Genomic DNA, 57,671 nt, shown 5'->3' with positions numbered 1-57,671 from the left:
TAAATTATTATTATTTTCTTGATTTTCTTTTTTTCATCAAAAATACCTTCTGAAAAATTAAGACCACCATTTTCTCCAAATTCTTTAATCATTGTTTCAACATGTTTTCTATATATACCTAAGTAATTACCCATATGTGCCATTATTCTAATTAAGACTCCATATTCATTCAATTTCATTTGTCCAGTTTTAAGATATTTATTTACTACTTCACGTAATTCATCACTAAAATCATATTTATTTTTTAATTCTTTGATATATAAATAAAAATGATAAATTAAAAAACCAAAAATCATTGAAATAAAAGAAACAAATATTTTAGATTCAAAAACATTAATTATTAATTGTTGTATATCCATTAATTATTCCTTTCTATAAAATTATTTAAAATATTTAATTCCTTTATTATTTCAAAAATAACCCAAATAATTAATATAATTTTTCTTGGCTTATATATTATATGGATAAGTTTTATATCTATAATAGTTCCGTCGAAATTGTAATAAGTTTCTTTAATAATTTTATCACGAGAGTTATATTCTTCAATATAATTAATTATTTTACCATCCATTTTATAATATTTTTTTTATTAAATTATCTGTATATTTGTTATATTCTTCAATATAATCAATTGTTTTACCATCAGATTTATAATGAGTTATTGAAGGATATTTAAGTAATGGGGTTTGGTGTTGTTGTTTTTATTCTTTTATTTTGTCTCTAATTTCTAATTCTTTATTATTTTTCAACCTTTTTATAATCTACTTTTTCAAAAAGTAATTCAGGCTTAAATTGACCTATTAACAAAAATGAAAGCAAACTAATACCCAAAATAAAACTAAAAATTAATAAATTTTTTTTCATTAAAAATATTAATTTCAAAAACGAAACTAAAAAAAGTTAAAGGAAAATATAATACCAAAATTGCAAAACTAAAAAGATTCATAAAACTCATTATAAAACCAAATAAATTAAAATCAACATTATTTATATTGATTCCCAAAAAACGTCCGCAACATTGACAATGTTCGCGATATTCTTTTTTCAATTTTTGTTGTTTATCCATTTTTAAAAAACTCCTTAATTTTAACTTAATTTATTCATATATTATCCTTTAATGAGTGTTTTTTAAAAAACACTCATTATTTAATCCATGTAATTTTAGTTTAATCAGTAACAATAATGCCAAACTTATATAAAACAAAAATAAATATACCACTAAGGGCAATAAGTGTTAAAACTTGTCTTAAAGTCATTTTATTATAATCTTTTCTTTTATACTTATAATAATTACTTATATAAACTCAAATAACCTTTTGAAGCAAAATAAAGAAAAAAAGGTATAACAATACCTAAAGTAGGTAAAATCCAATATGTAAAAAACTGCTTAAGTTTAATTTATTTCTTCTAAAAGATTTTTTACTGAAATAAGAACGTCTGTAATTTTTGGCCATTTTAATCCTCCTTTTTTATTTTTATTTAATAAGAAAAATATTTTTTAGTATTTAGCAACAATAAGAAAACCAACTTAAAAGTTGGTATTTTTTTTAACGGTTTTTTTAATCGCCTACATATTTTAAAGTTTTAAAATGATTAAATATATAATTATTATTTTATTAAATATTTAAATAAATGTTAAAAAAATAAAAAAATATTAATTATTTTATTAAATAAGGTATAAAATATAGACGGATGATTATTTTTGGTAATAATTTCAAGATCAAATCACCCTTTAAAAATATATAAAATGCATAAAGAAATATAAAAGGAGATTTTCAGTTAAATGAATATCAAAGAAAAAGCATTAGAAATGCATGAAAAAAATAAAGGTAAAGTAGGTATTGTAAGTAAAGTAAAAGTGCAAAACTTAGATGATTTAGCATTAGCTTATACTCCAGGAGTAGCAGAGCCTTGTTTAAAAATTAAGGAAAATCCTAGTGATGTTTATCGTTATACTATGAAAGGTAATATGGTAGGTGTTGTTACAAATGGGACTGCAGTTTTAGGATTGGGTAATATTGGTCCGAAAGCTTCTTTGCCAGTAATGGAAGGAAAAGCCATTTTGTTTAAGGAATTAGCAGGGATTGATTCTTTTCCTATTTGTATTGATTCTACTAATTCTCAAGAAATAGTAAATATTGTTTCTAAAATTTCCACTGTTTTTGGAGCAATTAATTTAGAAGATATTAAGTCTCCTCAATGTATTGAAATTGAAGATGAACTTAAAGCTAAACTTGATATTCCTGTTTTTCATGATGATCAACATGGTACTGCTATTGTAGTTACTGCAGGAATTTTAAATGCTTTAAAAGTAGTTAAAAAATCTATTGAAGATGTTAAAGTAGTTATTAATGGAGCAGGTTCTGCAGGGATGGCAATTGCTAAAATGTTGTTGTTATTAAAAGTTAACAATATTGTTTTAGTTGATAAAACAGGAGCTTTATATAAAGGAGCAGCTAATCTTAATAATCCGCAAAAAAAATTAGTTGAAGTAACTAATAAATATCAAGAAAAAGGAACTTTGAAAGAAGTACTTAAAGGAAAAGATATTTTTGTTGGTGTATCTGCTCCTGGTATTTTAACAGCTGAAATGGTAGCTACTATGGCAAAAGATGCAATTGTTTTTGCTCTAGCTAATCCAGTACCAGAAATTATGCCAGATGAAGCTAAAAAAGGTGGGGCTAGAATTGTTGCTACTGGTAGATCTGATTTTCCTAATCAAGTAAATAATTGTCTTGCTTTTCCAGGTGTTTTTCGTGGGACATTAGATGCTAAAGCAACTCAAATTACTGAAGATATGAAAAAAGCTGCTATTTATGCTCTAAAAAATATCATTAAAGAACAAGATTTAAATGAAAATAATATTTTGCCAACTTCCTTTAATAAAGAAGTAGTTAAACAAATTGCTTTGGCAGTTTGTAAAGTAGCTAAAGAAACTGGAGTAGTAAGAAAATGAGTATAGAACAGGAACAAAGTTCCCCAGATAATAAAGAAAATAATAACAATAATAAAGACAAAAATAAAGAACCTAACAATAATAAATATTCTAAAAATGTTAATGGTGTTTTTGTTCCTAAAAAAACTATTTTAGGATTTAGTGTGCCTCTTTTTTGTTTGATGAGTTTAGTAGTTTTTGTTCAAGTTTTTGTTTTGGGATTTATTAGTTTTAAAACTACTAACAAATTTGAACCTGCATTTCATCCATTAATTACCCCTTTATTAATAGCTATGCTTTTGGCTGCTGTTTTACAAAAAATAGGTGCTAAAATACCTCTCTTAAAAGATATTGGAGGAGGTTCTATTTTATGTATTTTAATGCCTTCTATTTTATTTACTTATCCATTTTTTAAAGATGGTTCTATTTTTTTGCAAATGCAAAAGTTTATGCAAAGTATTATGAAACATTTAAATGCCGAATCTATAACAGTAAAAGTTCAAGAAAATAAATATACTTATAAAGCAGTAGGTTTTGCTAATTTTTTTGTTTCTGCTTTAATTATTGGTAGTTTTTTAAGTATGGATAAAAAGTTATTAAAAAGTTCTTTTAAAAAATTCATTCCTTTAATATTAGTATCTTTGTTTGTTGGTGCTTTAGTTGTGGGAACTTTAGGAGTTTTATTGCATCCTATTGGAGGGTTAGAAAATGCCTCTCAAACTTCTAAAGGGGGTTTTTTAGATGCTATCTTTTATATTTTTGCTCCTTTAGCAAGTGGTGGTATGTCATCTGGAGTTACTCCTTTAAAAAATGCTTATGCTGGGCAGAATTTAGATTTACAAGAACCTTTTATGTCTCATATGACTCCTGCTTTATTAGTAGGAGGAATATTTAGTATTTTTACTTCTGGGCTTATTAAGAAATTTTTGAAAACTACTAAATATAGTGGTTATGGTAAACTTGAATTTAAAGAAACTTCAAAAAATCCAGATAAAAATACTTCTAAACCATTTCCTGAAAAATTAAGTTATCCTCAAATAACTACAGGTTTAATTGCTATTTTTACCTTATATTTATTTAGTGTTTTAATAAAAGAATCCTTAATTTTATTATTACCAAACATTAAAAAATACCTACCAGAATATATTGTCTTTTTAGTTTTTGTAGTTGTTTTAATGAAATTATTTAATGTAGTATCTGATTATTATAATAGTTGTATTAATCAGGCTTCTAAATTTGTCACTACTAATTTTACATCTGCTTTTTTAGTAATTTTAGGTTCTAATATTCCAATGGAAGCGATGTTAAAACAATTAAATGTTAAATTTGTCTTTACATGTATAATGTGTGTTTTATTAGTTGCTTTAGTAGCGGGATATTTAGGTAAAAAGTTAGGTTATTATCCAGTAGAATCATCAATTACTGCAGGGCTTTGTACTAATAGTATTGGTGGAGCTGGGAATGTTGCTATTTTATCGGTTTCTGATTTGATGGGGTTAATGCCTTTTGCTCAAATAGCTACTCGTATTGGTGGAGCTTTAGTGGTAGTAGTTGCTAGTATTGCTTATCCTTTGTTATATTAATTATATTAATTATATTTTATATACATGAATATGGAAAATATTTATCACATAAGTATTTATGATTATTTAAAAATATATTATTTTAGTATTTTATTATTATGTGATCTGATTGAATTTATTTTTACCAACACAAAAATAGCTAACATATTTATATTAAAATTCTAAAACATTTTTAACTATTGCGGCACCCTTCTATTTGCTTATTATAATAGTGGGTGCCGTGAGATTTTTAAAGCAAAACAAACTATAAAATATATCTTCGTTAATTTATTTTTATTATAAACATTTAAAAATTAAGTTAAATATTTCTTCTTTATACAAATCATTTATTTATAAATGTAGAACAAATTTAATTTAATTTTTAAATGTAAAGTTTGTATAATGTATCTTTTCATTTTAATAATTACTTAAAATAATAACAATTATGTTATGTATATAAAAACACTTACTAAAAACATTTATCAATAATGTTATAATAACAGTATATAAGAGTTTTTTTGAAAATCTTATTTTTTATCCTTAAACATTTATTTTTTATTTATTTTTTGCATTATTTTTATTTTTTTATATTCAAAGAAATAATTTGCCTTTTTTTCAACCATATTTAATTAAAAAAAATATGAGTTTTTTAAAATTACTATAGGAGTAATGTATGTTTCCTTTGTTTGCTAATTTAATTACTGTTTTTAGGATTGTTTTGGTGTTTGTGCTTTTGCCTTTGATGTGTGTAAGTGAGCCTGAATTTGCTAATGTTTTGACTTTTCAAATTATCTTTATAGTGGCTGCTATTACTGATTATTTGGATGGTTATATAGCTAAAAAATATCAACAACAAACTGTTTTTGGTAAATTTTTTGATCCTATTGCCGATAAATTATTAGTTATTATTACGCTTTTTTATATTTGTCAATGTCGTTTATCTGCTACGCAAGGAACCTTTTTATTTGCAGATACTCAAATGCCTAAAAAATTTTTTACTGCTGTTATTATGATTATAGTGATTAGAGAATTTTTAGTAACAGGAATAAGATTGGTAGTTTCCAATAAAGAAGGAGTTGTTATTAGTGCATCTTTTTGGGGCAAAACCAAAACTTTTTTTACTTTTGTTGCCATAATTTGCCTTTTTTTTGGGCTGTATACTTCTTCTACTTTTGCTTATGATGCAGCAGATTTAAAAAAATTGTTTGAATATCTAAGTAATATAGGTGATATTTGCTTGCTTGTTTCAGTTTTTTTAACTATTGTTTCTGGATTTGATTACTTTTTTAAAAATTATAAAATTATTCGCAAAAACTTTGCTCCTGAGTAATTTTTTTTTTTTTGATCTTTATATTTGTTACTGCTGTTTTTATTATATTTTAAAATTTTTCTTTTTGTTTTTTCTCTCGATATTAAAAAAATTATAATAATTATTTTTATCTTGCTCTTTTTATCTTTATTATTTTACTTATAATATTTAAAAAATTATATTTTATCAAAACTAAAATAAAAAACCAAAGGAAAATTATTTATTCAAAATACACAAAACAAAAACGATTTAGAAGACACCATTAATGATATTGAAAAAAAGTTTGGTAAAAAGGTAGAATTATGCAATTCAATTCCAAAAAATAAATAAAAGAATTTAATCTATTTCTATTGGTTCTTTTTCATTTAATATTTCCTTAGAAATTGGTAGTTATGCTAAAGGAATAATTATTTGAAATTTATGGTCCTGAAAGTTCAGGTAAAAATACTTTAATTTTTCATGCCATTTCGGAGGTCTCAAAAAAAAGGAGGCAATGTTTCTTTGTTGATGCAGAACACACCTTAGACCCAGTTTATGCAAAAACCATCGGTCGGAGCAAATCTTGATAAACTTTTAATCTCACAACCTGAGATTCAGTAGAAAAAGGCCTTAGATACTGTTTGTAGATTAATTGCAAGTGAAAAATATTAGTCTTTTGGTAGTTTATTCTGTATCAACATTAGTTCCTGAGGCAGAAGTAGGCGGCGATATGGTTAATATTGCTAATGGGTTTACAAAATCACGAATTAGATTTGGGGGGCAATCCATGCGTAAACAGTCAAGAATAATTAATAAAATTGATACAGTTTTTATCTATATTAATCAACTTAGAGAAAAAAACAGTGATGGTTTTTGGTAATCCTGAATTAACTCTAGGTGGTAAAGCCTTAAAATTTTTTTCTTTTTTGTGTTTAGACATTAGAAGATCAGAAACTTTTAAACAAAGGTGATCAGGTTGTGGGGGGCATTCTTTCTAAAGTAAAGGTAGTTAAATCCAAACTTGCATTCCTTCTTAAAACTGCTACTATTGATATTATTTATGGTAAAGGTATTGATAAAATGACAGAAGTAATTGATTTAGTAACTAACCTTAATTTTTAATTCAAAAAGTTGTTCTTTTTATAGTTTTAAAGATGAAAAAAATGTTTAATGAATAGGAAAGTGTTAAAAAATATTTAACTAATAATCCTAAAATCTATAATTAATTTAATTGCTTAAATTAAAAAAAGATATAATATAATAAAAAAGCTAGCTTTTTTAAGTTAGCTTTTTTTGTTATTATTAAATTGTTATTTTTTTAATCTTTTTTGTTAAGAATTACAGTTTTGTTTTGGAAACGAATATTAGATTTGCTTTTCATTTGATTCCAAAAACGACTTGCTACTTCAAAAATAGTTTCGTTAGTTAAGTGTTTGATATTACCAATATTTTTTCCATAAATTTGAAAATGGTCTTTTAATAATTTTAATAATACTGGAGGATTGATATTGTCTTTTTTGCCTAAATTAATAACTACTTCTATAAAGTTGCTATTTGTTCTTTGGTAAGAGGAGTTGTTAGAACCATAAGAACCAAATCTAGATACCCCACCAAAACGCGATCTGGTAAAAGAATTGTTGGTGGTCATTCTTGGAGGAAGTATTTCGGTATAATTTCTTTCTTTTGGTAAAAAGTTTTTCAATAATCCTTGGATAATTTGTTCAGAAGAAAAAGTTTCTAATAACTTTTGTGCTAATGGATTTGGAGTAGTGTCTTCTTTGTTTTTTTCAATAATATTTAATAGTTTTTTTTCTAAATCTTTGGCATTTTGTAATTTGATGCTTTGAACAGAAGGAATATCTAGTAAAGTAATTTTTTCTTTTAAGTAGTATTCTAATTTTTTAAGTTGGCTTACTTTTCTTGGACTAATTAAACTGTAAGCTAAACCTTTTTTACCAGCTCTTCCAGTTCTTCCGATGCGGTGAACATAAACTTCATCTTCGTGTGGTAAGTCATAGTTAATTACCATTTTGATGTCAGAAATATCAAGTCCTCTTGCAGCTACATCAGTTGCAATTAATATTTTGATTTTGCCTTTACGGAAATTATTCATTACATATTGTCTTTGATTTTGTTTTAAATCGCCGTGAACTGCATCAGCTAAAAAGCCTTTGTCTTGAAGGTAGGCTGTAATTTCGTCAACATCTTTTTTAGTGTTTGCAAATAAGATAGCTGAATAATCCTTTTTTAAGTCTAGTAAACGTACTAATAATTTAGCTTTGTCAACTTCTTTTACTAAAAAGTAATTTTGTTCGATTGCATTAACTGCAATGTTTTTAACAGGAACTTGTAGGATTTTAGTGTCTTTTTGGTATTTGCTTGCTATTTTTTTAATTAATGGAGGTAGAGTTGCTGAGAATAAGACAGTTTGTCTTTCTTCTGGAATCTTTTTTAAGATTGTTTCTAAGGCTTCTTGGAATCCCATTTTTAACATTTCGTCTGCTTCGTCAAGAGTTAGAATTTTTAATGATGAGAGGTCGATTTTGCCTCTTTCTAGGTGGTCAATTGCACGTCCGGGAGTAGCAATAATTAAATGAGGTTTAGCTTCTAAAGCTCTAAATTGTTTGGTGTAAGATTCACCACCATAAATAACAGCGATTCTTATTTCTTGATAAAATCTTAGTAATTTTTTTAATTCTTCGTATACTTGTAGAGTTAATTCTCTAGTGGGGCATAAAATTAAACTTTGGGTTTTTTGGATTTTTGGGTCAATTTTTTCGATAATAGGAATACCAAAAGCAAAAGTTTTTCCTGTTCCTGTTTGAGCTTGTCCAATTACGTCATGTCCTTTTATAATTTCTGGAATCACTAAGGCCTGAATTGGAGTAGCATCAATAAAATTGAGTTCTTTTAAAGCTTTTTTAGTTTGCTCTAAAATAGGTAATTGTTCGAATAAAGTATTCATAAATTCCTCATCTTTCTTTTTTAATTTAAAATTAAATTATACAGATATAAATATAAAATGTTTGCAATGTTTGCTAAGTTAATTAAAACACTAACCCCTTTTTAGAAGATATTTTTAAACCCTTTATGATTTCGAGTTATTGTTTGGAGTTGCTAAATAATTAATAATCTTGAAAAAGGAATCATTTTACAAACTATCAACTGTGTATTTGATGTCATTTTTACTTTATAGTAAAAAAAGTTGTAAGACTTTAATATTTTTTAGTTAAGACCCTAATAAAAAGTATTTTGGTATTTTGCTTTTATAACAATTATGGTTTTAGTAATAATTTTGTATTTTGTGAAATAAATTTAAATAATTGTTAAAAAGTAAAAAGTTACACTAATTTATAATAGTTTTTTGATTTGTAACATTTAATAATTTTTTACTGCATCTTTAATATTATACTTTATTATACTTGTAAATTAATAAAAAAAACAACTATGTTTGAATTAAAAGTGTCTTATTTTTATACTTTATTATGTATTTGTTTAAATATGAGAAGCAATAAATAATAAAAAAAGACTCTTATTGGATGAGAGCCTTTATAACAAATTTGGATTAATTTTTAATATTGTATATTTCTTTTAAAGCATTTTGGTAAGGTTTGATGTCTATTTGACTAAATTTATTTTGAGTTTGTAAATTTTGAAATAAATTGGTGTGTTGTTTAATTGCTAAAGTTTGATCAGTTTCTAATTGTTTTTGTTGTTGACTTAATTCTTGTAATTTGCCAAAAATGAGATCTGTTTCATCTCTTATTTTTGATTTTTCTTGTTCGTTTGCTTCTTTGTATTGTTCTTCTAAAGCTTTTATATCTTTATTTATATTTTTAATTCTAAATAATATATAATCCAATTTACTATTTATTTTTAAAATATTTTCGTATGATTCTTTTTCGTCTTTAGACATGAAAGACATTTGTTGTTGTTGGTATTGTTTGCGTAGTTCTTTTTCTTTTTTTGTTCTAGGTAAAGTTATTTGTGGTTCTTTAATTTCATTATGGATAATATATTTTAGTCTTTTATTAAAATTTTCTTGTGAGATTTCTATTTTATTATTTATTTCAGTTTTATCGTTATCTTGTGTTGAGGTTTGTAATAACATCGCATCAGAAGTGAATAATTGAGGTTTTACAAATAAATTAAAAATTGTAATTCCGATTAAAATTAAAAAAATAGTTGTAATAAGGATATATTTTTTGTTGCGGGTCATTTAGTTTGCTTTCTATTGTAAAAAGTGATATTGTGTTTATCTTTTGTCCTTAATTTTATTTTATCATTTTTTTATTATTTTAATAATTTATTATTTTTTAAAAGTGACTTTGTTTTATGGTTGATTTAAAAAATGTGTTTATTTGGAAAAATAACAAAAGTGTATATTATAAAGTTTTTGGGTATGCAAAAAGATGAGTTAAAATATGGGATTGTTATTAATGAAATAAATGTTTGATAGTTGCAAATTGAGTATAAAATTTAGTTATTTGGTGTATATTTCTAACATTTTTTCTTTAAATTATTAAGTATAATGGATTTTGTCTATTGTGTGTTTTTGGTTTTTTTGGATATTTAAATAACTATTAAAAATAGAACCTAATCCTTGTTTGTTCAAAAAGTGAAGTTGTAGAAAGATTACTATATTTGTTTTTACAATCTTTCCGAGTTTTAGTTAACAAATCATTGAGTATTTCATTTTTTTATTAAGTCATATTTTTTTCTTGTGGTTTTTATTAAAATTATTAGAATTTATTTGAGGATGATATTTTAGTTCTTTTTCTTTAGATATTTGTAAATTGAGTGTTTTTGGTTCTTCTTGATTCATTTCAAATTTTATTTCTTGTTGTATATATGGATATAAAATCAAACCTAATAACAATATACTTATAATTACTAAGAATAATAAAACTTTAATATTTATTTTCAAATGATTTATTTTTTTCATATATTGAAGGGATAAGTGTTTCCCAACATTTATATTATAACCATTATTATGTAAAAAGTCATTATATAAACAAAAAAGACTATCATTTAAGATAATCTTAATATTTTTTAAGTAATTGATTGATATTTTATATTTTTTTAGAAAAGAATTATATAAATACCCGTATAGTTGTGATAGATTTTGTTTGAATTCATTATATGCTTCTGGTGATGTTTTATTTTTTAGTTTAGGTAGTAAAAAAGATTGCATTATGTGTTTCATGAAATTTAAATTGTCTTCTCCGATTTGGTTTAATTCTTTTTCTTTTATATTCTTGTTGTAGAGAATCCATTTTATTTTTGAGATATAAAGGTTTATTTGCCATACGGTTTTCTAACCTAGAAGTCAATTTTTCTAATTTTGGTTGTTGATATCCTCCAAAACTATATATTATGTGGTTGTCATCCAACATTATTGCTTCCTGTTATTTTTGTAGTTGTTTTGCTTGTGTCTTCTTTGGTTGTTTCTTGTTTAGATTTTAAAACCCAACAAATACTTAATATTAATACTATAAATTCTATTGTAAGTACAATAAAATTTTTATTTTATTGTGGTTATTGCATATTATTTACTCCTCTTTTTTATTATTTTAGGATTAATTCCTTCTTAATCATTACATTTATTTTACTCTTTTTTTGGTTAAAAATCGCTCAAAAACAGTTCAAAAAGTGAAAAAAAGAAGACCGCTTTACCCCTCTATTTAAGGATGATTTTTTTATATTATTATTATTAATTATTTATAATCACATTAAAATCAATATAAAATAAATAAAAATTTAACAAAATGAAAATATAGGGTTGACATTCAACAAAAAAAGTAATACAATATTATTGGCAATCGTTAATGTGAGTGCCAAGAGGTAATGAATATGCTTTCAGATAGAAAAAAATTAATCCTAAAGGCTGTAGTTGAAAACTATTCACAAAAAGGACAACCCGTAGGTTCTAAACTGCTTACCCATTTGCCTTATCTTAAATTTGCAAGTGCTACTATTCGTTATGATATGGTGCAATTAGAAAAAGAAGGTTTTTTACAAAAAAATCATACTTCTAGTGGTAGAGTGCCTTCTTTTAAGGGTTATACTTACTATCTAAACCATTTATTAACGCGTGATCATGATGTTTCTTGTATGTTTGAAAGCATTGACAAAGTGATTCAAAAAAAACGTTTTTGTAAAGGACAAGTAATTAAAGAAGCTCTTAATTTGTTAAATAATTTAACTAATTATACTGCTATGGCAATTGGTTCTGATATTTTTAATAATAGTAAAATTACTAAAATTGACTTTATTCCTTTAAATAGTACTCAAGCTGTTATTTTGATTATTACTGATAAAGGAAATGTACAACATCAAAATATTTCTTTGGATCAAACAAAAGAAATTAGCATTTATGATCTTAAAGATGTAGTGAAAGTAGTAAACGATTTGTTGACAGATAAGTTTTTATCAGAAGCAGCCCACATTATTCAAAGTGATTTTTTTAAACAAACTATTGCTAAATATATTTGTTTTCAAGAACAATTAATTGCTTTGTTTATGGAAGTTTTTAGTAGTTTTGCCTCAGAGAATCTTTATTTTTCGGGGGTTTCTAAAATGCTTGAAAAACCTGAATTAAGCAATCCCGAAATTATTAAAAAATTTATGGGTCTTTTAGAGTGTAAAGAATTATTAAAAATTATGTTAAATCAAGATAGTTTGTCTTTTAAATTTTCTGATGGCTTGCAACTTACTCCTTTAAAAGATTGTATGATTCTTTCTATTCCTTTTGATGTAAATCCTAATGAGAAAGGAAGAATTGCAGTTGTAGGACCTTCGTGGATGAAATATCCTAAAGTTATTCCTATTTTGGAATATTTGGCAGTTCATTTATCTAAATTAAACGATCAAGAATAACAAATAAAAGAATAAATAATACAATAAATAATTGTAAAATAAACAATTATAACAAATAATAAGTAAATAATTTATAATTTAACTAAGAAATTACAATAACTAAACAGTCTACCAAAATACTTGTAAGTAACGAAATAAAAAAATAATTATATCAAGAAAAGAGGTTTTAAGATGTTTTTAGAAAAAGACCAAGATAACTTAGATAATTTAGAAACACAAGCAAAAGAATTGCATAAAGATTGTAAAGAATGTCAAAATTGCCAAAAAGAAGAAACTAAAACAATAAATAAAGACAACCAAAAGGAAGATGAAACTGTTAAAAATCAACCAAACCAAACCAAACAAACAAACATTAAACAACAAAAACATCCATCAAAAGAAAACAGTCATCAACAAATTACTAAATTACAAAATCAAATTAAAGAATTACAACAAAAACTTGCCCAACAAAAAAAAGTCTTTGATGAAGAGTTGTTAAAAAATCAAGCAGAATTAATTAACTTTAAGAAAAGAGCCCAAACCCAAAAAGCAAATGAATTAAAATATGCATCAAGTAATTTTATTACTAATTTATTAATGCCCTTGGAACAATTAGAAAAAGTAATTGATATGCCTACACAAAATGAATTGTTGCAAAAATATTTATTAGGATTTAAGTTGTTACAACAACAAATAAAAAAAGTTTTACAAGATGAAGGAGTAGAAGAAATTGAGGCTCTTAATAAGCCTTTTGATCCTACTTTGCACCACGCTTTAGAAAAAGTGTGTGACTTGGAAAAGCCCGATAAAACTAATTTAACAGTTTTACAAAAAGGTTATTTATATAAAAAAAGAATTTTAAGACCAACGTTGGTTAAAGTAAATGAATGGAGTGATAAAAATGACAAAAACGAATAAAATTATAGGTATTGATTTAGGAACAACTAACTCTTGTGTTGCTGTAATGGAAGGTGGTCAGCCGAAAGTTATTCCTAATGCTGAAGGCGGAAGAACAACTCCGTCTGTAGTTTCTTTTAAAGGTGATGAAATTATGGTAGGAGAAATTGCCAAACGCCAAGTAATTACTAATCCTAATACTATTAGTTCTATCAAAAGACACATGGGAGAAGCTAATTATAAAGTTAATGTGGGTGGTAAAGAATACACTCCACAAGAAATTAGTGCAATGATTTTGGCAAATTTGAAAAAAACTGCTGAAGATTATTTAGGAGCCCAAGTAAGTAAGGCAGTAATTACTGTTCCTGCTTATTTTAATGATGCTCAAAGACAGGCTACCAAAGATGCAGGTAAAATTGCAGGCTTAAATGTTGAACGTATTATTAACGAACCAACTGCAGCTGCTCTTTCTTATGGTGTTGACAAAGGTGACAAAGAACAGACCATTTTAGTGTTTGACTTAGGAGGAGGAACTTTTGATGTTTCTATTCTAACTTTGGTTGACGGTACTTTTGAAGTGCTTTCTACTTCTGGAGATAATGCTTTGGGAGGTGATGATTTTGACTTGCGTATAGTAGATTTCTTAGTGCAAGAATTCAAAAAAGAAAATAGTGTTGATCTTTCCAAAGATAAAATGGCAATGCAAAGATTAAAAGATGCTGCTGAAAAAGCTAAAAAAGAATTAAGTGGTGTTATTTCTTCACAAATTTCTTTGCCTTTCTTAACTATGAGCGAAGCAGGTCCACTTCATTTAGAATACAATATGACTCGCGCTAAATTCAATGAACTTACTAAAGATTTAATTGATCGTTGTTTGTCTCCTGTAAAACGTGCTTTAAGTGATGCCAAATTAGACATTGAAAAAATTGATCAAGTGCTTTTAGTTGGTGGTTCTACTCGTATTCCTGCAGTTCAAGATTTAGTTAAAAGTGAATTGAAAAAAACTCCTAATAAGAGTATTAATCCCGATGAAGTAGTTGCTATTGGAGCTGCTATTCAAGGAGGAATTCTATCAGGAGACGTTAAAGATATTTTACTTTTAGATGTAACTCCACTTTCTTTAGGAATTGAAACTTTAGGTAATGTCTTTACTAAATTAATTGAAAGAAATACTACTATTCCAACATCTAAAAAACAAGTCTTTTCAACTGCCGCAGACAATCAACCAGCAGTAGATATTCATGTTTTACAAGGAGAACGTCCTTTAGCAGCTGATAATAAAACTTTGGGAAGATTCCAATTAACAGATATTCCACCAGCACCTCGCGGAATTCCTCAAATTGAAGTTACTTTTGACCTGGATGCAAATGGAATTGTATCAGTTAAAGCCAAAGACTTAGGCACTAACAAAGAACAAAAAATTACTATTTCAGGAAGTGGTGCCCTTAAAGAAGAAGAAATTAAAAGAATGATTAGAGAAGCCGAAGAAAATGCTGAGGCAGATCGTTTGAAAAAAGAAAGTATTGATGTTCGTAATGAAGCAGAAAATATGATTTTCCACACTAAAAAATCTTTAGAAGATCTAAAATCAGACGTTACACCAGAAGAAAAAGACAAAGTTGAGACTCAAATTAAAGAATTAGAAGAAGCTCTAAAAGGAGATGACACTGCTTTAATTAAAGAAAAAACTGCAAGTCTTACTAAAGAATCTCAAGGAATTGCAATGAAAGCTTATCAAAAAGCTCAAGAAAAAGGTACGCAAGAAAACACTACTTCTAAAAATAAAAAACCTCAAGACGAAGTAGTAGACGCTGATTTTGAAGAACAAAAATAATCAATAACAACAATAATAACAAATAATAACAATAAAATACTAAAAACATAAATAATACAAAAACAAACAAAAAAACAAAACTATAAAAAATAATGAAATCAAAGGGGCAAAAACCCCTTAGTTTTATTATTAGGAGAAGTTAGCTACAATGACAAAAAAAGATTATTATCATATTTTGGGTCTAGATAAAGACGCAAGTCCTGAGGACATCAAAAAAGCTTATCTTAGTCTTGCTAAAAAATATCATCCTGATATTTCCAAAGAAGCTAACACTGAGAGCAAATTTAAAGAAGTTCAAGAAGCTTATAGTGTTTTAGGAGATGCTTCTAAAAAAAGTAATTATGATCGTTTTGGTGATGCTTCAGATAACGGTTTTTCTGGCTTTGGTGGTGGTGGTTTTGATGGCTTTGATTCTTTTGGGGATTCTTTTTTTAGTTCTTTTGGAGATATTTTTGGTAATCAACAAACTAAAAAGCCTTCTTATGATAAAAAAGTAGAGATGACTATTGGTTTTATGGATGCTGTTTTAGGAGCTAACAAAACTATTGAAATTACTGTAGAAGCTGATTGTAGAGTTTGTTATGGTAAAGGAGCAGTTTCCCATCAAGATGTCATTAATTGTAGACGTTGTGGCGGAACTGGACAAATTATTACTGAGCAAAGAACTTTTTTAGGTAACATTCGTTCACGTCAAGTTTGTCCTAATTGTAGTGGCAAAGGACAAGAAATTAAAAATAAATGTTATGCTTGTCATGGAAAAAAACGTCAAAAAGTTAAGCAATCAGCTACTTTTAATATTCCTGCAGGGATTCAAGAAGGAATGTCTTTGCAAGTTCCTGGGAAAGGAAATTTTGTTCCTTTAAGTAATAATCAAAAAGCAGGAGATCTATATATTACTTTTAAAGTGCGTCCTCATGAATCTTTTGTGAGGCGTGAATATGATATTATTTTAGAAATCTTTATTACTTTGCCAGAAGCTGTTTTAGGAACTAATATTTTGATTCCTACTATTTATGGTGAAGTAGCTTTAAAAATTCCTGCAGGGATTCAATCAGGAAACAAATTAAGAATGAAAAATAAAGGAGTTGCACATCTTAATTCTTCTTATCGTAAAGGTGATCAGTATGTTGTTGTTCATCTCAAAACTCCTAACACATTAAGTTTAGAAGAAGAAAGATTATATCAAAAATTATTAGATTTGCAACATCGTAGTTAATATAAGTAATGATATAAATAATAATACAAATAATACAAATAATACAAATAATACAAATAATACAAATAATAAGGAGACCAACTTAAAAGTTGGTTTTTTTGTTATTTGGTAATATTAATGTTTAAATTTTTATAGTTTTACATAGTTAATTTAATATTTAACATATTAAATTAACTACTAATTAACTATTTTAGTTATAATAAGTGTTTGAAAGTTTTAATAAAGATAAATATTTTTGATTTAATAAAATAATATAAATTTATAAAGAGTTTAAAAATATGTTTTTATTAAATAGCATTAAACAAGAAATTGATAAAAATATTCAATAAAAACCCAAGTTTTTAGTTTAAAATACAATAACTCATAAAAAATATTATGCAAAAAAATCTTTATGGATTGGAACAACTATATTTTATTTTTTTAGTCCTTTCTTATTCAATTAGTTATTATGAATTAATTTTTTATACCAACAAAACCCAAATATACTAATTCCAATATATTTAAATATTTACCACTTCCTTTAATTGTCTTTATTATTACAGCTTTATTATCTTGTTTTATTTTTGGTATTTCTAAATTTGTTACTCCTATTTGTCTTTTGACTTTTGGGACTTTTGTAGGAATGCTTTCAGGTTTGGTAGATGCTTATTTTAAAACTCAATTTACAAAAAGCAACATTTAACCATTTTATTATTATCCTTTCTTTTATTTTTATTATTGTTAGTAATTTTACAATTACCACTTTGCTTTATTATAAAAAGTTTAAAAAACAAAATAATCAACGATTAATTAATAAATTTGATTTTGTAGATTTTAATTTCTTTGTTATTACTATGTTTTATGTTATTTTATTTTATGTTGTTGCTTTTTTTTGGTTGGCATCATTTTCGCAATTAAGTCAATTTTCATCCTTATTTTATCCTTATTTTTATTAAAGTTTTATGGAATTTTTGAAAAAAGGATTAATAATTAATATTATTTATAAATTTAAAACAGGAATTAATTTTTAATTTCTGTTTTTTGTTTTTTGGAACATTTATTATTTATAATATTGTAATTAGTCAATTTTGGTATTTGAAATAAAGTTCGCTAATTGGGGTTATAATAAAATTCTTTTTATTGTTTGTTTTTGTTTTTTTAATTTATCATCAAATATTTTATGATAACAAAAACCAAAACCCTAAAAAACTCAATCAAAAAGAAATTATTTTAGTTATAATAATTGGGTATAAGTTTTTTATTTTGATACCTTAATTACTTCCAAAAAGGAGAGTTTATAAATGTTTAAATGGTTGAAAAGTAAATTTTTTAAAAGTAAAAATGATGATAAATATCAACTAGGTCTTAAAAAAACCAAAGCTAGTTTTTTAGATTTTCAAACTCTTTTGAAGCAATCTAACAATATTGAACAATCCCTATTACAAGCATTAGAAAGTTTGTTAATTCAAGCTGATTTTGGTACTAAAACCATTCTTTTTTTGATGCAATCTATCAAAGATGAAATTAATCAATTTCAAATTAAAAATCCTCAAAAACTTCCTTCCGTTGTTGTTTCTAAAATGTTTGATTTGTATCAAAATATGAAAAATATGAAAGACACATTAGAAAGTTCGCAAGAACAAGAACAAGAAAAACAAAAAATAAAACAAAACCAAAGCCCCAACTCAACAAATCCCAAAGACACTTTTACATCTCAAAATAACTTTCCTCAAATGTATTTGTTTACTGGAGTTAATGGAGTAGGAAAAACAACTACTATTGGAAAAATGGCCGAAGCATTGAAACAAGAAGGCAAAAAAGTACTGTTAATTGCTGCTGATACTTTTCGTGCAGGTGCAGTAGCACAACTCCAAATTTGGGCAAAAAGAGTAGGTGTTGAAGTTTTTTGCAAGCCCTTACCAACTCATCCTGCAAGTGTTATTTTTGAAGGAATCGAATTTGCTAAAAGTCAAAATTATGATATTATTTTGTGTGATACTGCTGGAAGATTACAAAACAAAACTAATTTAATGCAAGAATTAGCTAAAATCAATCGTGTTATTTGCAAACATTTGCCTGCCTCAAATTTACAAACTTTTTTAGTTTTGGATGCTACTACAGGACAAAATGCTCTTAATCAAGTTGATTTGTTCAATCAAGCAACCCCACTTTCAGGAGCTATTTTAACCAAACTTGATGGCACTTCCAAAGGAGGGATTATTTTTGCAATTAAGTATTTATACAATTTGCCCACTAAATATATTGGTGTAGGCGAAAAAGCCCAAGATTTAATTACTTTTGATGTTAAAAATTATCTTTTTAATTTATTTGAAGGTTTTTTTACTTCTGAAGATATTTTATAATTGCTAATTATAAAGAAAAAATAACACATAAAAAAATTTTATTATATCAAAAATCAAGAATTCAAAAATCATCACCCCCACTTAAAAAAAATTAAACCCCACAAAAACAAATTTTACAAAATCAAAAAGGAGATAAAAATATGAGTATATTAGGCGAAGGCTTACAAAAAGTTATTAATAAAATTAGAGGAAAAAAAATCCTAGAACAACAAGACATTCAAAATATTATGCAAGATATTAAAGTTTCTTTGGTAGAAGCTGATGTTAATTTACAAGTTATTGATAAGTTTAATGAAATTATTGAAAAAAAAACTTTGAAACAAGAAGTTTTAAAAGGTCTAAATCCTAAAGAACATATTATTAAAATTGTAAACGAAACCTTAATTCAAATTTTGGGTTCCACTCGTTCGGATCTTATCTTTAAGCCTAATTGCAATTTGGATACTTTAATGTTAATCGGGTTGCAAGGAAGCGGGAAAACGACTACTGTAGGAAAATTAGCTCTTTGGTTGCGTAAAAAAAATAGTAAAAAAGTTTTGCTTTTAGCTTGTGATATTTATCGTCCAGGAGCAATAGAACAATTAAAAGTTATTGGTAAACAAATTAATATTGATGTTTTTTCTAAACCTGATACTGCTGTTTTAGATATTGTAGATGCAGGATTAAAATATGCTTTCCAAGAAGGATATGATGCAGTAATTATTGATACTGCGGGGCGCCTTGATATTGATGAGACAATGATGCAAGAATTGCAACAAATTAAAGCCAAAGCTGACCCTTCAGAAATTTTGTTAGTTGTGGATTGTCTTTCAGGACAACAATTTGCTAATACTGCTAAGTCGTTTCATAATCAATTAGGAGCAACTGGAGTTATTTTGACCAAAATGGATGCAGATACTAAAGGAGGAGCTGCTTTATCAGTAAGAGCAATGACAGATCTTCCTTTAAAATTTGTTTCTTCTTCAGAGAAAATTGATAGTTTAGAGCCCTTTAATCCTGATAGAATGGCATCTCGTCTTTTAGGAATGGGAGATATTTTAACTTTAATTGAAACATTTAATGATAAAGTTGATCCTCATCAAAGTAAACAAATGATGGAAAAATTATTTGATGATAGTTATAATTATTATGATTTTCAAAAGCAATTAAAAACATTAAAAAAAATGGGTTCTTTCAGTAAATTGTTAAGTTTTATTCCTGGATTAGGTGGCAAGATGAAACAACTTTCTGCTAGTTTAGGTGATGATGGATTTAATAAATTTGAAGTTTTAATTCAAAGTATGACTAAACAAGAAAAGAAAAATCCTCAATTAATTGCTTTGAGCAGTAGACGTAGACAAAGAATTGCCAAAGGTTCTGGTAATCAATTAAGTGATGTCAATAAGCTAATTACCCTTTTAGAACAACAAAAAAAATTAGTTAAGCAAATGCAACATTTTGATGATCAAGATCTTGATAAATTACAAAATGATCCGATGGCTTTTTTTCGTGATATGCATAATAATAATAAATAATTAAAATTATAAAATCTTTTTATAGACGCAATAAAATAAGAACACAAACAAAACCTTGTATTCTAAGAAAGTTTTTCCAAACTTTCTTTTTTTAATATTATATTAATTGTTTTTTTGTACCTTACAAATAGCATAATCATTATTAACTTATAATCAAATTTTGGCTATTAGCTAAACGATAAAATAAATAGGAGAAACAATGAAACATTTAGTTTTAGTTGATGGCAATTCGCTTTTATTTCGAGCATATCACGCAACCGCAAACAAATATAAGCCCCTTTTGCAAAATAAAAAAGGGATTTATACTAATGCTCTTTTGTCTTTTATTAGAATGTTTGAAAAAATTTTAGAAGAAACTAAAGGTTATATTTTAGTAGCTTTTGATACTCATAAACCTACCAAAAGACACCAATTATACGATGCTTATAAACAAGGTAGACCAGAAACACCTTCTGCATTGATTAGTCAAATTCCTTTGATTAAACAATATTTAGACCTAATTGGTGTTAAATATCATTCCCAAGATGAATACGAAGCCGATGATATTATAGGCACTCTAGCCAAAGAAGCAAGCAATCAAAACAAGACAGTATCTATTTATTCCAGTGATCATGATTTGTTGCAATTAGTAGATGAAAAAATTACTGTTTGTTTGCTTAAAAAAGGATTGCGTGAAATTAAATGCTACACACCTTCTACTTTGCTTGAAGAATACAGTCTTAAAGAATATCAAATGATTGATTATAAAAGTTTAATTGGTGATCCTTCCGATAACATTAAAGGAGTGTTGGGAATAGGACCTAAAACTGCTCAAAAGTTATTACAAGAATACGATACTCTAGATAATTTAATGCAAAATTTAGACAACATTAAACCTATTTTAAAAACCAAAATCCAAAATTCCCAAGCTGATTTAGAACTTAGCAAAATACTTACCGCAATTAACCTTAAAGTTCCTTTGCCCTTTGATTGTATGCAAACAGAAATTCAAATACGTTTGGAACAAAAACTTAAAAATTTTTATGAAGAAATGGATTTTAGACGCTTAGCTATTACCAAATATGCAAGATTTGCAAAAGAAACAAACACCACCATTAACACTAACAACAATGATAATAACGTTCAAAAAGTTCCAAAACAAGACGCCAACCAACCTCAAAACAACTTTCATTATCAAATTATCAAAAACCAAAATGCTCTAAATATTTTTTTGGCGCAAATTCAACCATACCAAATTTGGGCTTGTTTTTTTGAGTTAGAAAAAGAAAATGACTCAAATACTTTTTTGCAAGGAATTGGTTTTTCTAATTACAATGAACATTTTTTTATAGATTCCAATTTGGCTTTTGCCAATAATAACTTTTGCAATTATCTAAAAGATGCTAATTTTTATAAAATTGTTTTTCACAATCAAGCAACACAACTTTTTTTAAAAAAACAACATAAAGAACTAAACGGAGTTATCTTTGATTTAATTTGTTCTTCTTATCTTTTATTTCCTTTGAAAAATCTTGAATTTAGTCATATTATAGCAAAAATAGATATTTTAAATAACACAAATTATGCAAACCAATTATCTCAAAACATTTTAATTTTAGAGCAAAAAGTAGCTTTTAAAGCTTTTTTATTGCACGCCATTAAAAATATTGTTTTTCATTATTTAAAAGCCCAAAACCAATTATTTTTGTTTCAAGAAATAGAGCTTCCCTTATCAAATATTTTAGCTCAATTAGAATATGAAACTAATTTATTACAACAAAAACAAATAATAGAAGCACACCCAATAGAAAAAAATATAGATGAAAAAATAGAGATACAACAAGAAAAAATACCAAAAAAAAATCAAAGGCAAGAACAAGAACCAACACAAGAAACTCAAATCAATCAATTAAAATCATTCAAAGATGTTTTTGAATATCAAAACAGTTGTTTTTTAAATACGACAAACAATAAAAAATCTTATAATTATTTAATTAATGATAATTTTTTTTGCTTTTCGTTAAAAATTTTAGCTACTTTAGGAAATATTCAAAAAATTAAAAATTATTTTAAAATAAAAAAAAATCATCTTTTAAATTATGAACAAATTTTACAATTTTTTGTAAATTCACCCAAATCAGAAATCAAAAAGGACTCTCAAAATCTTTCTGAAACAACGAATTTTTGTGTGGATGCATGGATAAAAGAAATAATTCCCGAATTAAATATTTCTTCAAATTGTGCCCAAGATTTTATCAATCAATATTTAAGTTTGGATGATGAAATTATAAATTATTATCAAAATTTATTACAGCAAATAAAAGAAAAAAAATATGTATTAACTTTATTGAAAAGAAAAGTTTTTTTTGAGAATCACAAATTAGTTCCGAATTTAGATTTAGAAACATTATATGTTTTTTTACAAGAAAATATTTTAGACATGAAAAAAATTGTCATATTGCAATTATTGCGCCATTTAGAACGAAACAATGAAAATTACAAAATTAATTATTTTTCCTTAAATGATTATTTGCAACAACACATAGATTTAATTTCTAAACATTTGAATTATTTTTTTATTTTAGATAATGTTAATATTTAATTGGGTAAAATTTATTATTTATAATTTATTTATAAAATAGAAATGTTAAATATCCAAACAAAAGATAAAAAAGGAGCATAAAACATGCCAGAATTACCTGAAGTCCAAATTATTGTAGATTTTTTAAAAACACAATTAATAGGAAAAAAAATTGTTGCAACTAAGGTATTTTATGAGCCTGTTGTTAAAAATACCCAAGAATTTCAAAAAATTGAAAAAACTACCATTTTGGATATTCAAAGAAAAGGTAAATTTTTATTATTTTTTTTAACTCAAGATTTAGTTTTAATAGGACATTTGAGAATGGAAGGAAAATTATTTATCAAACCTTGCGATGAGCCTAAACATAAATACGAACATTTTGCAATTATTTTGGGAGATAAAAGTTCTTTAAGATATTATGATTTTAGGAAATTTGGTAAATTTGAAGTAAAGAATCAGAACAATTTTTTAAACCAAACTACCTTGAATCAACTAGCCTTAGATCCTTTTGAAATCAATCCAGTTTTTTTGTATCAAAAAATATTAAAGACCAAAAGTGCTTTGAAAAAAGTTTTATTAAATCAAAAAATAATTTCTGGATTGGGTAATATTTATGTTAATGAAGTCTTGTTTTTAGTAAAATTGCATCCAGAAACTAAAGCTTGCGAACTGTCTTTGGAACAAGTGCAAGAAATTGTTACAATTTCCCAAAAAGTGCTTGCCAGAGCCATTAAACTAGGAGGAACTACTGTAAGTACTTTTGAATCTCAGCCAGGAATTATAGGTTATTTTCAAAATAAATTGCAAGTGCATGGCAAAGTTAACAAACCCTGCATAAACTGTCAAACTAAAATTATTAAAATTAAAGTTGGTGGCAGAGGCACTTATATTTGTCCTGTTTGTCAAAATAATAATCCCAATAAAGAATTATAATTGATTTATTTTCAACTATAAAATACATCAATATTTTTTTAAAAAAGAGGTTTTATGATTAGTCATCTAAATTTATTTCAAATCAAAAATTCAGTTTTTTTGTCGCTTGAAGATCATCAAAGCCTAAGTTTGCTTTATCAACCACTAATAGGCACTCATGCGTTTGGTATTTATCATATTTTAGCAACTCTAAAACCTAATATTTTTTACCAACATCGATTTTTATTTGATTTGAGTGCGGTTGCAAAAAATGATTTTTTAGAAGCACAAGAAAAATTAGAAGCTCTTAATTTGCTCCAAACTTTTTGTAATCCCAAAACACAAGAAAGATTTTATTGGCTTAATTTGCCATGCAGATCTCAAGAGTTTTTTAAAGATCCTCTTTTTAGTAATTTTTTATTAAGCGAAGTGGGGGAGGCTACTTTTTTGAGTTTGAATAATCATTTTAGTAAAGAAATCCCCACTAAAAAAAATAATTGGGATGCTTTTCAAGATATTAGTAAAAAATTTGATGATTTGTTTCAAGTGCAAAAAATGGATTTACCAACTGCTTTTACTTGTCCCAACAACCAAACAAATCCTTCTCCAAGACATTTTTTAAATAACTCTTTTGATTATGAATTATTTTTGCAAAAAATGCCCCAACGTTTCAAAAAACCATCTTTAACTTGTAATCAAACAATTGATTTTATTCAAAAATTAAGTCTAGTTTATAATTTGGATGAAGTTACACTTTCAGAAATATATCAAAAAACTTTTCCTAATCCTAGTGAAATCGAAATATCTAAATTAAGCCTAGGTGTTAAAAGATATTATCAGATGCATACCCAAAATCAAAATTTGGTTTTTGCGAAAAAAACACAAGATAATGAACAAGACATGATTACTTTGCTCAAACGTAAGGATTCTACTCAAAGAATTATTATAAATCATTGTCCTAAAAATATGCAAGCCACTGCGGCTGATACTGTTTTTCAATTTATGGAAAGAAATAATTTAGAACCGGGATTAGTCAATGTGCTTTTAACTTATATTTTAGAACGAAAAGGCTTTGTGCCCTCAGTAGTTTATTTGGAAAAAATCTTAAAATCTTGGGAGCAAAAAGGGATTTTTGATACTGAAACAGCATATGATTTTTATATGGAACAAGAAAAAAATCCATCCCAAACTAAGTTTAGGTCTAATTTTAAAAAACCACAAATTTCTCCTAAATGGTTAGAAGATTTTAAAAAGAAACAACAGTCATAATTTTTCTTTTGTGATTTATTGTTACAAGGAATCAATCCAATTTAATAAAATTTTACAAAAGCAAAAGAGGTGAAAAATTAATTTATGGAATTTTCAGATATCAAAATAAAAATCAGTAAAATGATTGCACAGTGCGAAGAAACCAAAAATTTAGATATTTCTGATGATGATCTGCCAGTTATTTATAATTATTTGCTAACCAAAGATCAAGAAGATGAATATGGGAATCGTCAAAAAATCAAAACCAACCCTTTAAGAGTTGTTTGGGTACCTACCGTTAAATCTCAATCTCTTTATTTTAAGGAACATTGGCAATCACAAAATGAATTGTTTGATAGTAGCATTAATTTTGATGCTCATTTAGTGAAACAATTTGTAGTTGATAATGATTCTAAGCAACAAGCGTTAAAAGAGATGAAACAAATTATTAAACATTTTGAAAAATCTACCAAAGGTTTTTATTTGTCGGGTTCTTTTAATACTGGAAAAACTATTTTTTTGAAAAAATTAGCTTATGAATTAATTCAAAAACAAATTTCTGTTATTTTTCTTTTTATGCCTGATATAACTAGAAAATTTAGAAATTTTTTGTATAATAATACTCTAGAAACAAGGTTGCAACAATTAAAAAATGTTAAGTGTTTGATTTTGGATGACTTAGGTTCAGAAAATATGACACCTTGGTTTCGTGATGAAATTTTTCTTCCTTTGTTGTATGATAGAGCTGAAAAAAAGTTGCCCCTTTTTATTAGTAGTAATTTGCCCCCTAATGAATTGCACAATTATTTATTTCATTTGCATGGAGCTGAAAATGTTAATAGTGAAATTAAGGTATACAAAATTATTGAAAAAATTCGCACCCTTACTCACTTTTATGATTTTTCCGAAAAACAAGATTCCTAATAAGACAGCTTTAATTTGGTCAAGGATTAAAAATATTCTTTTTGGGAAAAATGTAATAACAAAAGTAAATAATTTATAATTTATTTTTTGGTGGAGATGATGGGAGTCGAACCCATGTACAAAATCACTTTAATTTATATATTCTACATATTTAGTTTATTTTGGGGTTTCGCAATTTATGAAAAAATAAACAAAATCCATAAATTGCTAGTCTTTTTGATATTTGCTAAAAAGAGCAAAGACAAACTCAAATAGCAAAACTTACCTTGTTTCCTTCCTTAAATCGTAAGTTAATTTAAGTGCGGGTTTTGCTTATTTATTTAAGCAAAAACTAATTGTGAAGAAAAACTGTTTGCAAAATTCATTTGATAAACTTGAGTTTGTTCAGCAAAATCTTTTGTATTTGTTACAGTTTGTTTGTTATTTCCGGTTATTATAACCTCGACGTTTTTACTTGCGTAACCAAGATATGCTATATAAATTTCGTTGACTTTGGCAAATCCAAAACATCCCCCATATTTTTAATTTTAACTTAAAAAAATTTTTTAAAATCAAATTATTTTTTAGATTTATTTTATTTATGTTTTTGGAGTGGATCATATTTTTAATTAATTTATTCCTTTTGCCCACTCAAAAATTATAATCAATTAAAATTTAAAATTTTGTAAAAGGATCAAAGATAAAATAATCTAAAACTAAACTCAAATCAAAATTATATAAACCAACAAAATCATCCATATATAACAAAAAAAGGGATTTGCATCTCTTCCTTTGTTTGATTATTAATGAAATTATTCGTTAACTATAACAACATCTACAGCTTGAGCTCCGCGGTTGCCTTCTTGAACAGTGAATTCTACCTTGTCGTTTTCATTAAGTGTTTTTCTTCCAGAGATTTCAGTTTGAATAGAACTGTAATGTACGAAAATATCTTTCCCATCAGCTGAAACGATAAATCCGTAGCCTTTGTCTTTAGAAAACCATCTACATGTTCCTTGTTGTTTTTTACCTTGCATTATTAATAATACTCCTTCTTTTAAATTATTTCGGTTTCATAACCTATTATTTATTATAACTTATTTATTTTTTAGAGTCAAACATTTTTGCACACTTTTTTTATTTTTTTTACTTTTTTTACGTTTTTTGGTAAAATTTTCATTTTTTTAGTCAAAAATTTACATTTTGATATTTTTTTTGATATAATAAAATATGTTAAGCCCTTATAGTTTAATGGCAGAACGTAGCAATGGTAATGCTGAAATACAAGTTCAATTCTTGTTAAGGGCACCAAAACCAAAATTGAGATGATGTGGGCGTCGTATAGTGGTTATTATACGTGCTTGCCAAGCATGAGACGGGGGTTCGATTCCCCTCGCCCGCTCCATACATTATATATATTATATTGGTTTATTAAAAAAATTTATTATTTAGTTTTTTGCCTCAATAACATTGTTTAATTGTTAAATTAATATAATATATATTATAGATATCATAAAAGCAAGCTTTAATGAAAGCTTGCTTTTTGTTTGTGGGAATAAATTAAGTATAAAATATAAATATTAATAAAATATCTTTGTATATTTTTTTATTAAAATTATGTATAATATAATCAATTTATGTAATTTTAGATAACAATAATAAAATTATATTAAATATTTTAAATACATAAGAAAGTTGATTTTAAAATGAAACAAATAAATAAACATTTTATCTATGTAATTATTTTATCTTTTTTTATTGCTTTTGTATTTCTTAATAACATGAAATCTAATATTAAGGGTTATTTTTGGGGATTCCATTTTTTTCCAATAATCCCCCTCTTGCTATTTTCAATGGATTATAAAAACTTTTGATTTTTCTTAGTTATAATGAAAAAAAAATACATAAAAAGTACTTTGGGGTACTGTTTCTGTTCCCTCAAACATTAAATCTTCCCTATTTTGTGGTTTTTTGTTGATTCTTATCCAAATATTTGCAAATATCTTTTTTTTATTATTGCTATTGTTTCGTCCTTGGTGTTGCGACATTGATACAAAAAACCTTGCAATAAATAAGGATGCGATTTTCCCATTGTAAGAGAAATAAAGCCATTTTGGCGAATACTTATAAAGTTTTCTTGTTTGTGGTCTCTTTTCGGGTTTTGCAAGTTCATTTAATTTATCTCTTTTTTAGCGATGTTTATTTTTGTAGTTCTATTAACTCGTTATTGGTGTATTTAACAGGCAAAATACCGCGTTGTTGTGGGTTTTCTAATTTATTTTTGATTTTATAAATAATATTTTTTATCTTTGGGGTTTAAATTTGCCGATTTTATTTAATTCAGGTAAAATAAACTACTCATAACTTCTAATTTTGCTTGTGTTTTAGTGTAGTATTTTTCTATATGTTTGCCTACAAATTCAGGGCTTCAACTAATTAGAAACCAAAAATAAGAAAGGTACTAATTATCACGTTTATTATTTCTTTTTATTGGTTTTGAGTTTGTTTAATTCGGATTCAATTATGTTTATATTTTTTTCCTCATTTTCGTATAGTTCTAATCTTTTGATTTCTTGTAGTAATTTTTTTCTTTGTTATTGTTGTTGGACCATATTCCAAAAGGGCATTAATAAAGGAGCATTATCTCCAAAACTTTGCTTTTCCTTTTGTAAGTAGTCAATTACAGTTTTTTTAATATAATTGTCATTTTCTAAAAAGAAAATTAAAGTTGCATAATAATTAATTAATGAGTAATTTTTTAATTCAAGGATAATTTGGGTGTCCTTGTAAAAATCAAGGATGCTAATACCATCATAAAAACGAGTCTCAACATTAGGAAAAGAACAGGAATAACTAAGAATTTGACTACCTTTTTGATAATTACCTTTCATTGTATTATTTGTTATAATTTTGTTATCCTCCTCCTTTTGTTCGCCTGCCTCACAATGATTGACTGGAAAGAAACTATCAGGTTTGCTGTGCGAGTAATCTATTGTATATCTATGTAAGGATTGTCCCACAAATTCGCAATAATTATTTTTATTGACAGGTAAGTAATTAATTTATCCCAAAATTCATACATACTTAACGAACTTATACCCTATAAGTTCGTATTTTTTTTACAGTTTCTAATATAATTGGGGGGCTTCACGCCATAATAAAATACATTATTATAAGCCATATTTTGACCCTCTCTATGGCTACTTTTGACCTGGCCTTAGGTAATACCCCCTCTTTACACCTCTCCAAAAAGCCTTAATAAGTTTATATTATAAATCCTATGAAAATGTATAGCTTTTAAAGTAATTTTTTCGTAATTGGAGTAGCCTTTTTTATTATATTACAATTTTTGTTGCTATTTTGATAGCTTGGATTTTTTTATTGTAGGTTCAATAGAGTTAAAGCTGTTTTTTTAGTAGTTTATTGTGGTTTCTAGTGTTTCTCAATATAATAAAACCGATACCCTCATTGCTCCCGCATAATGGCGTATATGTTTGTTCAAATAATAATTATAAATGTGTTTTTCAATTTTTTTCAGTAAAGAGTCTATCAATTTCCCACATAAAATCGTGATTATTACTAATCAATTTCTATTTTTGACCAGAGAGAGCATCAACAAATTATTTTGAATAGTACTAGTTAAAAAAGAGATTTCCGGAGAGTCTATTATACCATCATGGATTTTAATTTTTGCCTCCCTGCTGGCTCTTTTTATGATTTTAAAAACTTTTATTTTTGTTGTGTTTGTATTAGTTACTCGCGTTTTTGAAATCCGTATTTTTATTGTTGTGGTCTTGTTTTTTTATTTTGTTTTCCAATGCTAAATATAATTCGCGTATTTTCTCGTTGGTGTGTCTAGTCTTTTAGGATAGTTTTTTTTCGTGAGGCTTTTTAATAAAAATTGGAAATAAAATAATAAACTGCCCTTCAAATCCGCAGGAATTACAATATAATGAGGGTCTTTTGTTTTATTTATAATCGTAGAATAATTAGAGTTATCTTTTACGACATTATCTAATTTTTTTTTGCTAATTCTATATGTTGCTATCCCTTTTTAAGACATTATGGGAAAAACTTTTTTAACTGTTTTATAAATGGGAGATGTGTCCCTTATTTTTATTCGGGTTCCGTATTTATCCAAAAAACCTTGTGCCTGATGTTTTTTTAAATAAGCCGTTATCTATTTCTATGGTCGCTTAATTTTCTCGTAGTATTATTTTTTATCTTCAATTTGTCTAAATGATTCGGTTTTTTGAGGTTCTTTTTTGTTGTTGTGCCTTTTTTTAGCCAAATTTAGCTAGTTTATTGGTTGTTCTTTCAGTTAGTTTAATTCTTATGCCGTCATCTTTTCAACTTTGAGGCAGTAGTTTTTTTGTTCTAAAATATTTTTATCCTTTAAGACGTGAGATAAACGTCGGTTAATGTCTCTTTTTCGATTGGATAAAAAATATTCCTATTTCCTATTCTAACGTTAAAGGGTTGGTTTTGTTTTTACTGGTGGTATTCATTTAACGACACATAAAACCATATTTCAAAAAATCTATTTTTTGGCAGTTGTTTTTTTCATTTTTTGGCTCCTTTTGGTTTGTAGTATGGGAGAGAGGAGAGGTTTTCCTCCCTCCCTCCCCCCCATTACTGGTTTTTATTTTAAATAGCTTAAATTAGGTCTGTTTTATGCATTTTTAAATAACCAAAAACACAACAACACACCTGAAAAATAAAAACATTGAAACGAGTTAATATTAAATATACTTATTGCACTGAATATATTTTTCAAATCAAAAAATCCCAAGAAAAAAACCTTGATATGAAACAACTTAGACAAACTTTATTAAAAATAGGAGATTCTTTGGTTTTGGTTAAAGACCAAGAAATTCTAAAAATACATATCCATACCAACAAAACCAGAACAAGTTTTAGAAAAACTCTTAACTTATGGCACATTAAAGGTAAAAAAAATTGACAACATGAAAGAACAACACCAATCAATTTTAGATCAAAAACATGACACATTTACTCTACAACAAGAACCTACCCCAGACCAAAAGCAATCTTCAAACTTACCTAACTCAAATAAAGGTCAAAAATATTTTTTTATTGCATTTTTAAATGATACCAAAAGCCAAAAAGTCTTTGCTGACCTTAAAGTGAATCACATTATAAAACAATCCACTTTTAACCCCACTACTTTTGAAAAACTTCTCCAAACAAACCCTTCCTAAAAGATATGATATTACCAAAATAAAAGAATATTATGATACAGAAAAACAAAAAATCAAATCTATTACAACATATTATTATATTGGCAATTATTGTGAAAATAATTACAACAAAGAGGATAAATTAATTTCTACAATAATAAAACAACTCATCTAAAATAAAATATTACTCTAATACTAATTAATTTAAAAAATTATTGTTTTTCCTATCATAACCGATACACAAAAAAATATATTAATGAATATCTTGAAGGCAATAAAAACCATGAAATGTTTATACCCAAACAAAATTGAACAAATTTATTATAATATTATATTAAAACCCCCCTTTTATAAAAGGGGGGTTTTAATATAATATTATAATATAATGATTTTAATTAAAATAAATTAATGGTGCGGATAGTGAGATTTGAACTCACACAAGATATTTCTTACATGCCCCTCAAGCATGCACGTCTACCATTCCGTCATATCCGCTTTAAAAATGATCTTATAAATCATTTTTGTTATTCTAATGAAACAATGTAAGGAATGTTTTTATTTTGGCTTTCTAAGGTTTCTAATTCAATGTGGTTGTAATTAGTTTCTAAGAAAGTTTCTATTTTTTCTAATTCTTTTTCATCATTACATGAAGGATTATAAAAAATAGTTAAAAAAGTTTGATGAGGTTTAATCATTTTTTGGAGTAATGTTTTCAATGCTTGATATTTATCTTTATTAGTAGCTATTATTTTTTCTTCCCAAACGGATAAATATTCTTTTTCTAAAATAGTTTGATTGGATACATTTTTAGTATCTTTTTTATCAGCATAGATAATTTTTCCTATTTGGATTTTTTTGATAGTTTCTTCCATGATAGTTTTGTTTTGTGCTAAATCCAATGATTTATCAAAAGCTAAAAGAGCACTGTACCCTTGAGCGATGTTTTTAGTTTTTAAAAGGACAATTTCTTGATTGTTGTTTTGTAATTGTTTTAATTGTGTAAGTTTTTCTAAAAGAGATGTGTCATTAGGTAGGATAATAATGTTTTGGGCGGTGTTTGTTTGGAGAAGTTTTTCAAAAGTAGTGGGGTTAAAAGTGGATTGTTTTATAATGTGATTCACTTTAAGGTCAGCAAAGACTTTTTGGCTTTTGGTATCATTTACAAATGCAATAAAAAAATATTTTTGACCTTTATTTGAGTTAGGTAAGTTTGAAGATTGCTTTTGGTCTGGGGTAGGTTCTTGTTGTAGAGTAAATGTGTCATGTTTTTGATCTAAAATTGATTGGTGTTGTTCTTTCATGTTGTCAATTTTTTTTATCTTTAATGTGCCATAAGTTAAGAGTTTTTCTAAAACTTGTTCTGGTTTGTTGGTATGGATATGTATTTTTAGAATTTCTTGGTCTTTAACCAAAACCAAAGAATCTCCTATTTTTAATAAAGTTTGTTGAAGTTGTTTCATATCAAGGTTTTTTTCTTGGGATTTTTTGATTTGAAAAATATATTCAGTGCAATAAGTATATTTAATATTAACTCGTTTCAATTTTTGTATTTTATCAGGTGTGTTGTGTGTTTGGGTATTTTGGTTTACTTGAAGTAGTTTTTGGTTTTGTAAAAATAATAACATTCCTTTAAGGATTTCAACAAATCCAGCTCCTCCACTATCAACTACTCCTGCTTGTTTTAAGACTTCTAATAATTCAGTTGTTTGGGAAAGGGTTTTTTGGGCGTTTTGTAAGAAATTAGATAAAACATCTTCAATAGTACTAAATTGGTATTTAGATTTGAGAGTTTGTTTAACAGCTTCACGAAAAACAGTTAAAATAGTGCCTTCTTGAGGTTCTATAATAGCTTGGTAAGCTTTTTGGTAGCCTCCTTCAAGTGAATGGATAAAATCATTAATATTGATAGTTTCTTTATTAAGTGTTTGGTAAGTTTGTGCCATTCCTGCAAAAAATTGTGATAAAATAACTCCTGAATTGCCCTTGGCACCCATTAATAATGCTTTTGATAAAACTTGGGATACTTTTACTATGGAACGAGCTTCTAAATTGCTAATTTCTTTAACACCTGACATCATAGTAATTTTCATATTAGTTCCTGTATCTCTATCTGGTACGGGAAAAACATTTAAATTATCAATGGTTTGGTAGTTATTTTTTAAATTGATAGCTCCGTTAGTAATCATGTTTTTAAATAACTGTCCGTCAATAAATTTAATAACTTTATCTTTTTTCATCTTGGTTGCCTTTCTTCGAAAAAATTTCTTTAATATAATTAGATAATAAGAAATGGAATATTTTTTTCGTAATTTAGTATGATTAAGAAAGATTTTTTATTTAAAGTAAATAAAAACCTATTTTAATTATAACATATTTTAATTTTTCTCTTATAAAACAAAGAAGTTAAGGAAGCAATAAATGAGTTTTTTATGGCTTATAGGTAAAATTATGAGATTATTGGATAGAATTAATTTAGTTTATTGTTGTTATTTATTATTTGTTATTTTTTTTAAAAAGGATATAATAGAGATAATCAAATAATTATTAATTTTAAAAAAGTTTTATTTGTAATAATCAAATCATTAAAATAAAAATTAATTCATTTATAAAATTTTAGGCAAGTTATAAAAATAGTGATTTATAAATTTGATATAACAATATAACTGTTTGATTTATTGGCAATCAACTAACTTTTAAAAATAATAAAATAAAACGAAAGTGAGGAGGTAGACCTCTTATGAAAGAAACTTTTAATTCTCAAAAAACGAACGAACCACACATATTATTCACATTAAACAAAAAACAAGTCTTGCAAATTATGTTGTTGCAGTTGCTCTCTTTTTACTTGTTTTATTTTTAGCTTTTAAACCAAATTCATTTTTAATAATAACCCCCACCAACAACAAAAATACTGAAAACAACATAGACCAAACCATCATCCTACCTATGAAGGTGTGATGAAAAACCCCAACGCTTTGTTCCAAGATCAAAAATCACTAAATCAAATGTTCCCAACCAACCACCCTGAATTAGGATGACTCACTTTATATAGTGGAGTTGGTTTTACTTTAAATAAATTTGATTTAAATAAAAAATATACTGGTGCTGATTTTTCTTGTAAATACGTAGGTGAAAATTTAGCAAAATGGTACTTCAACTTTTTGATGACGCCCCCTCACGACACCACCCAATAATGCGGTGGAGCCACAAGCGAAAAAATGATCCAACTAAACCTATTTTCATTATTGTTTCAACTAACTACATAGGAACCGTATTTACCCTGCTACTTTATCTCGTTTCACATACAAAATTGAATTAAAACCCTCGAAAAATAACCACCCAAAAACTTTATGAAATTTTTAGTTAAAGATTTAAGCAAAAACCCAATTTCCTATGATTCATTAAATTAATTTCACCCAAAATTATTAATGATGCAATTGAAAATGACATTATGAAGTGTTCTAATCGCACTATTTAAACACTTTTTAATAATATGTGTAGAAACAAACACAATCAAATTGAAGTTCAAGACTTAAAAGAAGTTTGTTTATCAATTTTAGGTTTTATGACACAATAAAATAATGAATATATATAATTTATTATAACAAAGAAATATTAATAAAAATTAAGTATATTTTGACTTATTTTACGATATAATAATTTTACATAGTATTTATACTATTACAATTATAAAAAAAGAGAAATTATTATAATTAAAATTAAATAATAGTAATTTTTTAAAGTTGGAATTATTTAAGAATCGCCATATTAGAAAAGAGTTTTTTACAAATTGAATAATTATTTAGAACAACCCAATCATTTTTTATTCTCTAAGGTGTGCTTGTGGTTATTGATACTATTTTTTTTATTATATTATTAGCAAATATAATCCTAGTTTGGGAAAATAATCCATTAGAAAATTTAGTTAATAAAAAAGTTATAGAAAAAAGAAAATATTTAGAAGAAAGTAACCCAGATAATGAAATTAGTTGATTGTCAAAATGCTGACACTTCTTATGATGCCAACAGGAATCAAATAGCACAAAGAAATTATTTGCAAGGAAGTGCCGAAAATAATAAATTGATTGATTGGACACATTATGATACTTGGAATGCAACTTATGATATAAAAAGTAGACAAGCATCCGAAAGACATTATTTAGAAACAAGTACCAAAAATAATAAATTAATTGATTGGCAACATCGTTATACTTGGGTTAAATAGTAGTAATATAGAACCAATATTGCCTCTTATAAATGTTTTAGTGGATAAAAACCCAAAAAAAATAAAGTTTATTTGTCCCAAACAAATAATAAAGTAGTTGATTTGAATGATTTAAAATCTCAAACTCAAATGATACACCCCATACATTTACAATATAAAAATATTTGCCTATATATTATTTTTTTTGCTACTGGCTATTTTTTTATTGCAATTTATCTTTATATAAAAAAATGAAAAAAATAATTAATTGAAATACTAAATTAGTTCTTAATTGTTTCATTTATAAAGAAAAACCAACTTAAAAGTTGGTTTTTTTAATATTAATTTATTAATATTTGGGTTTGGAACAAATCATATTAAAGTTTTAGTTGGTCTAAACTTAATTTATTTTTGAATTTGTGATGTAAATATATTATAAAAATAGCTAAAAAAATTAAAAAACTTAAGATAAATAGCCAATAATCTTTTTTGCTGGGAAAAGCAATAATGTCGTTCCAATAAGTATTGATGGTTTTTTGGGTGGTTTGGTTGTATTTGTAAACTTCATCATTATTTTCGATTTGTATTTTGGCAATTCCTTGAAAATGTTCTAATCCTTCATAAGGAGAATTATATTTAGTAAAAGCTAAATTATTTTCGTAATTTTCTTTTTGTCTTAAAAAATTGATAAACTTATAAGCTAGGTCTTTTTTGCTTCCTTTAGGAATTAACAAAGCATCAACCCAAACATTGGTTCCTTCTGTAGGAGAAAAATAATCTAGATTATTATTTTGTTCTTTTAAAAAATTAGCATCCCCTGAGTAAGCAATAACTATATCATAGTATTCGTTATTTTTATTTTTCATGCGGTCCATTAATTGATCGTTGATAAAAGCTAAGTTAGGTTTTTGTTCTTTGAGTTCCAATAGCCATTTTTTGGCTTTATCTAATTCATTTTTGGAAGGTTTTGCAATTTTGCCTTCAGTAGCTTTTAGACCCACCATTAAACCGTCGCGAGCGTTATTGCATAAAGATACTTTTAAATTGCTGTCTTTTAAATATTTAAATCCTTTATCTTTGAGTTCATTAATTTGGGTTTCAGTCATTTTGTTTTTATTATAAAGAATAACTACTTTACCCCAAAAATAAGGAACGGCATAATCGTTAAAATCAAATTCATAAAGGAGTTTTGTTTTGAGCTTTTCGTTTAATTTATAATAATGTTTGTCATCTTTTATTAATTTGTCATACTCTATTGTTTCTAACATTTCACTTTGTCTTAATTGATCGATTGCATATTCACTTAAAATAGCTAGATCATATTTATTTTTACTTTTAATTTTAGTAACTGCAAGTTCGTTAGAAGAAAAAAGAACTTGTTTAACTTTGATGTGAGTTTCTTTTTCAAACTTTTCAATGATGCTAGGTTCTAAGTATTCGCCCCAATTAAATAATGTTAATGTTTGTTCTTCTTGGTGTTGATAAAGTAATTTATTTTTGGTTCTAAGATTAAAAATAATAATAATAAAAGTTGTTGTGAAAATTAAAAGTAATATTGTTGCTACAGTTTTAATTGTCTTTTTCATTTGGTATCAAATTCGTTTTCATTGATGTTTGTGTTTGTTGTTGTGGTTTTGGTTATTGTTATAGCTTTATTTGCACTTTCATTTTCATTTTTGTTTGCCTCTGTTTCTATTTTGGTGTTTTTCCTTTGGTTGTTGTATTTGATGAAATTCATGATAATTTTAGAACTAGCAATAATAATTAAAATAGTAGATAAAGCATTTATAGTTGGGTTGATAGTTCCTTTGAGGCTGTAGATATAAGCAGAAATATTTTGGCATTCAGAACCACCTACAAAATAAGAAATCATAAAGTCATCAAAAGAAAGACTAAAGGCAAGGGTAGCTCCTAAAAGCATAGCTCCTTTAAGTTGTGGCAATATTACTTTGGTTAAAGCTTTGAGTGGGGTTGCTCCTAAATCATAGGCTGCTTCTAAAGAATAAGGGTCAAGATTTATTACTTTAGGATAGACAGTAATAACTACAAAAGGAGTGCAAAAAGATATGTGGGCTAAAAACATTTTCCAAAAACCAGATTCCAAACCCACAAAACCAAAGACAACAAATAATGCTAAAGCAGTAATAATTTCAGGAATAACAATAGAAAAATTACTTACATTAAGAACGATGTTACTCCATTTTTTGTTAAGACTTTGAGCAAGGCTAATAGCTGAAAAAGTACCTAAAAAAGTAGAAATTAAAGTAGTTAGGCAAGCAATGTATAAAGTTATTTTGATAGCAGTTTTAACTGTTTGGTCAGTCCAAAGTTTATAATACCATTGAAAGCTAAAACCTTGCCAATTAACTAAAGATGCAATTCTGCCTTCGCTTTTGTTAAAAGAAAAAATAATTAAAGATAAAATAGGAATATAAATAAAACTTAAAACTAAAATTATATATAAAGTCTTAGTAATAGTTTTTTTGGGATTTGTTTGGATTTTGGTAGAAGCAGTTTTTGGGGATTTAGTCCCAGATAATTTAATTGACATCTTTGCTTTCTCCTAAACTTAATTTTTTAAACATTTGAAAAATTAAAAAAATTGTTAAAGAAAGATGAATAGCAATTGCACAAGCTTGTTTTATTTCACCACTTAATAAAGCTTTGTTTTCGATTAATTCAACAATAGTAATTTTGGTAGTTGCTCCTAAATAACGTGGAGCTACAATATTAGTTGCTGTTTGTAAAAAAACAAGACAAATTCCTGCAAGCACTCCTGAAAGTGATAAAGGCCAAATAATTTTTTGCAATACTTGCCATTCATTTGCTCCCAGATCTTTGGAGGCTTGAATAAGTTGGGGATTTATTTTGATAATTGCAGTGTAGATAGGTAAAAACATGAACGGTAAAAATAAATAAATAAGTCCTACAATCATAGCAAAATCAGTTTCTAAAAAATTGATATTAAAAGTTTTTTGTAATAAGTGAAATATTTGGACTAATGCTTGGGTTTTGATAATCATATTAATCCACATAGTGCCATTGATGATAATGACAAGAAAGCTTTGCCATTTCATTTTGAGTCGAGAAATCATATAGGCTAGAGGATATACAATGATAAAGACACAAAAAGTAACAATAATAGAAATTGCAATTGATCTAGCAAGGACGTATAAAAATGATTGATTGGATAAAAATTCTTGATGGTGTTTCAAAGTAAAACGGGTTGCAAAAAATGCGGTTTGTTGGTTAGTATCTTGAAAAGAATCAAATAAAATAAAGCCCATAGGTAAAATAATTAATCCCAATAAAATAATATAATAAGGTGAAATTAATAGTCTGTATAGTTTTTGATTGTCCTTGCAAGTATATGTTTTTTTCATTACCAAATCTCCATTACATGAACGTCTTCGGGATTAAAAGTGATATCTACTTGTTTGTTTAATTCAACATGGTCAGTAGTATGAATAGTGTAGGTTCTTTGGGCAGTTTTAACATCAATTTCCCAGTAAACGCCTTTAAAAATAATAGATTGTACTATACCTGTAATTAATCCTTTCCCTTGGGAAACAATATCAATGTCTTCGGGACGAATAACGATATCTACATTTTCTTCTTTACAGAAACCCTTATCTACACAATTAAAAGTTTGATTGTCAAAATGAACTAAAAAATCATCTTTCATCACTCCTTTAATTAAGTTTGATTCTCCTACAAATTGAGCTACAAAACGGTTAGCAGGTTCGTTGTAAATATCTTCAGGACTTCCTATTTGTTGAATTTCGCCGTGATTCATGACAACTACTTTATCACTCATAGTGAATGCTTCTTCTTGGTCGTGAGTGACAAATAAAAAAGTAATTCCTGAGTTTTTTTGGATTTCTTTAAGTTCGTATTGCATTTCTTGTTTTAATTTTAAATCTAGATTAGATAAAGGCTCATCAAGTAATAAAACTTGGGGTTTGTTAATTAAAGCTCTTGCAATTGCAACTCGTTGTTGTTGGCCGCCTGATAATTGTTCAATGGTTCTTTTTTCAAGTCCTTGTAAACCCATAATTTTAAGGTATTTTAATACTTCTTTTTGGATTTGTTCTTCTTGTTCTTTTTTGTTTATTTTTTTGCATTTAAGAGCAGTTTGTTTTGCTTCAAAATCTTTGGTTAAAGTTTTAATTTGATTGTTAAAGTTATGTGTAATTTGGGTAGTTTTTTCTTGCGTTAAATCTTTGGTTAATTCTTGGTTAAAAGTTTTTGATAAATTGGCTTTGCTAGTTTGATAATGAGTTTCATTAAGAGCTAAATTAGCTTTAATCTTGGAGTTAAAATCTTTTAAACGTAAGCCAAAAGCTACATTTTCAAAGACATTTAAATGAGGGAATAAAGCGTATTTTTGGAAAACAGTATTAATTGGTCTTTTATGAGCAGCTACATTTAAAATGCTTTTTCCTTGAAATAAAACCTCTCCGCTACTAGGGTTTTCAAAACCGCCTAAAATACGTAAAATAGTAGTTTTTCCACAACCTGAAGGACCTAATAAAGTGACAAATTCATTTTGTTTAATTTCTAAATTGATGCCTCTTAAAATTAATTGATTGTCAAATACTTTGGTTAAATCTTTTAAAATAATTAATGTTTTCATGGTTTTATACCTATCTTTTTTGGAGAAATAAAGTTAACTATTATAATTGTAATTAAGTTTATAATTTATAAGTTTAAGTTGTAAATTGTTGTTTAATTATTAAATATATAAGAAAAATATTTAATAAACATAAATATAATAAATTAGTCAATAAAATAATTATAAAGCAAAATAATCAATTTATAACAAAATAAAAAAAGTAGTAATTAAAATTGCAACAATAAACAATCAAAAAGGACCAAAATCTCTTAATATTTCAAATTTATTTATTGCTAATTTTAGCTTATCATAAAATTAATAAATTGCAATCATAAAAAGTGCTTTTTTTGCTGATATTGTTATAATATCTCTAAATTTTGTTAAAATAAATGTGTTAAGAAAATTATAGTAAAATAATTTTTTGCAAATATTGATTAAAATAATTAAAAATTGTTGGATAAATGCTTGTAAATATGCTTATTTTTGGTATTTGCCAATTTGTTTATTTTCATTAAAAATTTTATAGTTGAAAAATATTTTTTTATCATTTCAAATTAATTTAATAAAAAAATGAATCCAATCTCAAACTAACTAATTAATATATAAAAAATATAAAGGAAGGTATGTTATGAAATGGGAACCTCAAAGATTTGAATATCCTGAAACAGATAATCAACCGAAAAATTCGCCAAATTATCCAATCTCGCCTAAAAAACCTAAAAATTATTTGGCAATTGCTACTAATGTAAGCACTATTATTGTAAATATTATTGTTATTTTCTTTCTGTTTGTTTTAATTAATGGAGTTGAAAATTTTGTTAATTCTATGGGAAAAGGCACCAAAGAAGATACTATGTGGGCGCGAGAAAAAGAATACAAACCCAAAAGCAATCTTAATATTGATAGCTTTTTTGGATATGATGAAGTCAAAGACGAGCTAAAAGAATATATTCAAGCAGTAAATGATAATGTAAATGAAATGAACCTTTTGCCTCGTAAAGATTTACCAAGAGGAGTTTTATTGTACGGTCCTCCAGGAACAGGAAAAACTTATTTAGCTAAATGTTTAGCGGGTTCTGTTAAAGACAAAGCTCCTTTTTTTGTTACTACTGGCTCTGATTTTGTCGAAAAATATGTAGGAGTCGGAGCAGCTCGTGTAAGAGGTTTATTTAAAGTAGCTCAAGAAACCGCCAAACAACGTGGACAGAGTTATTATTTTATCTTTATTGATGAAATTGATGCTATTGGAACTGAAAGAAGTAAAGAAAAAAATGCTCAAGAACATTCAGGCACTCTTAATGCTTTATTAACTCAACTTGATGGAGTAGATTCAGATGAAAAAACTCCGCAAGCTATTGTTATTGGAGCAACTAATCGTAAAGATTTTTTAGATGATGCCTTAATTAGAGAAGGGCGTTTAGGGAAGCAAATTTATTTAGGCACTCCAGATTTAAAAACAACCCAAACCTTACTTACAGCTTTTATGAAATACGAAAATATTAAAGAAACAAATTATCCTTCAAAAGATGAATTAAAACAAGTGGCAAAAATTCTGCACGGATCCCACTTTACTCCTTCAGATATTAATTCTTTAGTGAAAGAATCTAAAAAGATAGCCTCCAAAGATACTAATTCCCTAAACAAAATTACACTTTTACATATTTATGATGCTATGGATTTAATTTTAATGGGTCCTGAATTAAAACAAAGTACCTCTCAATCAGATAAAAAAAGAGTTATTAATCATGAATTAGGACACGCTATAGTAGCTCATGCTCTAGGGTTTGATGTGCATCGCGTAACTGCTAAACCAAGAGGACAAGCAGGGGGATATACTATCTTTTTGTTTGCTAGTAATGAAGATGAACAAGCCAATCAATTATTAACTAAACAAGATTTATTAAAACAAATTATTACAACTTTGGCAGGACGTGCAGCTGAAGAAGTGTTTGAAACTAGTGTTAGTGTTGGTTGTTGTGATGATTTGAAAAAGGTGCGTGATATTGTTACTAAAATGGTAAAAGAGTTTGGAATGTCATTAGGTTCGGAAAGTATGGATTTTAGTTTTGATGATAATTCTCAAACTAAAGAAATTAATGCAATTATTCAAGCTAGTTATAATGCAGCTAAAGAAATTATTGAAAAATATAAAGCTAATCCAAATGATAAAGATAACAAAACTCCTAATCAAGAATGGAAACATTTAAGTGAAAAACTTGTTACACAAAATTTAGGAAAAGATGATTTTGTGTCTGAAGAAAGTCAATATTTTTATACAACAACAATTTCAACTGTTGAAGTTCAAAAAGGAACGACATCAACTAATAAAAAAGAATACAAAATAAAATTAGAAGATAATAAATTTAGACAAAGACCTTAAGAAACACTAATTCCTCCGCCTCTGAAACCAACTTCCCCTAGTGAATAATCAATAATTACATTACAAAAAAACAAATCTTTTATATACTTTTTACAATTTAATACCCCAATAAACCCTTCTTAATTGATGGGTTTTTTTTATTTTATTTACTTTTTATTTTTTCATACTCCTTAAAACTTAAAAATTAATTAATATTTGCAAAAATACAAAAATTATTGTATAGTATCCAGTAATAAATACTTTCATGATTTGTAGAAAAAACAATAATCATTTATTTTAAAAACAATTTCAAAAATATTTATCTTTTTTGATACATTTATCATAATTATGACAACACCCTCCCCAACAACAATCGATTTATGATATATAAAAAACTTTAGGGAACAATAAATTGCGCAAAAACATTTTAAATTCAAAATCTTTTTATCAATGATTAATTATCCGATTATAAAGTCTTATAAATTAATTATTAGATAAAATTAAATTAATTTGTTTAGTAAGTAATTATTTATAATTATGATGCTATTTGAACAAAACTAAAAAGTCATTTATTAATTGGCTATTTTTATAACATTAATTTATAATATCAATTTATTTTATTTATTTATTTTATTTTAATGTCGATTTTCATTATTTGAATTTTTTTATTTTGGGAAAGCTAAATATTTATTCATTTAAAATTATTCCATTTCACAATCTTTTTTTTATATTTGCAACTGTTTTATTTTTAATTTATTAGATTTTTAATTATTTTTTATATTTTGCCCTAACTTACTTTTTTATTTATTTGTCCAATTTTTCATTTTACTTATTTTAGTTTTATTTTAAAAATCATTTATAAAGCCATTTATTTGTTGTTATTGTGTTATTTTTATCTATAAAGAAATACCCCAACCAAGAAACACAAAAAAAGAAAACCAACATAGCAATATAGTAAAAAGAAAATTATTAATAGTTATTTAAAATGATTATATATTTTAAAAATATAAAGATATATCAAAATATAAAAAAACATATATTAAAACTGTATAAAAGGAGATAATTAACTTGACTTATGATTAGCGATATTAGTGATATTTGTATTAATTTTTAAATAAGGTAAAATCTTTTTTTCGAAAGTAAAGTAATATTTAATTAAAAATAAGGTATTTCGGTATTTTAATTATTTTTTGATAGCTTTTTTTATTTTTGTTACATATTAAAGTTTTGATAAGAAAAACTTCAATCTTAATGCTCTTAAAAGAGGTATTTTTGTAGGAATGGGTCCTGTTTGTGTGCAATCTTATGATGCCTTTGGATTAAGATAGCCATCTTACTTTGGGAGATGAGTGTTTAATTGGGTTTGAAATTTTGTTATTGAAATAAATCGCCAAACAACAAAGCAAATAATTATAATTAACAATTAATACTTTTGTAGTATTATTATTGATATTGAAACAGGAAAAGCCGATATAATTGCTTTATGTTTTGATATTACTTAGGCTAGAAAAACCAAAGTTGATTTTAGTATTTTATACAACATTCCTATGAATGGATTTATAGTAAGAAGGGGAAGAACAATAAAGATTTTGAATCTGTTCTTTTTGCACACAATGCAAGAGTCAAAGATACAGATTTATTTGCTCACTTAGACAAGTTATATAAAACCTGCCAAAAATGAAGGCAAAGACAAATCATTTACTTTTATAGCTGTTACTGCTAGTGCTACCTGATACAGATTTTAGGTAAAGGTTATATTAAAAAAATATCAAACAATAGAGATATTATCAAAAAAACTTTTTCAGATGATATTGGACCTAATTTGGAATTTATTAGAAATAATAAAGCAGATATTTTTTGTAGTCGATGATGTAATAGTACGTTAAAATAATGAAATAGACAAAGATTTAAAGTATTTTATTTTTGAAAAGAATAGGTGATAATTGAATAAAGTGCCCCCCCATTTATAAAAAAACAAAAAAGGAGATTAAATGACGAGAAATTACATAAGTTATTATTCCATTAAAAAATCTTTTAGAAGAAATAAATTAACTTTAGGCAGTTTTTTGCAATATTTGGTTTTACCTACCTTAGGTATTGTTATTCCTTTTATTATTTATTTTGCTTCAAAAGGTTATTGGAGTTTAGCTAAGTAATTAGCATAATATAAAAGAAAGGATTATAATAAAATGACTTTAAGACAAGTTTTAACACTTATTGACCTTAATTGTATATTTATTTTTGTTTTATATAATTTTGGCGTTATTGTTCTTGATTCAACTAAAATTACATGGATTAAATAATGAGTGTTTTTTGAAAAACACTCATTAAAGTATAAAAAAATTAAGTCAAGAACAATTAAAAGTAATTAAATATAATAAAGGTTCTTTAAATGTTGTTGCTGGCGCAGGCACCGGAAATACCACAGTTTTAATTAAGCGTGTTAAATATTTCAATTGATAAATTGGAAATTTCTTTGGATGATATTTTAATTTTATTTTTTAGTAAAAGTACGGTTAATGAAATTAAGAAACGTTTTTATACAGATATTAAAATTATGACTTTTCATGGATTAAGCAATAGTATTTTAAAAAAGAATATTGATTTATTAAATAATAAATATGATTGTAGTTTTAAAATTATAGATGAATTAGAAACCGAATATGCTATTAAAAATATTTTGAAATCCAATAATAATTTGAATAAATATGTTTCTTCTTTTAATAATATTAAATAAATATACTATTTACGACCCTCAAAAAGGTAAAAAACTTAAAACAAATTATTATAACCCAGATGGAACTGTTAAAGAAGTTGTAAATCATTAATCATATTATATTCATATTAAAAGACGATCATATAGAACTAGGCGGTCAGCCGATGGATATTAAGATTAACTATTATATACCCCTTCTATAAAGTCCCATTTTGGGGATTTAGGTTTTTTTAATATTATAAAGGAGAACAACAAAATGTTATTTAATTTATCAAAAGAACAAAAAGATATTATTAATTATGATGATTCTTTTATGTAATATTATACATGGTTGAGTTGGTGTTGGTAAAAATAATGTTTTAATTGAGAAATTAATAAAAAAAGAAAAAGATAATCATTTAATTTTGGTGGCTACTCATAATACCAAAAATATTATTTATGATAAATTATTTTTATCATTAAAAAAACTAATCCTTTTTATACTGATGATGAATTGAAAAATATTCATTTAACAAACTTTTACAATATTTAAATAAATTAATACGTTTAACTTTTCAAAAATAAAATTGTTATAAATTTTTTTTGAAATGTTATTAGACTTGTATTATGATAAATTAAATTCTTTAAATTTAATAACTTTTGATGGTTTATTAATTAAAACTAGTTATTTTATTGAATTTGTTTAAAAAAATATTGGTTTTGTTTATAATCGTTCTATTTTTATTGATGAATTTCAAGATTTAAATTATTTTTATTATTTAAATATAAAAGAATTTTTACTAAATAAAACTAATATTTTATTATTGTTTTGGTGATTATAACCAAAATATTTATAGTTTTTTGGTTCTAGTGAATGTATTTTAACAACTTTTAAAAAAGATTTATCCCTCAACAAAATTTTTTAAATGTTAATTTTCTTTCTAGAGGAATTCATATTGTTAAAGCAGCAATTTGTTGATAAAGGACAAATTGAGGATGCTTTTTCTTTGGTAATGACACAAAAACAAAATTTTTACAACATTATTTTTCCATAATCATTAAAAAATCAGTTCCTTTTATCATAACTCAATTTATTACCAATATTAAAGATTGTACCTTTTTTGCTTTTGTTGGGTTTGTTGAATTGGACTGGATTGCTAACTGAAATATGGGAATTACTGCTAATGTCATAACTCCTTTTGTTCTTCTTTCCATAATTCATTTGGATTTAATTCAGTGTAATAACACTTTGGTTAAATTTTAGAAAAAAAATTAAACCTTTTTAGACCTGTTATTAGTGCTTAAATTTTTAAATAATGATAAAATAATATAAATCAAATATAATATTAATGATACTAAAATTAAAAATTGCAAAACAATTATCCTTATCATTATAAAATTTAAGATTTTTGCCAATTTCTAAAAAATAGACCCGCTTTTAGTGGGTCTTTCATTATTTTAGCAAAAATTGTAACAAATAATAAAATAGTAATTACGCGCTTTATTGAGGATTTTACTACATAAATAATTTCTTTTGTCAACTTTGAGGCAAAAATGCGTTTTTAAAAATTATTTTTTTAGTATAATATAGGTATATTAGATAATATTTAGTATTTTGATTGGTTGCTTAAATTTTTAAATCAAAAGTAATAATTCGGCTTATTTTAAAAAACCAAAATTAATACTAACAATAATATTAAAATTAACTTATAAAAAAGTTATAATCTAGATTTAAAATTGAAACTAAATTTAAAACTATATATTTGCAAGAAATTTATTTTTTATAACCCGTCTCAAAATCAATTTCTTTGGAAAAAAATTATAATCCAAGTTTAAAAATCATAAATAATTCAAAAAAACTGTTTTACCCTAAAGCCAATTATTTTTTCAATTATTTATGATTTTGAAAATTATTAAAAATATTTATCAATAAAAAATTGCTTTTGGAGATTTTAATATCCAATAAAAATGCAATATTTGAAAAAACCAAAGAAAACTGAAAAAATATTTTTTTATTAATGATTTAAAATTATTATCAAATTGCCCAAAATCATTAATAATCCACCTATTTTTTTATTATATTTCTTTTTTATTTTTTCCTTCTGGCTAATATTTAATTATTCAAAATTTTATTTTGACTCTTATAAAACACTTTTAACCTAATAAATAATATTTTTACTACAATAAAATACGAGCAAGTTTTCCAAAAAAAGTTTTCGTGCATTTGTTGCGAGTTTTTATTGATTTTAATTGCATTGCAATTGCTGTTTTATTTTTATTTTGGGCATTTTGCAAGTTTATTTATTGATAAATTAGATAAATTCGGAATTATCATATACAAATTTGGCTTTTACAAAAACATTTAAATTGACAAAACGAAAAAATATTTACTAAATAATTCAACAATTCCAATAATTACCAAACTTGAAACCTAAATATATTTTTCAATGCTCGATTCTGGATTTGCGATCCCAATTCAATCCCAATTTTTATTTTTTAATTTTTTAATTTTCAAAACATTTCAAGAAATTATTTTCATCTTTAATTATGAATAATTTCCAAATTATAAACTGGAGGTTCCAAATGAATGACATTAAATTTTTTGCTTTAGGAGGACTGGGCGAAAGTGGAAAAAACTTTTACGTCTTGCAAATTAATGAATCTTATTTTTTAATTGATGCTGGACTAAAATATCCCAATACCTCTCTTTATGGCATCGATTCTATGATTGCTGATTATTACAAATTACAAGATATCAAAGATAAGATTAAAGGCGTTTTTTTATCTTCGTCTTTTGAAACCAATTTGGGTGCCTTGCCTTACTTGATGAAAGATTTTGATATCCCTGTTTATGCTTCTTATTTTACTATGCAAGTCCTAAAAGCGCATTTTCAAAGTCATAAAGTTAATTATTGCAATTTTAATCTACAAATCGTTAAAAGTGATGAAAGACTTATTTTTGATGATGTGTCAGTGGCCTTTTTTGCTACATCGCAGTTGATTCCTGAAACATTGGGGATATTTTTTCAAACTAAAAGAGGTAGCATCGTTTACTCTGGCGACCTGAAATTATTGCATTCTAAAAATAAATTTTTTCAAACCAATTTTACAAGATTAGCTCAATTAGCACAATCCAAAGTGCTTGCCTTTTTGCCTTCTTGCTATGGGGCTTTTAGCACATCTTCGCATAATAACGATGCATCAAGTTTTGAGCAAAAATTGAATAACTATTTTAGCAATCACTTGCTGAAATCCGAAGGAATTATTGTTATTCCTTCTTTGATGCCTGATTTGTTAAAAATTCAATCTGTAGTGGATTTGGCATGTAGACTTAATTTTAAAATAACTTTTTTAGGTAGAAAAAGTGAAAAAATTATTGATGTTGCTTTGAAAAAAGGTTTTTTAAAAGTGCCTTACTTCAATTTAGTGGAATTAAAAACACTAGAAGACTCCAAAAAACATCCAAAATTAGTTGTATTTGTGCTAGGTAAGCATTTTGAATCTTTGTTTCATTTGCAAAAAATGTGTCAAAAAACAGATAATTTAATTCATTTAACGCCCCAAGATTTAGTGTTGTTAATGTCCAAAGAAATGGCAGGAATTGCCAAAATGCAATCTCAAACCCTAGATCTTTTGTCACGCCACAATATTCAAGCCCATGTTTTGGTCAAAGATTTAGACGCTTGTTCCAATGATTATGAAAAAACCCTTAAATTGATGCTTAATTTTTTAAAACCTCAATACATTATTCCTGTTATGGGTGAATATCGTCATCAATATCAAGTGCAAAAAATTGCTCAAAGTTTAGGATTCAAACTCAACCAAACTTTCTTGTTAGAAAATGGTAGTATTTGGCATTGCGACTCACAAAAAGATGCTTTTGTCGAATCTAATACTGGCGTTCTTACAGAAATTTTAATTGATGGCACTCCCGTTATTGATGGGCAAGATTTTATTATGAAAGACCGTGAACTTTTAGCAGCGGATGGAGTTATAATTGTTGTTGCCAATGTTAATGCTAAACATAAAAAAATAGTAGGAGAACCACAATTAGTAAGTAAAGGCTTTTTAGCAGATTCCGAAACTAGTCATATTTTTCCTAAGTTAAAGGCTATTTTTGATGAAAAAAGTGAAATTTTTTTGAAAAAAAAGTATCTTAAATGGAATGATTTCAAAAAAAATATTAGAGAATCGTTAGTTAAATTTTTATTCAAAGAAACTAAAAAAAGACCTATTGTTATTCCTATTTTTATTAGTGTTAAAAGTGAATAAAATTAATAATAAATATAAATACAAATAAATGCGATACGAAATAATAAGAAAGTTGTCAAAAATAAAATAATAATTCAATATAAAAAAATTTAATTTTATTGTTGTGCCACTTTCCTTTTATTTTTTGCTCTTATTACAACCAACTAACACCTACTTTCAATACTAATTTCTTTTGATATTTTAATTATATTCCAAATATTTTTAATTCCTAAAAACCTTTATATGGCAAATAATTAGCATCCCTAAAGTAAATTAAAGGAGAATTAATGTGAAAATAAAAGTTGCAACCACTTCTACTAGTTGTCTTGATTATTACTCGCATTCTTGTGATATTGACATTCTTAGAATCAAAATTTTAATCGATGATCAAGAATATATTGATGGTAAAACCATGAAATACGATCAATTTTATCAAATGTTTAAAAACAACCCTGATTTTATGCCTAAAACTTCGCAAGTATCAGTGGGCGAAATGGTAGTTTATTTTAAAAAATTAGCTTTACAAGGTTATCAAAAAGTTTTTGTAACTACGCTATCTTCTGCTTTAAGTGGCACTTATAATGCTATTATTCAAGCAGGAAAAATGGTATCAGATAAAATTAAGGTACACTGTTATGATACTAAAACTGTCTGTTTTTGTGAAGGTTTTTTTGCCCTAGAAGCTTATCGTTTATTTGCAGAAGGCAAATACTTAGAACAAGTTGTCCAGCATTTAGATTTTATTAAAGAAAACAATACCATTTTTTTTATGACCAAAAAGCTCACACAATTAATCAAAAATGGACGTTTAGTGGGAGTAAAAAGTCTTTTGGGTCGTCTTTTGAGAATAAATCCCATTTTACAAGTTCAACAAGATGGTAAAATTGTTTTAATTAAAAAGACTTTAAGTTCACACAAAGCACTTTTAGCTATAGCTTCTAAAATCAAAGAATACACCCAAAATCATGATTATCAAATCCATTTAATTTTTACAGGGCACCCTGAATTAAAAAATGAGTTTCAAAAAGTTTTAGAAACCCAATTAGGCTTAAAAAATTTAGTACAAATCCCTTTAACTCCTGTTGTTGGATGTCATGTAGGAGACAGCGCTATTGGAGTAGGAATTATTAGAAAACCTAAATTTCAAAAATAATATACTTGCCATTATTATAGTTTTTGCAAAATTGAAAAATAGTATAAATATTAATTCTTACTCCTTAATTTTTGCAAAATTTATTTTTTGATTTCCTTTACGACTGCATTTCCACACCAAAATATCTTAATAATACATATTTTCCAAATATTTATTATAAAACAATTTTATTATTTGACTTTTTGTCTAAATGTTGGTATAATAATTATTGGTTAAAATTAAAAAAACTTTTTAATAACTTATTTTATTTTGATGCCACTTTAAGAAGAAATTATTTTTTTATTTATACTTTTATGATTTATTCTAAGTTATAAAGGTATAAATAAAAAATATTAGGCCCGTTGGAGAAACGGTTAACTCACATGCCTTTCACGCATGCATTCACGGGTTCAAATCCCGTACGGGTCACCAATTTGATAAAAAGCACCCATAGCTCAATTGGATAGAGCATCTGACTACGGATCAGAAGGCTAGGGGTTCAAATCCTCTTGGGTGCGCCATTAAAATATCATAAATGTAATTAACGGGAAGTAGCTTAGCTTGGTATAGCGCCTGGTTTGGGACCAGGAGGTCGCGGGTTCAAATCCTGCCTTCCCGACCATTCCTTAATATAACTTCTAGGCGGGCGTCGTATAATGGCTATTACCTTAGCCTTCCAAGCTAAAGACGTGGGTTCGATTCCCATCGCCCGCTCCATTTATTATTACTCATAATAAATATAAAATAAAACTATAAACTAAAAAGTTAAACCGCTTATCTAATTTAGATAAGCGGTTTAACTTTTTAGTTTATATTTAACACAAAAAAAAGCTGCAACAAATTGTTACAACTTTCTCTTTTGAACTATTAAATTATTTTTTTAGTTTTAAAAAAATCATACATGAGGTCTTCATCTATATGAGGACTTACAAAATTAGCAATATTTTTTAAATCTTCTATTTTGGTATTTCCCATAGTAATTGCCACATCAGCTAATTTAAGCATTTCAAAGTCGTTGGGACCGTCTCCCATACAAATTAATTGATGATCAGGATAAAGAGACTTAATTTGCTTAATGCCGTATGATTTGTCTATTTTTTGATACATTATATCAACAAAGCCACTATCCCAAAAGTAAGCTTTTAATTGGGGCATATCTTTTAAAAATTGTTTTATCCTTTCTTTATCATTTTCTTTTTCGTGTAATAATACCATTTGATAAACTTTTTGTTGCTCAAAAAAAGAATCATTTAGAACTAGTTTTTGTTCCCCTTTAAAACTGCTAATATTTTTGAATGTTTGATTGTTTTGTAAATCTATTGCAAAAATTTGTTCCAAAGTAAAAAGAGTTAAAGCAACTCCATTTTTAGCAGCTGTTTTTTTTACTTGCATAACATCTTTTTTGTCGAAATAAACCCCATTAAGGACTTTTTCTTCTTGTGTTTTTTGTGCTTGCATTGTAATAGCACCATTGCACAAAACTAAATATTTAAATAAAGGTCTTAATTCTTTTAAAACTCCTAATCTAGCATAACTTCTGCCTGTAGCGATTCCTAAAACTACATTAGGATCTTTCGAAAGTTCTTTGATTAACGCTTTTGTCTGAGGCAAAATAGCTTTATTTTTATTACTTCTTAAAGTTCCGTCAATATCAAAAAAAATTAGTTTTTTCATAAACTTTATTACCTATTTTCTTTATGAATATAATTTATAATGTCTTTTTTGCTAAAAATATAAATTTTATACAATAATTAATTATAATTATTGCTTATATTATACTATAATATAGGTAGTAATAAATCGTTAAAATAATAAACTTTAACAGTTTTTTATTGATTTTAATGAGATTTAAAGGAGAATAATTTTTATGAATAATTTAAACCCAAATATTAATAACTATAATTCTGATGTTTCTTTCTTTGCTTTGGGAGGTCTTGGCGAAGTTGGAAAAAACATGTATATTTTTGAAATTCACAAGCAAATTTTTATTGTAGATTCAGGGATTTTGTTTTCAGATGATTTTTTGTTAGGAGTCAATTACGTCATTCCTGATTATGATTATTTATTGAAAAATGAATCGCGTATTGTAGGGCTTTTTGTTACTCACGGACATGAAGATCATATTGGAGGTATTCCTTATTTGCTTAAAAAAGTGCATATTCCTAAAATTTTTGTCTCAGGGATTGCATATTATTTGTTGGAACACAAATTAGCAGAGCATAAAGAAATTGGCGCCCTACCCAAAATAGAAAAATACAGCCATAATACTAAATACGAATTTAGCCATCAAGTAAACGTGTCTTTCATCAGACTTAACCACTCTATTCCTGACACTTTTGGTATCGTTTTTAACACCAAATACGGCAATATTTTTTATACTGGGGATTTTAAAATTGATTATACTCCGGTAGGTCCAGAAGCTGAATACGACAAATTAATCAAGATTAAACAAGAAGGTGTTTTATGCCTCCTTTCTGATTCTACTAATGCCGAGCAATCTGGGTTGGTCCAATCTGAAAGCACTATTGGGGCTTCCATTAATGAACTTTTTGTAAATATTGCAAACCGCATTATTATTGTTACTTTTGCCTCTAATTTTTACCGCATCAAACAAATTGTAGAATCTGCTATTCAGACTAAAAGAAAAGTTGCAGTGTTTGGGCGTAGTATGGAAAAAGCTTTAGAAATTGGCAAAAAACATGGCTATCTTAACATTCCTGAAGGCACCTTTGTCACAAACAATAACATTCACAAATATCGCGATATTATCTTACTTTGCACCGGTTCACAAGGAGAGCCCTTAGCAGCTTTAAGCAGAATTGCTAACAACACTCACAGACAAATTAAATTAAGCCCCAAAGATACTATCATTTTTTCTTCTTCTCCTATTCCTGGCAACCAAGAAAACATTAATAAAATTTTTGATTTACTTTTCAAAAAAAATGTCAACGTCATCACTCACGGACCTTTAATTCAAACTCACGTATCAGGACACGGCAACCAAAATGACCTGAAATTGATGCTTTCGCTTACTAAGCCCAAATATTTTATTCCGGTTCACGGCGAACATCGTATGCTAATTGCACACAAAAATTTAGCCCTAGAATGTGGAATTCCAGAAAGTAATATTTTTATCTTAGAAAATGGACAAATGGTAAACTTAGCTCCCGAAAAAGCCGCCATTACCCAAAAAATGAACGTGGGCAACGTCTTTATCGATGCTTCTGGGATAGACGATGTGGGCAATTCCATCCTAAAAGAACGCCGTAGTCTGAGTGAAAAAGGCTTATTTTCTGTTGTTATGAGTATTGATTTAAAAAGAAAAAAAGTCCTTAATTTACCAACAATTATTTCTCGTGGATTTATTTATATGAAAGATAATCAAGAAATGATTAAACAAATTTCTTATGATATTAAAAATAGCATTGAAACTGCTATTAAACAAGATCAAGTGCAAAAAGAGAATTTAAACAAAATTATCGTTGATTATCTTGCCTCTAAAATATACGGAATTACTTTAAGAAATCCAATTATTATTCCTATTATTTTGACAGTTTAAATAGTTTATAGCAAATTTTCCATTATTTTTTAACTTATTTCCATTATTTTAAAAACTATTTGAGATTTTTTTACAATGATATCTTTTTTGCAAATGGGGGATCAAATTTATTTCTATTTTTATATTAACGCCGTTTTTGATATTAAAATTTTTATTGAATTACAATAAATAACTTTTTTAAAAATAAAACGGTCTTTTTTTTAAACATTTTGTAACCATTTCAATAATTTTTTAAGACCGTTTTATTCTTTTTCCTTTTCTTGCCTTAATTTGTATTTTAATTTTCCTTTTATGATATTCAGGTGTTGCATTAAAAAACATTTTGCCTTTGGATTTACCTTAGGATTATAAATATTCTTTAAAATTAAACCATTATTTAACTAAAAATAAAAAACCTTCTACATTTTATAACTCAAATTGATTTATAATTTAAAATTTTTTAATGGTACTATTATATTTTAAAAATAAAAATATAATATTTTTCAAATATGAATATCGCATTTTTTACGCTAAAATTCGTTCATTAATTTATTTTATCAAAGGAGAATTACATAAATAATTATGGTAATTGTTTATACGAGTTTTAGTTGTTTTTCTTGTAAAAAAAGTTAAAAAATGTTTAAAAGCTCATGGGGTAAGATACGAAGAGTGTAAATTTTGTTAAATTGTGAAATGCAACCACAAGATCTGTGGATGTAATTTAAAAAATTGTGATTATGGTTTTGATGATATTATTTCACGATGTTTTAAAATTTTTAAAGAAAAACAAATATATTTTGAAACTATCAACACTGATAACATCAAAAAATTCAAATTTGATACAACAAAGAAGAAATTCGTATTTTTATTCCCAAAAAACTGCGTTATTACTTAATGGAAAATAATTTTATTTTTTATAAAGATAAAGAAAATAATCAATATGAAAAAGTATTACAAAACTTTTTTAAAAATCATAAATAATTAAGAATAATATTTTTGTTGCAAAAAGTCTCTTATCATTTGCAAAATTTCTTTTATCATAATCAAAACACTCAAGTTAAAAAACAATTTTTGCCCCTTTAAATTTCTAAATTGGCTATTTATAAAAGATTTAATTAAAAAAAATAAACCAAATTTGTAAGACCTTCAAAAAGCAATTTTAATCAAAAATAATTTTAAATTAAAAGTTAGAATGTTTGAAAAACATTCTAACTTTTTTTTTATATAAATTGCAAATATTAGCTTATTATTTTATCTTTTTTTAGTTTATTGTGATATATAATAAAAGAAGTGATGAATAAATTTTGTCTTTTTTTTTCAAAATCTAAGACAACAAAAAACTGCCAAAATTCAAGAAATATTAAGGAGGTGTTGAGTGATGTCAAATTATAGTTTAAAATTGAACAACAATCAATTAGCAACAATTAAAAAATTTTACCAAAAACAATTAAAATTATCACCTAATAAAACGGTTGCTTTTATTATAGACGAATTTTTGGCTAAAATAACAGTTTATAATAACGGAACTTTGTTAGTGCAAGGAAAAAATACCCTATCTATGTTTTCTTTTATTAAAAAACTGTTGCAAATTAAAACAGTTAGCGATAATAGCGAAATAAAAGAAGTTAGTAATTTGTTAGTCAAAAAAGCCCCAACGTTAAAAACTGAAAGCAATTTGGAGACAAATTCATTTTTGCAACTTGACGAAAAAAAAACTTATTATCTGTCATCCATCGGTTCTGATGAAGTAGGTACAGGAGACGTTTTTGGTCCTGTTGTTGTTTGTTGTGTTTATTTGGCTGCTAAAAATATTACTTTTTTACAAAAATTAGGAACTATTACCGAATCCAAAAAAACCTCAGATGAAAAAATAATGAAGATAGCTCCTTTAATTATGAAAGAAGTTATTTATTCTGCGAAAATAATGATGCCTTTGGAATACAATCAAAAAATCAAACAATGTAATCTGAATAAAATCAAAGCTTTAATGCATAACGAAGCAATTAAGCAAACTGTTTTAAAAGCACCTCCAAATGTTCTTGTTATTTTAGATCAATTTTGTTTTCCTAAAAATTATTTTAATTATTTGCAAGACCAAAAAGACCAAAATGAGGTTTATAAAAACATTATTTTTGAAACCAAGGCTGATAGTTCTTATTTTAGTGTTGCTGTGGCTTCCTTTATTGCTAGATATCTTTTTTTAACACAAATAGCAAAACTTTCTAATCAAATTAATTCTAAATTGCAATTAGGAGCAGGCAAATTAGTAGATATGCAAATTGATTTGATAGTAAAACAACACGGATTAGAGATTTTGCCTCAAATTGCTAAGTGTAATTTTAAAAATATTGTACGCAAAATGGAATAAATTTATAATATTGGTGCTTGCTTACAAGTTTTATTTATCAAAAAATAAATTTAAAGGAGTTTTTATGTCAACTATTTTTACTAAAATTATCAAAAAACAATTGCCTGGTTATCTACTTTATGAAGACAATTTAGTGGTTGCTTTTTTAGATATTACTCAAGCGACAAAAGGACACACTTTGGTGGTGCCTAAACAAGAATATCGCGATATTTTAATGGTTCCCGAAGATGTTTTTGTCCATTTGTTTAAAGTGGTGCATCAAATAAGTAAAGTATTAATTGATGTTTTTCAAGCTCAGGGAATCAATTTATTAAATAATAATGGCAAAATAGCAGGGCAAACTGTTTTTCATTATCACGTGCATTTAATTCCTCGTTTTGATGAAAAAGAAATTAATGTAGTTTTTAAAAATAATGCTTCTTTGATGCTTCCTCAAGATTATAAAAAAGTTCAAAAAGATATTTTAGTGCATTTGAATAAATAAAAAATATATTGTTAAGGAAGCATAAAATAAATATATTACCGTCTTTCTTTTTTAATGATAAAACCTTTACAAAATATTTTTATAGAACTTTTAATTTATATCAAAAATGAAAAAAATCTTAAAAGAGAGGTGTTTTATGCAAATCAAACAATCAGAAAATATATTTATATGGGTTTTTAAAGGGATATACAAAAGGATTTTTATATTTCGGATGGGTCTTTTTGCTGATGAAAAAAAAGGATAAAACACAAGTATTAAAAATATGGGATTTTTATTTGTATTATTGTCATGATTTATCATTTGATTATTTATTTTGCACCAAAGAAAAAATTAGAGATTTTTCAATTTTCAAAGAATTGAAAAATATACTCAAATGGCAGAAGAAGGTTTTTGTGTAAAATTGAAAAATATTGGAATTTTGTGTTTAAAGTGACATTTTATGGAACTTATTGAAGATTTTGATTTCTCAAAAAACAACAAAAGAAAAATTATTGTTTGTAAAGAAATTATTTATATTTAAGATAATAAAAATTATCTTTTTATTGGGCTTTATTTGCAATTTGAAAAGATGTGCGCTGTTGCGTTTTTTTAGACAACTTTTGTCTCTAAAATTATTCTTTAAGACTTTAAAATTAATAGATAATTTTTAAAATTAATAGATAATTTCATATCTTTTCAAACTAAAGAAATATTGTTTTCATTCAAAAAAGTGTCTAAACTTTTTTTGATAAATCTTTTAGTTTCAAATAATA

At 26.0% G+C, this 57,671-nt stretch carries 45 protein-coding genes, 7 tRNA genes and 1 other RNA gene (1 of these 53 running past the window's edge); 35 read left to right on the top strand and 18 right to left on the bottom strand.

All coding sequences use genetic code 11. The features are described from left to right. The 4 genes from N747_RS03375 to N747_RS03370 form a co-directional block, all read right to left on the bottom strand. A protein-coding gene (locus N747_RS03375) for a hypothetical protein (RefSeq protein WP_240992289.1) crosses the window boundary here: on the bottom strand, positions 1 to 359 show its 5' portion. The gene continues 1 nt to the left of window position 1, outside the view; only the first 359 of its 360 coding nucleotides appear in the window; the start codon lies at positions 357 to 359; the stop codon is cut by the window's left edge — 2 of its three bases fall inside, at positions 1 to 2. Next, a complete protein-coding gene (locus tag N747_RS0101225; RefSeq protein ID WP_024563463.1) occupies positions 359 to 571 on the bottom strand; it encodes a DUF2963 domain-containing protein in 213 nt (70 codons plus the stop codon). The genes N747_RS03375 and N747_RS0101225 overlap by 1 nt, the downstream gene beginning before the upstream one ends. A gap of 1 nt (position 572) precedes the next feature. Beyond that, positions 573 to 623 carry a hypothetical protein gene (locus tag N747_RS04030; RefSeq protein ID WP_240992291.1) on the bottom strand — a complete coding sequence of 17 codons (51 nt, stop codon included), beginning with the start codon at positions 621 to 623 and terminating at the stop codon, positions 573 to 575. Between the two features lie 215 nt (positions 624 to 838). Next, positions 839 to 1,066 carry a hypothetical protein gene (locus N747_RS03370; RefSeq protein WP_038251683.1) on the bottom strand — a complete coding sequence of 76 codons (228 nt, stop codon included), beginning with the start codon at positions 1,064 to 1,066 and terminating at the stop codon, positions 839 to 841. Positions 1,067 to 1,783: 717 nt separating this feature from the next. Between N747_RS03370 and N747_RS0101205 the strand changes: the two genes are divergently transcribed. From N747_RS0101205 to N747_RS04210, 7 genes are all read left to right on the top strand, one after another. Beyond that, a complete protein-coding gene (locus tag N747_RS0101205; RefSeq protein ID WP_024563462.1) occupies positions 1,784 to 2,956 on the top strand; it encodes an NAD(P)-dependent malic enzyme in 1,173 nt (390 codons plus the stop codon). Continuing rightward, positions 2,953 to 4,518, top strand: a complete 1,566-nt coding sequence (locus N747_RS0101200) for a 2-hydroxycarboxylate transporter family protein (RefSeq protein ID WP_024563461.1) — start codon at positions 2,953 to 2,955, stop codon at positions 4,516 to 4,518. Before N747_RS0101205 ends, N747_RS0101200 begins: the two co-directional genes overlap by 4 nt. Positions 4,519 to 5,170: 652 nt before the next feature. Beyond that, complete coding sequence (gene pgsA / locus N747_RS0101195; RefSeq protein ID WP_024563460.1) at positions 5,171 to 5,827, top strand: CDP-diacylglycerol--glycerol-3-phosphate 3-phosphatidyltransferase; 657 nt, start codon at positions 5,171 to 5,173, stop codon at positions 5,825 to 5,827. A 395-nt stretch (positions 5,828 to 6,222) separates the two neighbouring features. Next, entirely contained in the window at positions 6,223 to 6,372 is a 150-nt protein-coding gene (locus tag N747_RS04270; RefSeq protein ID WP_084193796.1) for a hypothetical protein, read from the top strand. A gap of 71 nt (positions 6,373 to 6,443) precedes the next feature. Next, positions 6,444 to 6,665 (top strand): P-loop NTPase family protein, encoded by a 222-nt coding sequence (locus tag N747_RS04215; RefSeq protein WP_024563459.1) that lies wholly within the window; start codon positions 6,444 to 6,446, stop codon positions 6,663 to 6,665. Continuing rightward, complete coding sequence (locus N747_RS04265) at positions 6,652 to 6,756, top strand: hypothetical protein (RefSeq protein ID WP_084193795.1); 105 nt, start codon at positions 6,652 to 6,654, stop codon at positions 6,754 to 6,756. The genes N747_RS04215 and N747_RS04265 overlap by 14 nt, the downstream gene beginning before the upstream one ends. A gap of 7 nt (positions 6,757 to 6,763) precedes the next feature. Beyond that, the gene (locus tag N747_RS04210) at positions 6,764 to 6,907 is read left to right on the top strand and encodes a hypothetical protein (RefSeq protein ID WP_420885269.1); all 144 of its coding nucleotides are present in this window, start codon (positions 6,764 to 6,766) and stop codon (positions 6,905 to 6,907) included. 196 nt (positions 6,908 to 7,103) lie between these two features. Here the strand turns inward: N747_RS04210 and N747_RS0101185 are convergent, their stop codons facing one another. From N747_RS0101185 to N747_RS0101165, 3 genes are all read right to left on the bottom strand, one after another. Further along, a complete protein-coding gene (locus tag N747_RS0101185) occupies positions 7,104 to 8,750 on the bottom strand; it encodes a DEAD/DEAH box helicase (protein WP_024563458.1) in 1,647 nt (548 codons plus the stop codon). Between the two features lie 600 nt (positions 8,751 to 9,350). Beyond that, on the bottom strand, positions 9,351 to 10,004 hold the full coding sequence (locus tag N747_RS0101180) for a hypothetical protein (protein ID WP_024563457.1): 654 nt from the start codon (positions 10,002 to 10,004) through the stop codon (positions 9,351 to 9,353). A 952-nt stretch (positions 10,005 to 10,956) separates the two neighbouring features. After that, positions 10,957 to 11,181: a hypothetical protein gene (locus N747_RS0101165; protein WP_024563455.1), complete on the bottom strand. Its 225-nt coding sequence runs from the start codon at positions 11,179 to 11,181 to the stop codon at positions 10,957 to 10,959. A 457-nt stretch (positions 11,182 to 11,638) separates the two neighbouring features. Between N747_RS0101165 and hrcA the strand changes: the two genes are divergently transcribed. From hrcA to N747_RS0101110, 10 genes are all read left to right on the top strand, one after another. Further along, the gene (gene hrcA, locus N747_RS0101160; protein WP_024563454.1) at positions 11,639 to 12,664 is read left to right on the top strand and encodes a heat-inducible transcriptional repressor HrcA; all 1,026 of its coding nucleotides are present in this window, start codon (positions 11,639 to 11,641) and stop codon (positions 12,662 to 12,664) included. A gap of 171 nt (positions 12,665 to 12,835) precedes the next feature. After that, positions 12,836 to 13,561 (top strand): nucleotide exchange factor GrpE, encoded by a 726-nt coding sequence (locus tag N747_RS0101155; RefSeq protein ID WP_024563453.1) that lies wholly within the window; start codon positions 12,836 to 12,838, stop codon positions 13,559 to 13,561. Further along, the gene (gene dnaK / locus N747_RS0101150; RefSeq protein ID WP_024563452.1) at positions 13,545 to 15,374 is read left to right on the top strand and encodes a molecular chaperone DnaK; all 1,830 of its coding nucleotides are present in this window, start codon (positions 13,545 to 13,547) and stop codon (positions 15,372 to 15,374) included. The genes N747_RS0101155 and dnaK overlap by 17 nt, the downstream gene beginning before the upstream one ends. Before the next feature lie 148 nt (positions 15,375 to 15,522). Continuing rightward, positions 15,523 to 16,590 (top strand): molecular chaperone DnaJ, encoded by a 1,068-nt coding sequence (dnaJ, locus tag N747_RS0101145; RefSeq protein WP_029783872.1) that lies wholly within the window; start codon positions 15,523 to 15,525, stop codon positions 16,588 to 16,590. Positions 16,591 to 17,870: 1,280 nt separating this feature from the next. After that, on the top strand, positions 17,871 to 18,932 hold the full coding sequence (ftsY, locus tag N747_RS0101135; RefSeq protein ID WP_024563450.1) for a signal recognition particle-docking protein FtsY: 1,062 nt from the start codon (positions 17,871 to 17,873) through the stop codon (positions 18,930 to 18,932). Between the two features lie 140 nt (positions 18,933 to 19,072). Further along, positions 19,073 to 20,446, top strand: a complete 1,374-nt coding sequence (ffh, locus tag N747_RS0101130; RefSeq protein WP_024563449.1) for a signal recognition particle protein — start codon at positions 19,073 to 19,075, stop codon at positions 20,444 to 20,446. 199 nt (positions 20,447 to 20,645) lie between these two features. Then, positions 20,646 to 23,027: a 5'-3' exonuclease H3TH domain-containing protein gene (locus N747_RS04020; RefSeq protein WP_024563448.1), complete on the top strand. Its 2,382-nt coding sequence runs from the start codon at positions 20,646 to 20,648 to the stop codon at positions 23,025 to 23,027. A gap of 84 nt (positions 23,028 to 23,111) precedes the next feature. Continuing rightward, a complete protein-coding gene (gene mutM / locus N747_RS0101120; protein WP_024563447.1) occupies positions 23,112 to 23,942 on the top strand; it encodes a DNA-formamidopyrimidine glycosylase in 831 nt (276 codons plus the stop codon). 54 nt (positions 23,943 to 23,996) lie between these two features. Next, positions 23,997 to 25,190, top strand: coding sequence for a DnaD domain protein (locus N747_RS0101115; RefSeq protein WP_024563446.1), 1,194 nt, complete (start codon positions 23,997 to 23,999; stop codon positions 25,188 to 25,190). 84 nt (positions 25,191 to 25,274) lie between these two features. After that, positions 25,275 to 26,093 carry an ATP-binding protein gene (locus N747_RS0101110; RefSeq protein ID WP_024563445.1) on the top strand — a complete coding sequence of 273 codons (819 nt, stop codon included), beginning with the start codon at positions 25,275 to 25,277 and terminating at the stop codon, positions 26,091 to 26,093. Between the two features lie 88 nt (positions 26,094 to 26,181). On the opposite strand, the gene ssrA is transcribed toward N747_RS0101110, so the two are convergent. Next, positions 26,182 to 26,607: a transfer-messenger RNA gene (gene ssrA / locus N747_RS03775) on the bottom strand. A gap of 277 nt (positions 26,608 to 26,884) precedes the next feature. Next, positions 26,885 to 27,109 carry a cold-shock protein gene (locus N747_RS0101100; RefSeq protein WP_024563444.1) on the bottom strand — a complete coding sequence of 75 codons (225 nt, stop codon included), beginning with the start codon at positions 27,107 to 27,109 and terminating at the stop codon, positions 26,885 to 26,887. 200 nt (positions 27,110 to 27,309) lie between these two features. Between N747_RS0101100 and N747_RS0101095 the strand changes: the two genes are divergently transcribed. Both N747_RS0101095 and N747_RS0101090 read left to right on the top strand, forming a co-directional pair. Further along, positions 27,310 to 27,383, top strand: a tRNA-Thr gene (locus N747_RS0101095). Between the two features lie 19 nt (positions 27,384 to 27,402). Then, positions 27,403 to 27,477, top strand: a tRNA-Gly gene (locus N747_RS0101090). A gap of 576 nt (positions 27,478 to 28,053) precedes the next feature. On the opposite strand, the gene N747_RS0101085 is transcribed toward N747_RS0101090, so the two are convergent. Continuing rightward, the gene (locus N747_RS0101085) at positions 28,054 to 28,245 is read right to left on the bottom strand and encodes a hypothetical protein (protein ID WP_024563443.1); all 192 of its coding nucleotides are present in this window, start codon (positions 28,243 to 28,245) and stop codon (positions 28,054 to 28,056) included. A gap of 421 nt (positions 28,246 to 28,666) precedes the next feature. After that, a complete protein-coding gene (locus tag N747_RS0101080) occupies positions 28,667 to 29,092 on the bottom strand; it encodes a hypothetical protein (protein WP_240992288.1) in 426 nt (141 codons plus the stop codon). Between the two features lie 1,706 nt (positions 29,093 to 30,798). Here N747_RS0101080 and N747_RS04015 point away from each other — a divergent pair. Continuing rightward, a complete protein-coding gene (locus N747_RS04015) occupies positions 30,799 to 31,035 on the top strand; it encodes a hypothetical protein (RefSeq protein ID WP_024563441.1) in 237 nt (78 codons plus the stop codon). Continuing rightward, the gene (locus N747_RS04010; protein ID WP_320408507.1) at positions 30,959 to 31,294 is read left to right on the top strand and encodes a hypothetical protein; all 336 of its coding nucleotides are present in this window, start codon (positions 30,959 to 30,961) and stop codon (positions 31,292 to 31,294) included. Before N747_RS04015 ends, N747_RS04010 begins: the two co-directional genes overlap by 77 nt. Positions 31,295 to 31,682: 388 nt before the next feature. On the opposite strand, the gene N747_RS0101065 is transcribed toward N747_RS04010, so the two are convergent. Then, a tRNA-Leu gene (locus N747_RS0101065) sits at positions 31,683 to 31,768 on the bottom strand. 29 nt (positions 31,769 to 31,797) lie between these two features. Continuing rightward, positions 31,798 to 33,510 (bottom strand): DAK2 domain-containing protein, encoded by a 1,713-nt coding sequence (locus tag N747_RS0101060; RefSeq protein WP_024563439.1) that lies wholly within the window; start codon positions 33,508 to 33,510, stop codon positions 31,798 to 31,800. Positions 33,511 to 35,252: 1,742 nt separating this feature from the next. Between N747_RS0101060 and N747_RS0101035 the strand changes: the two genes are divergently transcribed. Continuing rightward, positions 35,253 to 35,498, top strand: coding sequence for a hypothetical protein (locus N747_RS0101035; RefSeq protein ID WP_024563438.1), 246 nt, complete (start codon positions 35,253 to 35,255; stop codon positions 35,496 to 35,498). Between the two features lie 356 nt (positions 35,499 to 35,854). On the opposite strand, the gene N747_RS0101025 is transcribed toward N747_RS0101035, so the two are convergent. From N747_RS0101025 to N747_RS0101010, 4 genes are read right to left on the bottom strand one after another with little or no spacing between them, the layout of a single operon-like run. Continuing rightward, entirely contained in the window at positions 35,855 to 37,063 is a 1,209-nt protein-coding gene (locus tag N747_RS0101025) for an ABC transporter substrate-binding protein (protein WP_024563437.1), read from the bottom strand. Then, positions 37,060 to 38,028, bottom strand: coding sequence for an ABC transporter permease (locus N747_RS03360; protein ID WP_029783871.1), 969 nt, complete (start codon positions 38,026 to 38,028; stop codon positions 37,060 to 37,062). Before N747_RS03360 ends, N747_RS0101025 begins: the two co-directional genes overlap by 4 nt. Then, positions 38,018 to 38,866, bottom strand: coding sequence for an ABC transporter permease (locus N747_RS0101015; protein ID WP_024563435.1), 849 nt, complete (start codon positions 38,864 to 38,866; stop codon positions 38,018 to 38,020). Before N747_RS0101015 ends, N747_RS03360 begins: the two co-directional genes overlap by 11 nt. Continuing rightward, positions 38,860 to 40,113: an ABC transporter ATP-binding protein gene (locus N747_RS0101010; protein WP_024563434.1), complete on the bottom strand. Its 1,254-nt coding sequence runs from the start codon at positions 40,111 to 40,113 to the stop codon at positions 38,860 to 38,862. The genes N747_RS0101015 and N747_RS0101010 overlap by 7 nt, the downstream gene beginning before the upstream one ends. Positions 40,114 to 40,720: 607 nt before the next feature. On the opposite strand from N747_RS0101010, the gene N747_RS03355 reads away from it, so the two are divergent. The 10 genes from N747_RS03355 to N747_RS0100950 all read left to right on the top strand — a co-directional run bounded on the left by N747_RS03355 (position 40,721) and on the right by N747_RS0100950 (position 51,246). Then, entirely contained in the window at positions 40,721 to 42,472 is a 1,752-nt protein-coding gene (locus N747_RS03355; RefSeq protein ID WP_024563433.1) for an AAA family ATPase, read from the top strand. 1,970 nt (positions 42,473 to 44,442) lie between these two features. Further along, positions 44,443 to 44,607 carry a hypothetical protein gene (locus tag N747_RS04005; protein WP_240992287.1) on the top strand — a complete coding sequence of 55 codons (165 nt, stop codon included), beginning with the start codon at positions 44,443 to 44,445 and terminating at the stop codon, positions 44,605 to 44,607. A gap of 178 nt (positions 44,608 to 44,785) precedes the next feature. Next, positions 44,786 to 44,911 (top strand): UvrD-helicase domain-containing protein, encoded by a 126-nt coding sequence (locus tag N747_RS04260; RefSeq protein WP_420885270.1) that lies wholly within the window; start codon positions 44,786 to 44,788, stop codon positions 44,909 to 44,911. Continuing rightward, positions 44,892 to 45,188, top strand: a complete 297-nt coding sequence (locus tag N747_RS0100990; protein ID WP_024563432.1) for a UvrD-helicase domain-containing protein — start codon at positions 44,892 to 44,894, stop codon at positions 45,186 to 45,188. The genes N747_RS04260 and N747_RS0100990 overlap by 20 nt, the downstream gene beginning before the upstream one ends. A gap of 2,541 nt (positions 45,189 to 47,729) precedes the next feature. Continuing rightward, positions 47,730 to 49,418: a ribonuclease J gene (locus tag N747_RS0100975; RefSeq protein ID WP_024563431.1), complete on the top strand. Its 1,689-nt coding sequence runs from the start codon at positions 47,730 to 47,732 to the stop codon at positions 49,416 to 49,418. 268 nt (positions 49,419 to 49,686) lie between these two features. After that, positions 49,687 to 50,550 carry a DegV family protein gene (locus tag N747_RS0100970; protein ID WP_024563430.1) on the top strand — a complete coding sequence of 288 codons (864 nt, stop codon included), beginning with the start codon at positions 49,687 to 49,689 and terminating at the stop codon, positions 50,548 to 50,550. A 335-nt stretch (positions 50,551 to 50,885) separates the two neighbouring features. Continuing rightward, positions 50,886 to 50,961, top strand: a tRNA-Glu gene (locus N747_RS0100965). A 12-nt stretch (positions 50,962 to 50,973) separates the two neighbouring features. Further along, positions 50,974 to 51,050: transfer RNA gene (locus N747_RS0100960), tRNA-Arg, on the top strand. Positions 51,051 to 51,074: 24 nt separating this feature from the next. Further along, positions 51,075 to 51,151: transfer RNA gene (locus N747_RS0100955), tRNA-Pro, on the top strand. Positions 51,152 to 51,171: 20 nt separating this feature from the next. Continuing rightward, a tRNA-Gly gene (locus tag N747_RS0100950) sits at positions 51,172 to 51,246 on the top strand. 150 nt (positions 51,247 to 51,396) lie between these two features. On the opposite strand, the gene N747_RS0100945 is transcribed toward N747_RS0100950, so the two are convergent. Beyond that, entirely contained in the window at positions 51,397 to 52,203 is an 807-nt protein-coding gene (locus tag N747_RS0100945) for an HAD-IIB family hydrolase (RefSeq protein WP_024563429.1), read from the bottom strand. Between the two features lie 193 nt (positions 52,204 to 52,396). Between N747_RS0100945 and N747_RS0100940 the strand changes: the two genes are divergently transcribed. From N747_RS0100940 to N747_RS0100925, 3 genes are all read left to right on the top strand, one after another. Next, positions 52,397 to 54,088 (top strand): ribonuclease J, encoded by a 1,692-nt coding sequence (locus N747_RS0100940; RefSeq protein ID WP_024563428.1) that lies wholly within the window; start codon positions 52,397 to 52,399, stop codon positions 54,086 to 54,088. A 1,357-nt stretch (positions 54,089 to 55,445) separates the two neighbouring features. After that, positions 55,446 to 56,435 carry a ribonuclease HIII gene (gene rnhC / locus N747_RS0100930; protein ID WP_029783869.1) on the top strand — a complete coding sequence of 330 codons (990 nt, stop codon included), beginning with the start codon at positions 55,446 to 55,448 and terminating at the stop codon, positions 56,433 to 56,435. A 64-nt stretch (positions 56,436 to 56,499) separates the two neighbouring features. Next, positions 56,500 to 56,919 (top strand): HIT family protein, encoded by a 420-nt coding sequence (locus N747_RS0100925; RefSeq protein WP_024563426.1) that lies wholly within the window; start codon positions 56,500 to 56,502, stop codon positions 56,917 to 56,919. Positions 56,920 to 57,671: the final 752 nt, after the last annotated feature.

It is taken from the genome of Candidatus Phytoplasma tritici (assembly GCF_000495255.1).
Lineage (GTDB): Bacteria > Bacillota_I > Bacilli_A > Acholeplasmatales > Acholeplasmataceae > Phytoplasma > Phytoplasma tritici.
This window is presented reverse-complemented; position numbering and strand designations above follow the sequence as displayed.

Bases quoted from the DNA above. Each gene is read 5' to 3' on its own strand.
- N747_RS0101225 (WP_024563463.1), bottom strand. From the start codon at position 571: ATGGATGGTAAAATAATTAATTATATTGAAGAATATAACTCTCGTGAT.
- N747_RS03370 (WP_038251683.1), bottom strand. From the start codon at position 1,066: ATGGATAAACAACAAAAATTGAAAAAAGAATATCGCGAACATTGTCAA.
- N747_RS0101205 (WP_024563462.1), top strand. From the start codon at position 1,784: ATGAATATCAAAGAAAAAGCATTAGAAATGCATGAAAAAAATAAAGGT.
- N747_RS0101200 (WP_024563461.1), top strand. From the start codon at position 2,953: ATGAGTATAGAACAGGAACAAAGTTCCCCAGATAATAAAGAAAATAAT.
- pgsA (WP_024563460.1), top strand. From the start codon at position 5,171: ATGTTTCCTTTGTTTGCTAATTTAATTACTGTTTTTAGGATTGTTTTG.
- N747_RS04265 (WP_084193795.1), top strand. From the start codon at position 6,652: ATGGTTTTTGGTAATCCTGAATTAACTCTAGGTGGTAAAGCCTTAAAA.
- N747_RS0101185 (WP_024563458.1), bottom strand. From the start codon at position 8,750: ATGAATACTTTATTCGAACAATTACCTATTTTAGAGCAAACTAAAAAA.
- N747_RS0101180 (WP_024563457.1), bottom strand. From the start codon at position 10,004: ATGACCCGCAACAAAAAATATATCCTTATTACAACTATTTTTTTAATT.
- N747_RS0101165 (WP_024563455.1), bottom strand. From the start codon at position 11,181: ATGTTGGATGACAACCACATAATATATAGTTTTGGAGGATATCAACAA.
- hrcA (WP_024563454.1), top strand. From the start codon at position 11,639: ATGCTTTCAGATAGAAAAAAATTAATCCTAAAGGCTGTAGTTGAAAAC.
- N747_RS0101155 (WP_024563453.1), top strand. From the start codon at position 12,836: ATGTTTTTAGAAAAAGACCAAGATAACTTAGATAATTTAGAAACACAA.
- dnaK (WP_024563452.1), top strand. From the start codon at position 13,545: ATGACAAAAACGAATAAAATTATAGGTATTGATTTAGGAACAACTAAC.
- dnaJ (WP_029783872.1), top strand. From the start codon at position 15,523: ATGACAAAAAAAGATTATTATCATATTTTGGGTCTAGATAAAGACGCA.
- ftsY (WP_024563450.1), top strand. From the start codon at position 17,871: ATGTTTAAATGGTTGAAAAGTAAATTTTTTAAAAGTAAAAATGATGAT.
- ffh (WP_024563449.1), top strand. From the start codon at position 19,073: ATGAGTATATTAGGCGAAGGCTTACAAAAAGTTATTAATAAAATTAGA.
- N747_RS04020 (WP_024563448.1), top strand. From the start codon at position 20,646: ATGAAACATTTAGTTTTAGTTGATGGCAATTCGCTTTTATTTCGAGCA.
- mutM (WP_024563447.1), top strand. From the start codon at position 23,112: ATGCCAGAATTACCTGAAGTCCAAATTATTGTAGATTTTTTAAAAACA.
- N747_RS0101115 (WP_024563446.1), top strand. From the start codon at position 23,997: ATGATTAGTCATCTAAATTTATTTCAAATCAAAAATTCAGTTTTTTTG.
- N747_RS0101110 (WP_024563445.1), top strand. From the start codon at position 25,275: ATGGAATTTTCAGATATCAAAATAAAAATCAGTAAAATGATTGCACAG.
- N747_RS0101100 (WP_024563444.1), bottom strand. From the start codon at position 27,109: ATGCAAGGTAAAAAACAACAAGGAACATGTAGATGGTTTTCTAAAGAC.
- N747_RS0101085 (WP_024563443.1), bottom strand. From the start codon at position 28,245: ATGAACTTGCAAAACCCGAAAAGAGACCACAAACAAGAAAACTTTATA.
- N747_RS0101060 (WP_024563439.1), bottom strand. From the start codon at position 33,510: ATGAAAAAAGATAAAGTTATTAAATTTATTGACGGACAGTTATTTAAA.
- N747_RS0101035 (WP_024563438.1), top strand. From the start codon at position 35,253: ATGAAATTAGTTGATTGTCAAAATGCTGACACTTCTTATGATGCCAAC.
- N747_RS0101025 (WP_024563437.1), bottom strand. From the start codon at position 37,063: ATGAAAAAGACAATTAAAACTGTAGCAACAATATTACTTTTAATTTTC.
- N747_RS03360 (WP_029783871.1), bottom strand. From the start codon at position 38,028: ATGTCAATTAAATTATCTGGGACTAAATCCCCAAAAACTGCTTCTACC.
- N747_RS0101010 (WP_024563434.1), bottom strand. From the start codon at position 40,113: ATGAAAACATTAATTATTTTAAAAGATTTAACCAAAGTATTTGACAAT.
- N747_RS03355 (WP_024563433.1), top strand. From the start codon at position 40,721: ATGAAATGGGAACCTCAAAGATTTGAATATCCTGAAACAGATAATCAA.
- N747_RS04005 (WP_240992287.1), top strand. From the start codon at position 44,443: ATGACGAGAAATTACATAAGTTATTATTCCATTAAAAAATCTTTTAGA.
- N747_RS0100975 (WP_024563431.1), top strand. From the start codon at position 47,730: ATGAATGACATTAAATTTTTTGCTTTAGGAGGACTGGGCGAAAGTGGA.
- N747_RS0100945 (WP_024563429.1), bottom strand. From the start codon at position 52,203: ATGAAAAAACTAATTTTTTTTGATATTGACGGAACTTTAAGAAGTAAT.
- N747_RS0100940 (WP_024563428.1), top strand. From the start codon at position 52,397: ATGAATAATTTAAACCCAAATATTAATAACTATAATTCTGATGTTTCT.
- rnhC (WP_029783869.1), top strand. From the start codon at position 55,446: ATGTCAAATTATAGTTTAAAATTGAACAACAATCAATTAGCAACAATT.
- N747_RS0100925 (WP_024563426.1), top strand. From the start codon at position 56,500: ATGTCAACTATTTTTACTAAAATTATCAAAAAACAATTGCCTGGTTAT.